The sequence below is a fragment of the Noviherbaspirillum sp. Root189 genome (assembly GCF_001428545.1).
In the GTDB taxonomy this organism is placed as follows: Bacteria; Pseudomonadota; Gammaproteobacteria; order Burkholderiales; family Burkholderiaceae_D; genus Noviherbaspirillum.
On record NZ_LMHZ01000015.1, the window covers coordinates 1 to 57,436 of the forward strand.

Sequence of the window (57,436 nt, forward strand, 5' to 3'; positions counted from 1 at the left end):
GTGGCAAAGTACAGCATCGGGGTGGCGACCACGCCGAGGTCGATCACATTGATGCCGGCGCGTTGCAGGCCCGAGGCCAATGCGGCCGACAGTTCAGGACCGGACAGACGGCCGTCACGGCCGATGACCACGGTTTGTTCGCCTTTGACACGGGCTGCCGTACCGAATGCCTGACCGATTTGCCGGGCTACACCTATGTCGAGAGTCTTGCCCACGATTCCGCGGATATCGTAAGCCTTGAAAATACCTGGAGAGAGATTGACCACTTTTCGCTAAGCCAAAAGAGAAGTTAAGAGGATTGGGATGCCGTAAGACAGATACCAGGAAGTGGTGATGACGAGCTATGACTCGGAACTTGGAGAACCATGGTTGCTACCATGGTTCTCCGCTTGCACAGGTTCAGCCTGCGCGGATGGATTACGACGCTTCGATCAGCGGCGTATTGCCTGCAGGTCGTTGGTTGTAGCCGTTGCGGCCGTACGTGTAGCCATATCCGTAGCGACCCGGACGGACCTTGAGGTCATTGAACAATACGCCTTTCGCTTCCAGACCAGCCTGTGCCAGGCGCTTCATTGATTCGTTGATCTCGCCCGGTGTCGTGACACCGGCACGGGTCATGATGTAGATCGCACCGGCATGCGCGCCGATGATCATGGTATCGGCGACAGCCAGGATAGGCGGAGCATCGATCAGCACGAGGTCATAACGCGACGACAGTTCCTGCAGGAAGGCGCCGAAGTTCGGGCGCAGCAGCAGTTCGGACGGATGCTGCGGCAAGGTACCTGTCGTGATGAAGTCCATGTTGTCGATCACGCTGTGATGGATCACCTGGTCGAGGCGGCGCGCACCGGCAATCGCGTCCGACAGGCCATCATGACGGCCGAAGCCGAAGTACAGATGCAACAGGCCATTGCGCAAGTCGGCATCGATCAGCAGGACCTTCTTGCCAGTGGCAGCCATGATGGCGGCCAGGTTGGCGGAGACGAAGGACTTGCCCATACCAGGCGTTGCGCCAGTGATCAGAACGATATTGTTCTTGAACTTGGGCAGCGAGAACTGCAGTGCCGTGCGGAAGTTGCGCAAGCTCTCCACCGCGACGTCGGTCGACGAGACATTGGCCAGCAGCGGCACCTTCTGATGCTTGGCACTGACTTGCTGGTACAGCTCCTTCTGCTTCTTGCTGTGCGGGATGGTGGCAAAGACAGGCACACCAGCGATTGCTTCCAGCTTTTCCGGCGAATCGATACCACCAGCCAGGGACTTACGCAGGAAGGCTGCGACGACACCCAGGAACAGACCTGCCATCACACCGAGTGCGATGAGGACCGGACGGTTTGGCTTGATCGGCTTTTCGGGCATCATCGGCGTATCGACGAGGCGCACATTGCTGACCTTGCCTACGGTGACCAGGCGAAGTTGCTGTGCTGTGTTCAGCAACTGGGTGTAGAGGTCCGTGTTGACTTTGACTTCACGCGACAGACGCAGCAGGTTCTGTTCGATCTGCGGCAGCTGCTTGATATGGTCGTTCATGGCATTGATCTGGCCATTGATTTCTTTCAGCTGCATGTCGATGCCCTGCACTGCAGGATGGTCTTCGGTATAGCGACCCAGCAGTTCGATCTTCTTCTGCTGCAATTCCATCTTTTTCAGCTTTGCGGCGGACGACTGTTGCAGGCTCAGCTTGGATTCTTCGCCCAGGTCAATCGTGCCGTTGGCATTACGGAAAGCGTTGTACTTCGCTTCTGCCTGCTCGAGTGTCTGCTTGATTTCAGGGAGTTGCTTGTTCAGGTAAGCCAGGGATTTTTCCGCTTCCTCGGTTTTGCGCGCGGCGTTCTGCTTGATGTATTCCTTGCCGATCTCGCCCAGCACGCCATTGATCAGGCGCGGGTCGGAGCCTTGCAGGCTGACGCCGATGACACCGGACTGTTTGCCGCCGAGCTCTTCCACTTTCATGGAATTCTGGATGCCCTCAATCGTGGCCAGTCGGGAGTAACGCGACAACTGGAACTGCGCGCCCGGCTTGCCGTCGAGTTGATCGATACGGATCTCGATCGTGCCTTTGGGCATTTCAAAAATCGATGTTTCGCCAACCTTGGCGCGGAGATCGATGCCCTGATCCTTTTGCGTCAGGCGATAAGCGCCATTGCCTTCGGCAGTGACGGTAAACTCACGGTTCAGCAGGTTCTCCGGTACGTTGAAGATATCGACATTAATCTTCTCGGCGCCCCATACATAGCCGCCGTAGCCCAGCACACCCGGGTTGGACAACTGCTTGTTCTTCCCTGCGAGCCAGGAGCCAATGCCCGGAAAATATTTCGGCGATGCGCTGATGTACAGTCGCAGGTTATCGATGGCACGGGATACCACCAGGCGCGACTGCAGCAACTCGATCTCAGCCATTGCCGAAGTCTTGACATCGAACATGGCCGACAAGTCGCCGACAATATTCTTGGATTCTTTCGGGCCCTCTTCTTCCACATGGATGAGCATGTTGGACTGATACATCGGTGTGGAAATGAAGGCATAGGCGGCGGCCAGTAATGTCGCCACCAGGACGATCGTGGTGATCAGCCAGCGGCTTTCCCACAGGACGTCCAGATAGCTCGCCAGCTCGGCTTGCGGTTCTTCAATCCGGACGGGGCCGGTTAGCTGCGGAGGTATGTTATGAGTCATCATAAGGTTATCTGCTTGTAGTGAGTGCGTTCATGTTCGGTGTCGGAAAACTGCTCTGGTGGACATGCTGATCCGGCTCGGCGTGGCGAAACATCGACACAGCGCGGGATGCCCGGTGGTGATCCATCAGGACATCCTCTGCTGGAGATTGCCGCGAGCCTGGGCAGTCAACACCGCGTCATCATCTGGCTGGCTGCGCCGCGCCCACTGCGGAGGACAATGCGCCTGGCAGCAGAAGACTGATGGAACGATGCCAGTTCGCCAGGGGCGTTGCCGCGACATAGACAACGTCTTTTGGAGCAAGCTCGAATCCTTCCGCCATCGCCAGCGCACCGGGCGCACGACCGTCAAGCTGATAGACGACCTGATCCGCACCGTTCTTGCGCACGACATATATCTGGCTGCCATCGCCACTGAGCGGGTTGACGCCACCGGATTCGCCAAGGGCTTCATTGAGCGTCAGGCGTCCGTTATACATGGGAAGCGCGCGCGGGCTGACCACCTCGCCAGAAACAAACACCTTGCTCTCGTCGCGCGAACGCACGCGCACCACATCGCCGTTGGTCAGCATGATGCTGCCGGGATTCACACCACGCTGCACCAGTTGAGGAAGGTTGATGTGATAGTTGACGCCGTTGCGGTTGACGACAACCTGGCTCTGGTCACCGGTGGGCAGTACACCACCTGCCCGGTTGAGCGCCTCGACCAGGGTCATCGGAATGTCATTGATTGCCTGCAGGCCGGGGTTCTTCACCTCACCGTCTACATAGACACGCTTGCTGCGGAATGACTGCACGCGCAGTGTGACCCTCGGTTGCTTGAGATACTTGGAAAGCTTGGTCGCCAGCATGTTGCGCGCCTGGTCTTGCGTCATGCCGGCCACCTTCAACGGGCCTGCATACGGGAACTGGATCACTCCTTCGTGGTCGACAATAAATCCGGCTGGTGGCGCTGTGGTGGCGGAAGTCGATGCATCGGCGCCTACACCTACCGGACCGCCGGCGGCGACGGTCGCGGAGTTGGAGAGTTCAGGATGATCCCAGACCACGATCGACAGCACATCTCCAGGGTCGATGGTGTAAGGCGCCGGCTTGTCGAGCAGTTTGCTGATGTCCTGGGAGACCTGCTTCTCGCGCAGTTCGCGTTCGGTCTTTACCAGCTGTGGAGTAATCGGTTTGAGCACTGCGTCAATGGCTTCATTTCCTGCCGCGCCAGCCTGGTTCGATGCGCTGTACCCGGAGGTATGTTCTTTCGTATTGAAGTGCAAACCGGGAGCGACGGATGCGCAACCTGCCGCGAACCATGGCATTACTAGAACCACACTCCATCTTTTTAAGGATGCCTTGGATTTGAACTGCATATGATTACTCCACGTGATTAGTACAAAACTGCCATGGCGAAAGATGGCATTTGCAATGTTTAGGGAAGCCCGGGTCGGATACGTCTTCGCACTGGCTCTACCGGTTTTAACAACGTCGACGCACAGGTGCTTGTGCAGGGATGTTCTTTGCTACGGTGACAGAGCAAAACGGCTGTGCAAAACGTTTCGTTCCCCCATCTTTTTCGTTGCCTTAGACCATCGGCGACTTATCTGATATACAACTCTACGTTTCCTCCTACTCGCTGTTTTGACGAGCATCAACGCAAAATAAGATATGAAACCGCGCTGTCTTAAAGCGTTGCGCGCCTTGTAAACACCGCTTCTGGCCCGCAAAATCAGACTCTTGAGAGAATGAATTGCGTTGTTGTCAAGATAGGAGAGAGTCAGGTCGGAAACCTTGCGCAAAAGCACGCGGCAACCCGACTACCTTTAATATGGATTAAAGAGTTGTGCTTCACGGTTACAAAAAGTCACGCTTACGTGCTCTAGCCGTGTGAATTGATTCCAGCCGGAATGTTCAGGCTGACTGCAGTGAATAAAGGCCGCAGGACACTGCGGGCCTTATTTGTATACCCGGGATTGGAATAGAAGAGGTAGTGATCATTCCCGCTGGCTGAGCTTTCGCAAATGCAGCTCAGCCTACGGGATATGTGATGACGCAAGAAACACCGAAAAAAGCGGGAAAACGATTAACCACTGGTGCTCACATTCGAATTTGTGCTCTTGGCTGTAGAACACGTCCGATACACCCAAACGGTGAATTCCTGCCTCTTTTCAGCTGCCACGTAGTGTTTGCAGCGGTGGATGCTTCAACACGTTACGCAAGCCGGCCCAGCCGCCGACAAATGCACAAACCGATCCGGTCAGCAAACCAACCAGCCAAACAATCGGACTGAATGACCATTCGAAATTGAATACGTAACGCGCCAGTACCCAGCCGATTACCGCGGCGCCGGTCGCCGCCAGCACACCCGCCAAGCCACCGACCAGTGCAAACTCTATCCACTGCGCCTGCGACAATTGCGAACGCGTTGCACCAAGTGCACGCAACAGGCCCGACTCGCGTATGCGCTCATCCTGAGACCCGACCAGTGCCGCATACAGCACGAGCACGCCGGACGCCAGCGTAAACAGGAACAGGAATTCCACGGCGGTAATGACCTGATCCACAACGGCCTGCACTTGACGGACAATACTGCCAATATCGACAATGGTCAGGTTGGGATAGTCACGGGTTAATTCATTCGCCAGGGCGGACCTTTCCTCAGGCAAATGAAATGCGGTAATCCAGGTTTGCGGCATGTCCTTTACCAGCGATGGATTCAGGATCACAAAGAAGTTAACCCGCATGGAGCCCCACTCCAGCTTGCGCAAGCTGGTGACTTTCGCTTCTACTTGCTGGCCGCCGATATCGAAGCGCAGACGATCGCCCAGCTTGACGTTAAGCGTCTTGGCCAGCCCTTCTTCAACCGATGCTTCCGGCTGACTATCATCCAGCCAGTGACCGGCGACGATCTTGTTCTGCGCGGGAATGGTCCGCATGGTGGACAGGTTGAATTCACGATCGACAAGCCGGCGTGCCCGGTCATCCACATAGGTATCGCCGGTAATGACGGTGTCATTGATTTTGATGAGGCGTCCACGAATCATCGGATACAGTGCGGGCGTGCCCTCTCCCGTTCCGGTCAGCCGTTGTTCAATGGCGGCTTTCTGATCGGGCTGGATATTCAGGATGAAACGGTTTGGTGCATCGGGGGGAGTGGAGTCCTTCCAGGCATTGACCAGATCGCCGCGTATGACGGTCAGCAACAGCAACGCCATCAGGCCAAGTGATAATGCAACAATCTGCACGACGGTGGCACCCGTACGCCGCTGTAACGCGGTCACCGCAAATCTCCAGCCGGGATGACTGATGCCGCCGCGCAGGTACCGCAGCGATCGCACCGCAGCCCACCCTATGGCAGCAAAGACGGCGAAACCGCCGAGAAAACCCGCAGCCGTCAGCAACCCTAACTTGGGGTTTCCTGATTGCCACAAAAGCAGCGAGACGAACACGAACAATCCCAAGCCATAGGTGGCCAGGGTAGCCGGCTTTGGTGGGTCCTGTTCACGACGGATGACACGATTATGCGGGACATTGCGCAATTGCAGGATCGGCGGGATTGCAAAACCGACCAGTAACAGTAAACCTGTCGCGATTCCCTGCAGCGCCGGCAGCCAGCTTGCCGCAGGCAACTCGTTGGTCACCAGTTTGCCAAGCCATTCCAGCAGCACAAAATGCGAGGCAAAGCCCAGCGCCGCACCCAGAGCGCTGCCAGCCAGTCCGACCAGGAAGAATTCGATCAGGTACATCGACGTCACCTGGTTTTGCGTCAGGCCGAGAAACCGCAGCATTGCGCAGGCATCCAGGTGTCGCAGCATGAAACGGCGTGCGGCCATCGCTACCGCAATCGCGGCCAGCATGGCGGACAGCAATCCAACCAGCGACAAAAACTGCTCGGCACGGTCCAGCGTCGCCCGCATTTCAGGCCGCCCGGTTTCCAGTGACTCGATGCGCACACCCTTGGCGTTTTCGCGTTCTATTACCTGCTGCAGCCATTTTTGATAGCTTTTCACAGCAGTCGGCGGCCCGGCCAGCAGCATCCGATAAGTCACGCGGGAGCCGGCCTGGATCAGGTTGGTCGCGGCCAGGTCCTGCATCGACAGCATGATGCGCGGCGCGAAGTTGATGAACCCGGCCCCACGGTCCGGTTCGATGGAAATAATTTTGTCGACACGGAAGGAAATGTCGCCCAGTCTTAACTGTTCTCCAGTGCGTATGCCCAGTGCCGGCAACACGGTTTTGTCCACCCAGACCGTGCCGGAAGCGGGAATATCATGCGTTTCGATGTCACTGCCTTCCGTGGCGCCGGCGAGCTTCACACTTCCACGCAAAGGATAGCCTTCGGAGACCGCCTTGATCGAAGCAAGCTGTGACTGCGTCTTGTCGCCCTCTCCCGCCAGGGCCATGCTGGGAAAGGTGACGGTATCGGCCACCGTCAGGCCACGCCGTTGTGCCTCCGCACGCCAGTTGGCATTAACTGGCTGGTCGGCATTCACGACCAGGTCGCCACCCAGCAACTGGTGGGCATCCCGCGCCAGGCCCGCCCGCATGCGATCGATAAAAAACCCGATCGATGAAAGTGAAGCCACGGCCACCACGAGCGCGATCAGCAGGAAACGCAACTCTCCCGCCCGCCAGTCCCGGCGGGTCATCTGTACTGCCTGCATGAACATCAGGTACTCAGCTTTCTGAAAAGCCATTGCAAGCCGCGCCAGAGTTTAGGCAGCAGCCACAAGGCTACGAGGAAGAAAACGGCGAGGAATCCGAACAGGACCCACGGATAAAAGAAGGCGGCCCACAGGCCACCCATGACGGCGACTTCCTCGGAAAAGGATGCGGCCCAATTACTGAAAGGCTCTGGAGAAGTATTGATCAAAGCGCGGCTGCCAGCCTTGGTCATGTGCGCGCCGGCAGCAAATGTCCCTCCGAGCAAGGCGGCAATGGTCGACCATTCCGTTCCCATTTCTCCAAGTGCCGCTGCGCCGAGCACCGCCCCGGCCGGCACACGTATGAAGGTCTGGATGGCATCCCAGGCCGAGTCGATACCGGGTACTTTATCGGCAAGGAATTCAACGATCAGCAGGATACCGGTGACACCGATTACCCACGGCGATTGCAATATTTCGAGTGCGGGAGGCAGGTCAATCCAGCCGGACCGGCCGAACAGTCCAGCGATGAACAGGGTCATGTAAAGACGGATGCCGCTGGCCCAGGACAGTCCTCCTGCAAGCGCGGCGGCCGACAACGGATCGGTCACGATGTCCTCCCCGCCGGTGCGTAAGGACAAAGCACCACCTGTCCAAACCCGGGTATGGGTGCTGCTACCGGCATTGCGCTATCGCCTGTCATAAAATTCCTGCTGTCCTTTCGTCCGACTGTTGCAGGCTCACCGATGCCCGCCGCCCTGAATTCTGACTGTGCCGGATTTGCCTGATCGACTTATCCCGTTGCAGTCGTCTCCAGCCTTCATTTCCCAAAGAAGGTATCTACCTCTCCAAGGTACTTCCGTCTGGATTCGGAATCAACAAAAGAAGCTTCGAAACTGTTACGCGCCAATTGATATGCATGCTCCTTATTTAACGGCAAGGCGTCGAACATCTGGAGGAAATTTTCGTTCACATATCCGCCGAAGTAAGCCGGGTCGTCGGAGTTGACTGTGACGACCAGGCCGGCGTCCAGCAACTTGAGGAGGTTATGGTCAACAGCTTTGTCGAATACGCGCAACTTGATGTTCGACAACGGGCACACGGTCAGCGGCACCCTGTCGCGCGCCAGCCGTTTAGTCAGTTCCGGATCTTCCAGGCAACGCACGCCATGGTCAATGCGCTCCACCTGCAAGAGATCGAGCGCAGTTTCAATATACTCCGGCGGTCCTTCTTCACCGGCATGCGCCACCAGGTGCAAGCCTAGCTCTTTGCATTGGGCAAAAACGCGGGCAAATTTTTCGGGCGGATGCCCTTTTTCGGAGGAATCGAGTCCGACGCCAACAAACTTATCTCTATAAGGCAGGGACATTTCCAGGGTGATAAACGCATCTTCCTCGCTCAGGTGGCGAAGGAAACACATGATCAGCGAGGCGCTGAGATCCCATTTCCTGCGGGCATCTTGTGTGGCGCGATAGATGCCGTTGACGACCGTTTCGAAGCTGACGCCTCGTTCGGTATGAGTCTGCGGGTCAAAGAAGAGCTCGGCATGACGGACATTATCATCGTGGGCGCGCTGCAGGTAAGCCCAAGTCATGTCATAGAAGTCCTGCTCGGTAAGGAGCACGCTTGCTCCCGCATAGTAAATGTCCAGGAAAGATTGCAAATCCTTGAAAGCGTACGCGCGGCGCAATTCCTCCACCGATGCATAGTTCAGCTTGACGCCATTGCGCTCGGCAAGCGCAAAAATCAATTCCGGTTCCAGCGAGCCTTCAATGTGCATGTGCAGCTCCGCCTTCGGCATGCGCTGGAGGACATTTCGCAGTTCAGCGTCCATCGGTTTTCCTTGTTTGAATTCAATTGCCGATAATTTTACGGCTAACAAGGTGCACGTGCGCGCCACTCATGCCCACTTTGCAAACTTTTTAGATCAGGGCGTACAGCTACTACGGTTGCCCGGGACCGCGACGCAGCGCTTCGCATTTCATTTTACCGTTCAGATTGTTGCGCCCGGGCCTGCACTGACATGGGTTTTTTCATATATCTCCTGGCACGGTGTGCAGCGCTCAGCGGTGGGCTGCACCTTCAGCCTCTCAAAGGGAATATCCGTCTCGCAGTCGACGCAGCTGCCATACCTGTCCTCGGCCATGCGGGTCCGTGCCGCTTCGATCGCCCGCAGTTCGCCAAGGTCACGATTGACCGCTGCGTTGTCAAGATCCACGGCAAGGTTGGCGAATGAGGAGTCGCCCGGGTCGGGCACCTCGGTAGCGACATCAAGATAGTCGTCCCGGCTATTTACTTCCGTGTGCAATTCGTCTTGCAGTTCGCTGTAACGCTTGTCGAGCACATGCTTGAGCTCGCTCAATTGCTGTTGGGTCAGGTTTGCCATTTCTTTCTTTCAAAGGGAGAAGCCGGACACGTTGCGACGCGAGGCATAAGGACTGCGCAGGCGGATGTCGTTGTCCCGCTCGCGCAGGTTCCACCATGCGGCGAAGGCCAGCCCGGCGGCCAGTAGCGTCATCATGGCTTTCGGATGGGTAACCGCTTGGGTGTACAGGCTGGATTCAAAAACATGACCTTCATACCCCTGTCTCTCTTGCAGGTCGGTACCGGGACTGTAGAGGCTGTGCTGGTTCTTGTCGCGCGGAGGCCGGTTGGTTTTCTGCTGTGAGAACCCGAAGCGTTTCATCAGACTGTCCATCACACGCGGAGCGTGATAGGCACTTGCCGCGACAAATCGCGCGGCACCACCGACAAAGATGTCGCGCTTGAAATTTTCAGCCGCGTACAGGATGGCATTGGCAGCGACTTCGGGGGCGTAGATGGGAGGCGGCAACTTCGGCTCCACCTCCATGTAGTTCTTTGCATGCTCGACGAACATCGTATCGATGGCTGCAGGCTTGATCAGGCTAACGGCAACCGGTGCGCCCTCTTCTTCAAGTTCGAGACGAAGCGAGTCGGTAAACCCCTTGACCGCATGCTTGGAAGCGGAATACATCCCTTGTAAGGGCACCGCGCGATCCGATACTTCACTGCCGAGATTGATGATCGCCCCACCGTTTTTTTTAAGATGCTCAACCGCAACCAGGGAGCCGTGCACGGTACCCCAGAAATTTGTCTGGAACAGCTTTCTCTGGTCTTCCAGCGATACGTCTTCGGTACGTCCAAAGATGGATACCCCGGCATTATTGACCCAGGTATCGAATCCGCCGAAGCGGTCAATGGCAGCCTGGGCGATGCGGCGCACATCTTCTTCAATCCCGACGTCGGCAACGACATGAATAACGTCGTTGCCCTTTTTCGATAATTCGAAATTCAGTTGCTTGAGCGCATCTTCGTTGCGAGCCGCCAGCACCAGCTTTGCACCACGCTGAGCCGCATGTCTTGCCGTTGTCAGGCCGATGCCACTCGTCGCGCCGGTAATGACCACGACCTGTTCCGATAGTTTTTTCAGTCGATATTTCATCTGGACGCTCCTTTCCGGAAAAGGCTTCAGCGAAATCCATGCCCGCGACAACTCTGCTTGCCAAAGCGACAATCCAGCCATGTGGGCATCAACTTGCTGCAATTTTTACCCTATGCATGCGCGTTTTTGCATTATCCCGGACAAGACCCAGACTAGAATCATGAGGCAAATCCCTTCATGTTTCTTTCTGCGAGGACGTAACGGGAACTGATTGCTGCCAGCGATGCCGATATACTGCGGCACCAAAGTCATCATCAGCGAAGGTGTATCAGCAAAATGCGCTCCATTACCATTACGCTCAACGACGAGGAGCAAGCGCTCCTTACCGAAGAGTACAAAAAAATGTCAATCGACTGGCTTCGTTGCCGTCCGGGAACGCTGCCGCCAGCGTTCGAACAGTGGGTGACAGACCGAACGATAGCCAGCATCCGGGAAAGCGCCTTGCGCGGAACCGAAAGCGAAGAAATCAGGGCCATCGATGCCATCGAGAAGCTGATTACTGGGCTGCGTCCAAACGGCTTCGGGCTGGTGCATTTCGGCAAGGCGGGCATCGAACCGGCCGACTCGGCCGAAGAACTGGCGGACAAGATGGCAACCGAACTTGGCCTGTCGCGTACGCGCGCAAACCGGATCCGAGAATTGCTCGTAAATTATGCAAAGCATCCGAAGGAAATTGCTGACGCCGGCCATGTCGTTGTCACACGGCGAACCTACGGCGCATTGCATGAAGCCTACCGTGAACTTGTGTTGCGTACCGAAAAGGCGCGCAAGCGGCTGGGGGAAGACAAGGCATTGGGAAGGGTCGAAGGCGGAGTCGCCATCCTGGTTAGCCTCAATGTCATGACGCGTGAAACCGCACAAGCAAAAACCGACGCGTTCAAGTTGCAGCAAGACAGCATTGGCTGACGAAACCGGTGCCGTTCACATTTCGCGAATCAAGCCACGGCGACAATCACTGACGATCAGCATCCATACACGAGGTGTCCGATGAGCTATCCGAAGAATCAGTTTGGTGTCCCGCAATTTCCGGATCATGACGCGCGCAGGCTGTTCGTCCTGCTGTCGGCAATCGACCTTCTCGAGCGCCCGACCGTCTCGGCGATCGCCGACCTGACCAGCCAGGACCGCGACCGTATTGACGACGACATCATGCGTCTAAGGGAAGAATTCGGTGTCGTGCTGCACAAGGTCGGCGAGATCTATCACATCGAATCCTGGGGCGACGTGCTGCAAAAAGATGGGGTCACCCGGTTCCTTAAGACACAATGAGGGGACGGCCGCTGCCGAACGATCGCTCTTTGTCATTCATTCATTCATTCGTGCAGCCGGCATCTCAAATCGGGCGAACCCCTGGGACGTGCCGGACTCTAAACGTACAAGTCACGAAAGGAACCGGATATGTCAGAGAAAACTTCCCCCTCTTCGGATACGGCTGATCAGCCATCCAGGAAAGCCAATGTCACTGAAGCAAGCAAGGTCCCGCCTGGCCCTTATGTAGGCAGGCCGCTCGACGGTAGCCAGTACATCGATGTTGTGGAGGAGCAGGAATATGCCGACCGGCCCCCTTCACGCGAGGAACAGCAACCGCGTTATTCCTACCTCAAGCATGGCCAGCCGAAAGACAAGGCTTGATGGCGGCAACCCCGCAACTCCGCCGCTGTTGCCTGAACTTCCGGCAAAACAGCGCGATGTTCGGCATTGAGGTAGTCGTTCGCTTATCTGCCCAGTACGGCAAGCGTGGCGGAATGTATTTGGGCATGTATTTGCCCGCCAGGTACCTGATGCGGAATAGGATCCTGTAGCGGCGTCGGATCCGGTTGCGGCACTTCCAGCGGCGGCTCCTGGCCGGGCTGCGGGTTGGTTTGAGAACGGCAGATCGGCGCCACGAAAGTCTCTTCCAGGAAGTCGATCAGGCTGTCGATGGCAGAAGCCAGTCCAGGCGGATTCCAGGTAATGTCCATGTCACTCCTTGTGGCGATGCAGTCGAAAGCCCATCGTACTACCGCAAGGAGTGGCGGCCTTGATGATTGTCAGCGTGACGACAGCACGATACCTGACACAATCAAGCCAAACGCAATAATGTGATAAACATGCGGCATCTCCCCGAGAAAGGCCGACGACATCACTGCGGCAAATAACGGCGTGAGGTTGCTGAAGAATCCGGCGATATTCGGCCCCACTCGCTGAACGCCTATTCCCCAGCAACGAAACGCAAGCACCGCGGGTCCGATAGCGACATACAGCAAAGCGGCCAATAGTTGCCAGCTCCATGTAATTTCCCGTCCGGTAACGGCCCACTCTCCACCCGCAAATACACCCGACCAGACGACGCCATAAACAACCTGGGCCATCAGGAATGGCGCCCAGCGACTGCGCAAGGCAGCCGGCACTTGGGATCGCGTGAGCAACCAGCTATAGAGCGACCATGCAATCGTGGCCAGGATCATGAACATATCGCCAGCGACTAAGCGCAGGGAAAGCAACTGGTTCAGTTCACCCCGGCTCAGCACAAACAGCACCCCTGCAATGGAACAAGCCGCGCCCAGGATTTGTTTGCGACTCACCGGCGCTTTGAAGAACAGATAACCGATCAGCAGCATCCACACGGGCATGCTCGCAGCGACCAACGTGACGTTGATCGGTGTCGATGTCTGCAAGGCGAGATACTGCAATGCGTTATACATGCCAATACCCAGCAGCCCCAGGACAGCCAGGCTGCGACGATGCGCCCACAGCCCGCTACCCGGCCGCAAGACGGTAGCGGCAAGCGGCAACAGGATGACAAATGCGATGGCCCAGCGCAGGAAGTTGAGCATCAGCGGCGGAACCATGTCATGAACGAGACGTCCGACGATGGCATTGCCCGCCCACAGCAGTGGTGGCACCACCAGCAATAGCGCCGTGGCGGGGGTCAATTGGCGATTCATGGATGAGTTAGGAAAATCGATGCGGGGAACGGTTATGCGTCGTTATCTTTGCCGGCTAGCGGCCAAAGAAACGAGCTGAAGCATACGCGATTTTCGCGACTCGCGTGCCCTCGATGTGGCGCGCTACCAGGTCGCTACCCGGATGGGCTTCAATTCACATCAGTCATCAAGATGGGTGCAAAACAGAGCACGTCCTACGTATCCGCAGAGCGCTTTGATGGCGTTTGGGGCGAACGCTGTAAGACAAGCATAGAGTGGAATAAGATAACTGTCTGGATTTATAGTGACCGCGACCTGCTAGCGAGATGTTTCTCTCCACAGTCCTTGCCCACCCTTGAAAGGGCTGCGGGTTTTTTATTTTAAAGGCTGTGTGCAAATGGAATTGAAATGGACTTGTAAAGCGACGTGACAACTGCCAGCGCATAGCAGCCCATGGCTCGTGACAGTGCCATCATGTTCAATGTGACGCCCTCGTTCCCTGAATTGAGACACCTGAACCGGCGACCGTCTTGGTGGCTTCGTCAGGCGTCGCCTGCGAGGCGGGACGAAGGAGCCCTCGAATGCTTTCCCAGATCGTGTCACGCAAGATTAATAGCGCCGCGCCCAGGTAGATGGCAAGGAGTATGGCGATCGCGCAGATGGAGCTATGGATGACTGATAGGTTCTCTTCCATTTCATGCATGGTTTTCCCCTGGATGCCTCTGTTTGTACCAATGTAATGACTTATTCCAGAAGCAACTTGAGATGCCGCAAGGAAGCAATGGGCCCTTTGGACAGCCTGGCACCGTCCAGATCATTGATGCGGAAAACCTGGTTTTGGATACCCAGCAGGAAGGCCAAAACAAAAAAGCTCCCGATCGGGAGCTTTTTATCACCACAAGGTATGCGGTTATCGTCACGTTGAAATCAACTAACTTACTGACTTCAAGGACAAAATGTACGTGGCGGAGGCTGTGAGATTCGAACTCACGGACGGGTCACCCCGTCGGCAGTTTTCAAGACTGCTGGTTTAAACCACTCACCCAAACCTCCTTACCCTTGACGCTGCTCGAGACGCGACGACCGGAGCCGATCATATGTCCGCGACGTTTCGGGAATGCGAATTATACCTAACTCGCCGTCACTTGCCGATTCCTCAACGCGATTTAGTTGAGAAAGATTTGCTGCAAATCATTTAAAAATCGGCGTCCCAGTTCTGTGGGCCGGATGATACGGTGATCGCGGTACAACAGGCCCTTTGTCTCTGCAAGATTAAGCTGCTTCTCGATCGCGTTCAAGGTCAGGCCAGTACGTTCGGCAAACAGGTTGACCTCGAAACCCTCATTCAGCCGCAAGGCGTTAAGCATGAATTCAAAGCCCAAGTCATCCCGGCCCAGTTCGAATTCTTCCTGGATCGGCCTACCGGCATTGACCTGTTCAAGATAAGCCTTGGGTTGCTTGTAACGCATCTGCCGCACGATGCGATGAGGAAATGAAATCTTGGAATGGGCTCCAGCCCCGATACCGACATAATCACCGAATTGCCAATAGTTCAAGTTATGCCGCGCCTGGCGACCGGGCTGCGCATACGCTGACACTTCGTAGTGCTGATACCCGGCAGCAGCAGTTTGCGCAAACAGCATGTCCTGCATTTCCGCGCTGCTATCGTCATCCGGCACGACTGGCGGGTGCTTTGCAAAATAGGTATTCGGCTCCAGCGTCAAGTGGTAAAGCGATAGATGCGGAGGGGCAAAGGCAATTGCAGTCGAGACATCTTCTTTTGCTTCCTCCAGCGTTTGCGAAGGCAGTGCAAACATCAGGTCGAGATTGAAGTTATCAAAATTGGCATGCGCGATGTCGACTGCCTTTCTTGCTTCGTTGGCATCGTGGATACGTCCAAGCGCTTCCAGGTGCCGCGCATTGAAACTCTGTATCCCGATCGATAAGCGGTTGATACCGCTGGCGCGATAGGAGCGGAACTTGTCCGCTTCAAAGGTGCCGGGATTGGCCTCCATCGTGACTTCGATCGCCCCGTCGAGCGGTAGCAAGGTGCGGATATCAGACATCAGACGGTCCAGTCCGGCCGCCGACATCAGGCTCGGGGTACCGCCGCCAATGAAGATCGTATAGATCTTGCGACCCCAGATCAGCGGCAGCGCCATTTCGAGGTCCCTGCGCATAGCGGCAAGATATTCCTCCTCCGGAAAACCGCCACGCACCTCATGCGAGTTGAAATCGCAATACGGGCACTTGCGTACACACCATGGAAAATGCACATACAAGGACAAGGGCGGGAGCGCAGTCAACTGCAGAGCGCCCGGTCGCAGGAAGGCGTTGGCGACATCCACCGGCGAGGACGGCGCGCTGCTTGCAGTCCCTGCGGCGCTCGCTACGCTGCCGGAGCCGACAGGCTTAATCGGAATCATCTTAATTTCTCTACCAGAACTCGTAATGCCTGCCCTCGATGGGACAAACGGTTTTTTTCATCTGCGCTTAATTCGGCAGCAGTCTTGCCCAACGCCGGCAGCCAGAAATACGGGTCATACCCGAAACCACCCTCACCGCGCGCCGTTGCGATAATTTCACCATCCCAGCGCCCTTCGGCAATGACTGGCTGCGGATCGTCAGCATGACGGACGAAGACCAGCACGCAGTAATAGTAGGCCGATTTGTCCTCCCGTGCTGCGAGATCGGCAATCAGTTTCTGATTATTGCGGGTGTCGGATTTCGGTTCGCCGGCATAACGTGCGGAATACACGCCCGGCGCACCGCCGAGGGCATTCGCACAGACGCCGGAGTCGTCAGCCAATGCAGGCAGGCCCGTCAGACGCGCCGCATGCCGTGCCTTCGCGAGCGCATTCTCGACGAAAGTCGGATGCGGTTCTTCCGCTTCCGGCACATTGAATTCGCCCTGTGGTCGCACATCGAAGCCGAGCGGCGCGAGCATCTGGCCAAATTCCTTCAACTTGCCGGCGTTATTGGAAGCCAGAACAATGGTTTTTGTCATAAATGAAACAACCATGGCGCACCGGGTGGGCTGACCATGGTTGGAGAAGAAAAACGTGTAGTGTAAATGACTGACGATTTCTCTTGCGGGTTCCCATTGCTGGGCGGACGGAGCGTCCTCGTTGCTTTACCCAGGCCGTCGCTTAAGCAGCCAGTGCTGCCTTCTGCAAAGTGATCAGTTCGCCAATGCCCTTGTCCGCAAGGTCAAGCAAACGGTTCATGGTCGTCCGATCGAAGGCCGCGCCTTCGGCCGTGCCTTGCACCTCGACGAAATGGCCCGCGTCGGTCATCACCACATTCATATCTGTGTCGCAGTCCGAATCTTCGAGGTAATCGAGATCCAGCACCGGCATGCCGCGATAGACGCCGACGGATACCGCAGCCACGAAATGCTTGATCGGGATGGTAATGATCAGTCCATTTTGTACAAGCTTGCTGAATGCATCATGCGCGGCAACCATCGCTCCGGTAATCGCCGCGGTACGTGTGCCGCCGTCGGCCTGGATAACGTCGCAATCGAGATGCAAGGTGCGCTCACCAAACGCCTGCAAGTCAAAGGCTGCGCGCAAGGAGCGGCCGATCAGGCGCTGGATTTCCTGAGTGCGACCTGATTGCTTGCCTTTCGCCGCTTCACGATCCATACGTGAATGCGTGGAGCGCGGCAGCATGCCGTACTCGGCGGTCATCCATCCCTGCCCTTTCCCCTTAAGGAAGCCCGGCACCTTTTCTTCGATACTTGCGGTGCAGATTAGCTTGGTATCGCCGAACTCGATCAGCACCGAGCCTTCAGCATGCCGTGTGTAATGACGGGTAATTCGAACGGGGCGCAAAGCATCTGCCGTGCGCCCGCTGGGACGGTTTTCAGACGTCATGGATCAAGCCTTAATTTTTGGACGTGACGCGTGATGATTTTTCAATCGCGCCACGGATTTCTTCAATTGCCTTCTCGATTTCGGAATCATCGAAGATATCGGCGTTCTCGAGATCAGCATGCCGCGGAGCCTGGATGGTCGTGGTGACGCTACCGATCGGCAGGGTATGTGTCGCAATCGTGTTTGGCGAATCCTGCAACACGCTGGCCCCTTCCCACATCATCGCCAATGCCGTGACATTGTCGCTGGTCTTGCCGGCGATACCGACCGCCGTTGCCAGCAGGTCCGGTACGGCGCGCACAATAGTGTTCTGGTGCAGGCTTTGCGCAAGCACGTGGTCAGGCAACACCGACCACAGCCCATCCGAGCAAAGCAGAATCACATCGCCAGCCTGAAGACTCGCACGGCGCGACAATTCCACGATCGGCATGTTCGGCGCCCCAAGGCAGTTGAAGAGCTTGTTGCGCTCGGGATGCGTATCACGCTCCGAAGGATCGACCTTTCCCTGCGCGATCAGCGTCTCGATACGTGAGTGATCCCGCGTGCGCGACAGGATCTGTCCCTGGCGCATCCAGTACAGACGCGAGTCGCCACAGTGCGCCCAGTAGGCGCTGTTGTGCTGGATCAGGCAGGCAACGATCGTCGTCCGGGGCGTCTCTGGCAGATTATTGATCGCGCGGTAGCGATGGATTTCGCGGTGTGCGGCAAAAAAGCTCTCTTCAAGGAATTTTTCCGGCTTCTTGACGTAAGGCTTCGCGTTTTGCTGGAACAGGGAACCGATCGTCTGCAGGGAGATGGTCGCCGCCATTTCACCCTGTATATGTCCACCCATGCCATCAGCCAGCAACAGCAGCAACGCATCGCGCGTGAAGCTGTAGCCCATGCGGTCCTGGTTGTTACGGCGGCCGCCGATCTGGCTTTCCTGATAAACGGAGAATCGCATGATGGCCGCCTATTGCGTCGTGTTGTGGATGGTCGTATTGCTGACCCGGTTGGACTTGCCAAAGCCGCTAAAGAAGCCCCGCAGCCTGGTTGACATCTTTTCCATGAAGTCGGCTTCCTTTGGTTCCGGAATCGGTTCGCGCAAGGCTTTCTGCAGCGCGAACACGCTTTGCGGTCGCTCCAGCGGGTCGATACGCAGGCTCCAGCGAATTACCTGGATCAGCTCGCGCGAGTAGATGTTTTCCAGCTTGCGGAAATGGTCTTCCATTTTGTCGTTGACCTTGCGCTGGTCCGCTGGTTGCGGGGGCGCACCGACCATGCAGGCAAACATGGAAGCACCAATGCTGTAGATGTCCGTCCACGGCCCGAGGGTACCGTTCTTGGCATACAGCTCAGGCGGCGCAAAGCCAGGGGTGTACATCGGATACAGCTTCGGCAAATCGGTCTTGAGTGTTTGCCGCGCGGCGCCGAAGTCAAGCAGGATGGGCGTACCGTCCATGCGCAAATAGATATTGGCGGGCTTGAGGTCGAGGTGCAGTAGTTTGTTCGCGTGCACCTCACGCAAGCCGTTCATCACCTGGTTGAACATCTTGCGGATAAAGCGCTCAGATACCAGCGGTCGTTCGCCCTTCTCGCGCCGGCGCAGGATGTGGTCCTGCAGCGACCGTCCGGACTCGTAAGCCATCACCATGTACACCGTATCGTTCGCGCGAAAGAAATTCACGACACTGACGACGTTGGGATGGGAAATGCGGGCCAACGCGCGGCCCTCCTCGAAGAAACACTTGAGACCAATACGGAATACCGGCAGGTTGTCCGCGGAAATCGCGGGCACCAGTTCACCAGGCTGGCGCAACGCCAGAGAGCTCGGCAGGTATTCCTTGATGGCGACAGCATTGCCGTCTTCGTCGTAGGCCAGGTAAACGATACTGAACCCGCCGGACGCAATCTTCTTTACAATGCGATATCCAGCGATTTCAAGCCCATCTGGCAACGGAGCGTTGTTTTGCGAAGCCATGTCGTCCTTACAGAATGTACTTGGGATTGTCTTGATAAATCACTGTTTTGTAAAGCATAAGGGTTGAACCTTGACTATTTCGAGCATGACCGGATACGCGGTCGCCACACGCGAAAGCAGCGCCGGCACATTGACCGTCGAACTGAAAAGCGTCAATTCGCGTTTTCTTGACCTGCAATTCCGCATCAATGACGACCTGCGCGCGGTTGAGCCCGCGTTGCGTGAAGCCATCATGGGGCGCATTAGCCGTGGCAAAGTCGAATGCCGCGTGAGCTTCGGACGCAAAACTGCCACCGGCGCCTCGCAGGCGCTCAATGCAGGCGTGCTCGACGCATTGGCGAAAATGCAACAGCAGGTACGCGCCCAGTTTGCCGAGGCCGCCCCACTTTCGGTTAACGAAGTCCTGCGCTGGCCTGGCGTTATCGAAGACGCGGAAATCGCACAGGATGCGTTGCAGGCCGATGTGCAGGCAACGGTGTCCCAAGCCCTCGACGCATTTGTCGACAGTCGCGCACGAGAAGGCGCGGCGCTGCAAACCATGCTGCTGTCGCGTGTTGATGACCTGGAAGCGATCGTCGCCCGTCTGACACCGATGATTCCGCAAGCTATCGCACAATTTCAGCAAAAAGCCACCGACCGGATGAAGGAAGCGCTGGGCATCGCGAGCCAGAACGGGTCGGGAACGCCAGCCACCCTGTCGCGCGAGGAAGCGCTGGAGCGCATCCGCCAGGAAGTCACACTTTACGGTATCCGCATCGATGTGGCCGAAGAGCTGTCGCGCTTGTCCACTCACCTGACCGAGACCCGCCACATCCTCAAAAAAGGTGGTCAGGTCGGCAAGCGCCTGGATTTCATGATGCAGGAACTCAATCGAGAAGCCAATACCGTTGGTTCGAAAGCGGCGCTCAAGGAGTTGTCGGATGGTTCGATGGCCATGAAACTGCTGATTGAACAAATGCGCGAGCAAGTCCAGAATCTTGAATAAACGGCAATATCAAGCTGATACTGAGCAATTTTTCAGCGCCATTGCCGCGTTTTGCATCCTTTACCGAGAATTTCATGATTGAACCAAAATCGTCCTCCGGCAGCGTTTTCATGGTGGTCGCTCCGTCCGGGGCCGGCAAATCCACCCTGGTCAATGCCCTGTTGGCCCAGGAACCGGCGCTCAAGCTGTCGATCTCCTTTACCACACGCCAACCGCGCCCGGCCGAACAGCACGGTCGCGAATATTACTTCACCAGCGTCGAGGATTTCCTCAAAAGACGCGAAGCCGGGGAATTTTTGGAATCGGCCGAAGTCCACGGTAATTACTATGGAACATCAAGGTTGCTGATCGAGGACCAGATCAAGGCAGGAACCGACGTCCTCCTGGAAATCGACTGGCAAGGTGCGCAGCAGGTCAAGAAGCAGTTTCCGGAAGCAGTCGGCATCTTTATTCTGCCTCCGTCGATTGCGGCACTGGAAGAGCGGCTGACCAAGCGCGGGCAGGACGATTCGCACGTAATTACACGGCGGATCCTGGCGGCGGGCGGCGAAATCGCGCACGCCCCGGAGTTCGAATATGTTATTATTAATCAAGAGTTTGCAACGGCTTTGTCGGAACTGACCTCGATCGTCAAAGCAACCCGTTGCCGGTTTGCGCAACAAGCCGCCCGTAACATTTCCCTGTTCGCCCAACTGGGCATTCACGCCAATCCAATCTGATATCGCGTTTTTAGGAGCAAGCATGGCCCGTATTACTATCGAAGATTGCCTCAAGCAGATCCCCAACCGCTTCCAGCTGACTTTGTCGGCAACCTACCGTGCACGCCAGCTGTTGCAAGGTCATACACCCAAGGTCGATGCCAAGGACAAGCCGACTGTCGTCGCGCTGCGCGAGATCGCTGCCGGCAAGGTTGGCATTGAAATGCTGAAAAAAGTCCCGAGCTAAAGTTTTACCCGCCCCCAATCCGTCGGATACCGCATGAATCGAAAGATTTTTGCTACAAAGTCCAGGTTTGGGGGTGCACCAACGCGATGCGACTGATATCCTTTACGTATGAACCTGATACCTGCAGATTCAACACTGTCAGTTGCTCCAAATAGCCGAGCGACACCCGATCGCCCGGCCGCAAAGAATTCCGACCCCGCCCTGAAGCACGATCCATCCAACCCCCCTGCAGCCTATCCGGCCGGTGTCGCCTCCGTCACTCTGCTCAACAACAAGCTGACTGAATATCTCACGCCTTCCGAAATGAAGAAGGTGAAGGAAGCGTATCGCTTTTCCGATGAGATGCATCTTGGCCAGATCCGGAAATCGGGTGAGCCTTACATTTCCCATCCAATTGCGGTTGCCGAGATTTGCGCCGACTGGAAACTCGACGCACAGGCGATTATGGCCGCGCTGCTGCACGACGTGATGGAGGACCAGGATGTCAAGAAAGAAGAGTTGATCGAGCGCTTCGGCGCGCCGGTGGCCACGCTGGTGGACGGACTGTCCAAACTCGACAAGATTGAATTCCAGAGCCAGATCGAAGCCCAGGCCGAGAATTTCCGGAAGATGCTGCTGGCGATGGCCCGCGACGTCCGCGTCATACTCGTCAAGCTGGCCGACCGCTTGCACAATATGCGCACGCTTGGCTTCATGTCGCCGGACAAGAAGCGGCGTATCGCACGCGAGACGATGGAAGTTTATGTGCCGATCGCCCATCGTCTTGGCCTCAATAACATCTATCGTGAGCTACAGGATCTGGCCTTCTCGCACCTGTATCCGGTTCGTTACAAGACACTATCCAAAGCCGTCAAGGCCGCCCGCGGCAACCGACGCGAAGTTGTCAGCAAGATTCTCGATTCGGTCAAGAATACCCTGGCTGCAACCGGCATTCAGGCGCAGGTCTACGGTCGTGAAAAGACGCTGTATGGCATTTACCGCAAGATGCGCAACAAGCACCTGTCCTTCTCACAGGTGCTCGATGTCTACGGTTTTCGTATCGTCGTTGACAGCTTTGCCAACTGTTATGTCGCCCTCGGCACGCTGCATGCGCTGTACAAACCGATGCCGGGCAAGTTCAAGGATTACATTGCCATTCCCAAACTGAACGGCTACCAGTCTCTGCACACCACGCTGATCGGCCCTTACGGCACGCCGGTCGAATTCCAGATTCGCACGACCGAGATGCACCGTGTCGCGGAAGCCGGCGTTGCAGCACACTGGCTGTACAAGGATGATGATGCCAGCCTGACCGACCTGCAGCAACGCACTCACGCATGGTTGCAGTCCCTGCTCGACATCCAGAAGCAAACCGGCGATTCGGCGGAATTCCTTGAACACGTCAAGGTCGACCTCTTCCCGGATTCGGTCTATGTGTTCACGCCGAAGTCAAAAATCATCGCCCTGCCGCGCGGCGCGACGGTTCTCGACTTTGCCTATACGATTCACACCGATATTGGCGATCAGGCAATTGCCGCACGGGTCAACCACGAACATGCCGCGCTGCGCGCCGAATTGCGCAATGGCGACATTGTCGAAATTGTCACCGCGCCGGCATCACGTCCCAGCCCGAACTGGCTGACGTTCGTCCGTACTGGCAAAGCACGGTCCGCAATTCGCCACCATCTGAGAACCATCAACCTGGCCGAGTCGACAGAGCTTGGCCGACGCCTTTTGGCCCAGGCGTTGAGCGCCATCGACATCGATCCGCTGTTGCCCGAAGGCCTGGTTGAAAAGCTGTTGAATGAATCCAGTGCCAAGTCGCTCGATGAACTGTACGCCGACATTGGTGTGGGTAAACGCATGGCCACGCTGGTTGCCCGCCATATTCGCGGCATGATGGAAAGCGACATCAATTCTCCACTGCCTCCCCTGGTCACCGAGAATGGCAATAGCAAACTTGATCCGGTCACCATCTATGGAAATGAAGGCTCCGCTGTGCAACTGGCTCAGTGCTGTCTGCCGATTCCGGGGGACGGCATCATAGGCCAGCTCAAGCGGGATCAGGGAATCACCGTCCACAGCACCGATTGCGAGACCGCCAAGCGTCAACAGACAAAGGAACCGGATCGCTGGATAGAACTGGCCTGGGGTGCGGATCTGAGCCGTCGCTTCGACTGCCGCATCAAAATCCTGGTGGACAACGAAAAAGGTGTCTTGGCCCGCGTGGCGGCTGAAATCGGGGAGTCCGATGCCAATATCACCTACGTCGGCATGGACGACGACCGAGATCACCTGATGAAGCAGCTGCGCTTTACGATTCAGGTTGAGGATCGCATTCACCTTGCCCGCCTGATGCGTAACGTCCGGCGCATCCCCGGTGTAGCCCGGATTCTCCGCGAACGCGCCTGAGTGTCGAGTCCTGTCGCAGGACAACGCATGCCGCCCAGGGGCTGATCACTGATTCCTTCCGCTCAACCTGTATGTATGCTTTTATGCATACGCCTTAACCCGAGCCATACGCCCGCTGCAACGAGCGGCACCAAGATGCCGGTCGCTACGTCGGGGTTCACTGGCAGCCCGGCAGCCTTGGCCGCCTTGCCGGCATAACTCAGCAGGCCAACCGTGTAGTAAGAAATGGCGACTACAGACAAGCCTTCCACCGCTTGCTGCAAACGAAGCTGTTGAGCGGCCCGCGTATTCATTGATTGCAGTATCTGGCGATTCTGGCGCTCTTGTACGATACCGACGCGTGTGCGCAGCAGGTCATTGGTATGGGCGATGCGCTCTGCAAGCGCCTCTTGCCGGCGCGCGATCGCCTGGCAGGTATTCATCGCCGGCGTCAAGCGCCGGTCCATGAATTCATCGATTGTAGGACTGCCTTCGATGCGGATCTCCCTGAGTTCTTCAATACGCGCATTGACCAGACTAAAGTAGGCCTGCGACGCGGAAAAACGGTAGCTGTTATCGAGCGAAAGCTTCTCGATGCGCGCCGCCAGTCCCGTGATGTGGCTCAGCAGTTCCTGTTCGTTATCCGTATCCGACAGCCTGCTGCCGTTGCTGCGTTCGGTCTCGACCATGGCGGCCGTCAAACTCGCAAGTTCGCCTTCGATGGCATTGAGGACCGGTGTCGCCTGTTGGGCATGCGGCAATCCGAGAAGCGCCATCATCCGGTATGTCTCAATTTCGAGCAGGCGTTGCACAAGTCTGCCGGCCTGCTGCTCATGCAAGCCGACATCCCGCACCACGAAACGGCTGAAGCCGTCCGCCTGGATCAGGAAATCCGTCCAGATTTCTCCGCCTTGAAGCACGTGGCTGCCAACCATCATGTTCCCTTCAAAGACCTGCCGCAAACTGGCGGCAAAGGCATCGGAAGGTCCACGCGTCTTGTCCAGCACCACATGGGCTGCCACCATGACCTTACCCTGCAAAGCTGCCAGCCATTGTTGCGGCACATGCCTGAGCGGCACACGCTGGAATTCCACCGCCGGCGATGACGCATCATCGTGACGCTCGGCGAAGGTATAGGTCGCAAACTCAGTGTGACACTCCCATTTCACGCGGAATCGGCCAAAGTCATGAAAGAAATACTTCGCCTCCGAAGTGGGGGCACTGACACCGAAGTGCCCGCATAGCGCTGTCAGCAGATCGTGCTGCGTCACGCCATTGCGAGAACCGGAATTCATCGACTCGCGCTCGTAGACGGCGATATGCGACAACACTTCCGGCGCTTCAAGACGCAAAAATGGCCGGGAATGAATCTCGGCCGCCAACGGAACACGCGCTACATGGTTAAGGCTTGAAAACAAAATGGTCATCGGTTAGCGAATGTTCTTATCGAGAATTATTGGTTGAATGAAAATTTTGTATCGGGAATGTCGTGGGGGTTGTACCGAATTAGGGAGATATCGCGCCGTTCTGCATAGTTCTTAGATGAACGTCACTGACACGGTATGAAAAATAAATATCAGGGTGAAGGGTAACTGACCGACAAGATGGTCAACTCGTCCGGGCCGGCCGGGGTCATCAGCGTGACCGAATCGCCTTCTCTTGCCTTTGTCAGCGCGCGGGCGACGGGAGATATCCAGCTGATCTTGCCGTTAAGAGGGTCCAGTTCGTCGATGCCGACGATGGTCACCGTGTGTTCGACGCCCGCCTGGTTTTCGTAGGTAACCGTCGCGCCAAAGTAGATCTGATCGCTGCCATGATGCACAGTGGGATCGACAACTTCGGCCAAGTCCAGACGCTTGGTCAGAAAACGGATCCGCCTGTCTATTTCGCGCAAGCGCCGCTTTCCATAGATGTAATCGCCGTTCTCCGAGCGATCGCCATTGGATGCCGCCCAGGAAACGATACGTACGACCTCCGGCCTGTCCACGTCGATCAAGCGAAGCAGTTCTTCCTTCATGCGCCGGTGTCCGTCCGGGGTCATGTAGTTCTTGGTACCCGCCGGTATTGCGGGCGTGGCCGCATCGAGGTCGTCCTCGTCGTCCGATTCTTTAACGAATGCCTTGTTCATACGACCATATTGTAGCCTTGTCGCCGACTAGTTTTCGAATTCCTCGCTTGTGTTGACGTGCTCGCTCCATTCGATAGACTGAAGTTGCAACTGGTAAAGATCATCCGCCGACAACTGGAGGTCTTCCAGAAGTCGTGTCGGGACCGGGCCGGTTTCCCGGACTCGTTCCAGGCACTCCGTCAGCTTCAGCATCTCGCCGAGTCGTCCGATGCGCGACAGCAAGGCATCACGTACCGGTCCTGATAATGAAAGTTGCTCCACCAGCTTTTCCATCGGCACCGCGAACAAGGTATCCATCAAGGAAAGCACCCCTACCGTATAAGCTGTGCCGGCAACAATGTGATCTTCGGGGTCCACCTTCGCAGCCATCAATTCCATGAGTTTTCCGCGGGTCGATGCCAGCGACAACAGAACGGTCGCCCGCGCCGGAGACTGGCCGCTTTCCGCGCACAGCAGGATTTGCAACCAGCGGTAGAACTGCCTGCGGCCAAACACCGACAAGGCGTCGGTCAGCGTCTCGATGGGCCGCTCCACACCGGACAGTGGCGCATTAACTATGCGCAGAAGGCTCAGCGCAAGCGATGGATCCTGGCGGATGATGGCTTCAAGCTCCGCATCGTCCATATCGCCGGTAAATTTTGCCAGCAGCTGCATTACGGCGACTTGCGACGGCCTAAGCTTCTTGCCTGTAAGCACGGTTGGACGAGCGAAATAGTAGCCTTGGAAATAATCAAACCCCAGCTCCATGCAGAGTGCAAACTGTTCCTGGGTTTCGACTTTTTCAGCAAGCAGAGTCTTCCCGCTCATCTTGAAGCGGCGCACGAGTTCGGTCAGCCGTTCCACATTCACGCTGGTAATCTCGACCTTGATTACCTCGACCAGAGGCAATAGTTTTTGCACCGCATCGGAACAGGCAACGACGTCATCCAGCGCAAAACGGAACCCGGCGTCGGCGAGCTCGGTCACGCGCGCGATCAGGTCTTCGGTTGGCTCTACAGTTTCCAGGATTTCCAGTATCACCTTCTGTCTCGGCAGGAAATTCACCACATCGCCTGACAGAAGATCGGCATCGACATTGATGAAGCCGACGTGGTTGCCGATGACATTGGCAAGGCCCAACTGAACGGCGTGGGCGATTACGGAGGCCGTCGCCGCGATGTCACCGGTAATATTTGCCGACTCTGTGTCGGCATCACGAAACAGGAGTTCGTAAGCGACCAATTGATGGTCGCGATTCAGGATCGGCTGACGACCGAGAAAGAAGTCGCGGATTGGCAGGGATTGACGGGTAATATCATGGGAAACAGCGCTTGCCACGTTTGACATACAGGCTCATCCATTGTTAGATTTTCCGGCGGCCAACCGGCCACCTTTATCGGGACGAGCCTATGCAAACATCAGGCCAAACATCAGACCTGCGAGTTTTTGTCGCCAGTCCTGCGTGTGCCGGTATGTACCGCCGTCGGCATACCGCTTTCCAGAGTAAACGTTGCGCCCTCGTCTCGGGCCAGGGCCTTTACCAGGAAAGGCATCAGTTCACGCAGCATGGGCTCCAGGGTCCACGGTGGATTGAGTACGAACATGCCGCTACTGTGCAGGCCAAAACCATCCGGCGTCGGAGCGCTGACCGACAAGGTCACATTGAGCCAGCCATTGCTGGGAAGCCGCTTGAGCTTGTCCGGCATCTGCCGTGACTCCATCCTTTGAAGCACTGGATACCAGACCGCATAGGTTCCGGTTGCAAAGCGCACCAGTGCATCGTTCAGCGTGTCCTTCACCCGACGGTAGTCGTCCTTGTTTTCATAAGGCGGGTCGATCAGGACGAGGCCGCGACGTGATGGCGGCGGCAAGAGTGACTTGAGCCCGAGGAAGCCATCGCTCTTTTGAATCATTACCCGTTTGCCGCGCACGGTAGTGCGTTGTCCCTGTGCTGCGGCATGCGCCTCAAGCTTGCGAAAATTCTCTTCGAGAATCTTGCCGTCGCTTGGGTGCAGCTCAAACAGACGCAAACGATCCTGTTCGCGCGCAATCTGTTCAGCGCAGTACGGCGACCCCGGGTAATAGCACATTTTGCCGCTAGGATTCATGCCTTTGATGAGCTTCACGTACTCGGCAAGTGGTTCAGGCAAGTCCTTGCGGTCCCACAGACGGCTGATGCCCGTTTCGTATTCGACATTTTTTGCCGCATAGCCGGTATCCAGCGCATACACCCCTGCTCCCGCATGGGTATCGATGTACATATAGGGCGTATCTTTCTGGCCGAGATAGCGGAGCAATTGGATGAGCACAACGTGCTTAAGCACATCGGCATGATTGCCCGCATGAAAGGCGTGGCGGTAACTCAGCATGGGAAAGTCCGGCGGTGAGGATTGGAAAGGGTGCACATTTTATCAGTACCCTGTCATCAAGCTTCGGAATCTTCGTGATGACAGACGCAATCGCTGCTTGCGGCGGCGCTTTGCAGGTTCTGCAGAATCCCGCATTGCTGTGCGCTCATATGCGTATGACAAGCACTTCGCAAGCTTTGTAGCTGCTTTTGCAAGCGTTCCAGTGAGGCAATCTGCGAGGCCGTTTGCTGGATGTGCCGATCAAGCAATGCGTCAATTTCATCACAAGCCCTTTCCGGTTCAGCCTGAAATTGCTGCAAGGTACGCACATCGTCCAGCGACATGCCCAGTGAACGGCAATGACGGATAAACAATAAACGTTCGGCGTCCTGTTCACTGTATTGCCGGTAATTGCCTCCACTGCGGGGTGGTGTAGGCAACAGCCCTTCCCGTTCGTAATAGCGAATCGTTTCCACTTCGCAACCGGAATGTTTCGCCAATTCACCGATTTTCATGCTTTTCTCCAGATCAGGCCTTGACCCTATAGTAGCTACAGGGTCTTTAATAGGCAAATCTTGTTGAAGGAGCTAACTCATGTCAGACCAATGCTGCGCCCATGCCTGCGAACCTGCCGCTGCGGCCAATCCGCGGTATCGCCGAGCGCTTTGGATAGCGCTTATCGTGAATGCGGGCATGTTCGCCGTCGAGCTTGTTGGCGGAACCCGTTCCGGCTCGACCTCGCTGCTCGCCGATGCAGTCGACTTCTTCGGTGATGCCGCAAACTATGGCATCTCGCTGCTGGTCCTGGGTATGGCAGTGCACTGGCGCTCCCGCGCTGCCCTATTCAAAGCATCATGCATGGGCGCATTCGGTGTATTCGTGCTCGGCAAGACCGCGTGGAGCATTTCAACCGGTACAGTACCTGAACCCGCGACCATGGGCATTATCGGCGCCATGGCGCTTGTTGCGAATCTCTCGGTAGCGGGGTTGTTGTATGCGTACCGTTCAGGCGATGCCAATATGCGCTCGGTCTGGCTTTGCACGCGCAACGACGCAATTGGCAATCTGGCGGTGATGCTTGCGGCGGCAGGTGTGTTCGGCACGCAAAGCGGCTGGCCTGATTGGATTGTTGCGGCCTTGATGGGCACACTGGCATTAAGTGCCGCGATTTCTGTGATGCGTCACGCACGTGAAGAATTAGGCAGCAACGCTGTTAAGGTGGCTCAACACCAGCATGGTCATTCACACTGAGACAGATGCCGGAGTCGTATGTGCCGGTTACAGTGACAGTTAAAACTGAATAAAGCAAAAAGCCACACCCTGGGGTGTGGCTTTTTTACATCCTTGCAAACCTGGTGTTGAGGCTTCAGTCTTCGAAAGCTACCGAACGAAGCCTCAGCAAATCAGTGGAACTGCTCTTCTTCGGTCGAACCGGTCAGTGCCTTGACGGAAGACGAACCGCCCTGGATCACTGTGGTCACTTCGTCGAAGTAACCAGCGCCAACTTCCTGCTGGTGCGACACGAAGGTGTAACCCTTTTCGCGTGCTGCGAATTCCGGCTCCTGCACCATATTGACGTAGTGCTTCATGCCTTCGCCACGAGCGTATGCGTGCGCGAACTGGAAGGTGTTGAACCAGTTGATGTGGATGCCAGCCAGTGTGATGAACTGGTACTTGTAGCCCAGTGCCGACAGCTTGTCCTGGAATTCGGCGATCGACTTGTCGTCGAGGTTCTTCTTCCAGTTGAAGGACGGCGAGCAGTTGTACGACAACAGCTTGCCCGGGCACTTGGCGTGCACAGCCTGCGCGAATTCACGTGCAAAGCCCAGGTCCGGCGTACCGGTTTCGCACCATACGAGGTCAGCGAAAGGAGCGTAGGCAACGCCACGGCTGATCGCCTGCTCAAGACCGTTCTTGACACGATAGAAGCCTTCGTTAGTGCGCTCGCCAGTCAGGAAAGGCTTGTCGTTTGCATCGTGATCCGAAGTGATCAGATTGGCAGCTTCTGCATCGGTACGTGCCAGAACGATGGTCGGCACACCCATGACGTCAGCAGCGAAACGTGCGGCAGTCAGCTTCTCGACAGCTTCTTGAGTTGGAACCAGAACCTTGCCGCCCATGTGGCCGCACTTCTTCACAGCTGCCAGCTGGTCTTCGAAGTGAACGCCTGCAGCGCCGGAGGAAATCATGTTCTTCATCAGTTCGAAGGCGTTCAGCACGCCGCCGAAACCGGCTTCAGCATCAGCAACGATAGGCAGGAAGAAGTCGACGAAGTTTTCGTCGCCCGGGTTGATACCACGGGACCACTGGATCTCGTCAGCGCGCTTGAATGTGTTGTTGATGCGGCGAACCATGGTCGGAACCGAGTCGTATGCGTACAGCGACTGGTCGGGGTACATGGTTTCGGAGGTGTTACCGTCAGCGGCGACCTGCCAGCCGGACAGATACACGGCTTCGAGGCCGGCCTTTGCCTGCTGCATTGCCTGGCCTGCAGTGATTGCGCCGAACGCGTTCACATAGCCCTTCTTTGCACCGCCGTTAATTTTTGCCCACAGCTTTTCAGCACCGGCTTTTGCCAGCGTATGCTCAATGTGCTGCGAACCACGGAGGCGGACGACGTCTTCAGCGGTGTAGTTACGCGTGACGCCTTTCCAGCGCGGGTTTTCAGCCCAGTCTTTTTCCAATGCTTGAATTTGCTGTTCGCGAGTTGCCATGGTTGTTCTCCTGATGTGGTGCGGGGTAAGTAGAAAAGAAAACTCGATGGGTGAATAATAGGCTCTTTTTTGCGGGGCAACAAGGTCTTATATAAGACATATAACTAAAATTTTTTAGATAAAAATCAAAGACTTGCTATTTTCATTTCGCGATATGAAACATTTTTTCTCAAAATGAAAAACCGGAATGATGCCGCGCACCGTGCCTTTTCACAATACAAAACGCGGATTCCGAATCATGAAAAACCGGGACGCTGGCATGCATTTCGCGTCGGCGGGCACTCGGACTCAAGCTACGGCTCCACGCCACAACTAGTTCTATAAGTCATTCAAGACAATGAACCTGCGTTACTTGCCGCCGTTTTATTCGGCGTGAGCATGACTTCCCTGCGATGGCAGGGAGCCGCATATCCATACCCCCTTTGCACCGACCCCTGACGCACACACATCCGCATGTTCCCGATATACGTCGCCGGCAGTCACATTAAGTGCCGGCGGTTGAATATCAATCCAGGTGTTGATCCGAGTCTCAATCAAGCTTTTGCTTTGAAACCAGTACGCCGTCTGCATCGGCATAAATCCAGTCTCCCGGTTCGATCGCGACTCCGGCAATCGTAACGCGAAGGTCACGGTCGCCGACGCCCTTACGGACGCTGCGCTGAGGATGGGTCGCCAGTGCACGTACGCCGATATCGCAGGCATTGATTTCCTCTGAATCGCGGATGCAACCGTTGACGATGATGCCGGCCCAGCCATTTTTCTCGGCGAGTACACCCAGGTTTCCACCAACCAGTGCGCAGCGCAAGCTGCCACCGCCATCGACCACGAGCACGTTGCCGTTGCCCGGCGTCTCAAGGGTTGAACGAACCAGCACGTTGTCTTCAAATACTTTCAGCGTGGTTGCCTGTCCCGAAAATGTCAGCTGCATGCCGAATTTCTGGAACACGGGCGGCAATGCCGCCAGCGTCCCGTTGGCCAGCTTGTCCTCGTTGGCATCGCAGATATCACATGTTGCAAAAGTCATCGTCTCTCCTTCGGGTAAAAGTAAATTGAGCACCCCGGATTGTAAGCGAGGACCGCAAGCAAAAAGGCCAGCACTTGGGCCGGCCTTTGCAAACATCAAATACAGCGCATTTACGTTCGCATTTTCAGACGGTGCTCGCCTGCGCGGCCGCCCTTTTGCTTTCCGTGTTACTCCCGACCCTGAACGCCGTCAGCAATGCGAGCCATTGGAACAAACCGATACCAACGAATACCCACGCAGGATGTGAACCATCCATCACGGCACCGAACATCAGCGGCGCGAGCGCAAGCCCGATATCGAGACCGGAATAGACGACGCCGTACACACGGCCCGTCGCATTCTTTGGTGCGGCAGCACGAATCAGCAGGTCGCGCGATGGACCGGCGATGCCAGCTCCCAATCCTACTCCGCCCATCAGCAACACCGCCATGAGCGGCGGTACCGCGCCGCTGGCAATGGTCATTGCGAAGATGCCGGAAGCTGTAAAGCCCATGGCAATGGTGCGCTCATGGCGGGTGGTCTTCGCCGCGAGAAAGCCGCCCCACAGCATGCCGGCAGCGGAGGCCAGCATGTACGCCGTGTAGCCGACAGTCGCAGTGGCCAGCGACATGCCATACAGTTCGTGCAAACCCGTGGAAGAAAAACTCTGCACACCGCCAAGGGCCATCGCGGTAATGAAGAAAAAGAGAAAGCACATCCACACCGCAGGTACCCGCATAAAATCCAGCGCGCGGCCTGTTTTGAGAGCCTCGTTTTTATGCGTGGTTGTTACCGCCTCACGGCCATCGGCAGTATCGAGGATGTTGCGGTACACGAGAAGCAAAGCGAGCACGGCCAGCGGAATGCAAGCCGCTGCAGCAAGAGCGAAGCGCCATCCGAACCCTGCCGCCAATGGCGCCAGGAACACCGGCGCCGCCGCCCATCCCAGGTTGCCGCAAATGCCATGTACCGAAAACGCATGCCCAAGGCGTGCCGGGGAGACGCGCTTGTTCAGCAAGGTGAAGCATGCCGGGTGAAACACGCTGTTACCAAGACCTGCCAGCATGGAGCCAAGCAGCAGAAAGAGATAGCTGGGAGCGACTGCCAACACCAGCGCCGAGATTCCGAGACAGCCGAGACCGAAGAACAAGACATTGCGGGCTCCGATCCGATCTACCACAAAACCTGACGCCGCTTGCCCTACTCCGGATACGACAAAGAACACCGTCATCAGAAAACCGAGTTCGGCATATGACAGGCCAAACGCCTCCTTTAACCACGGGAATAAAGGCGCAAGGATCAGGTGAAAGAAATGTGACACGCCATGTGCGAGCCCTTCCAGGCTGATGACCTGCGCATCCTGACGCAAGGTGGGTGTGGCGGCGGAAGCATTCATGACGTTATCTCAGTCTCGAAATCGAAAATTGGAATCGCGGCGGGGCCGGATCGATATTGGTGTTGATATTTAAAAATCCTGAAAATAGTTTATGCAGGATTGTCTCGTCTGTTTTAAGATAAATGGACAAGATTTGTCGCAATTCCGACAGTTTATTTTGAGGTCCTCTTATCATCATGGCTATCCAGGCGATCAAGCATACAAGGCTGCATCTATCCGGCGTGACGCCGACAGCGAGCCGACCCGTGCGCATGGTGGCGCGTGATCTCGATGCATCGGAATTGCTGGCGGCGCATTCTCATGCCTGGGGACAACTTACCTATGCGCTCGACGGGGTCGTACGGGTAACCGTCCCCAACAGCACCTGGATCGTGCCGCCGCAACGAGCAATCTGGATACCACCGAAGCTGGTGCATGAAGTCGCGACGCTGGAGAAGGCTCGCTTACGGGCCTTGTATGTGTTTGCGGAAGCGGCACCATTCAGTGGCGGGGAATGCGAGGTCCTTGAAGTCTCCACACTGCTGCGCGAACTGGTCGTGGCTCTTGCGCAGGCCGATGCCGAAAGCTCGCGCGAGGCGATGTTGTCAGCGTTGATGCTGGACGAAATGCCGCGCCTGGCAACGCAACCAATACGGGTCGCACTCCCGGAAGATAAACGATTGAAAGCCCTGTGCGAAGCACTGATAGGGGAACCCGCATCGTCGTTATCCCTGGAGGACTGGGCCGGGAAAGTGGGAGCATCAAGCCGTACGCTGGCGCGCCTGTTCGAACGCGAACTTGGCATGGGTTTCACCCAGTGGCGCCAGCAAGTCAGGCTGGCTCATGCGGCGCCGCTGATTGCGCGTGGCATGCCGCTGTCTCAGGTTGCGGACGAACTGGGGTACGCGAGTCAGTCGGCATTTTCGGCGATGTTCAGGAAGACTTTCGGACAGTCGCCAAGCGTGTTCTTTGCGCGCAATGGCGCGTAGCATGACTGTGACGACGCCTTGAAGCGTCAACTGAACAAAATGAAAAGCCCGGCAACAGAAGATCTGTTGCCGGGCTTTTGCTTGCACTGGCCGTGAAGCCAATCAACTTCCCTATACAGCGACCGCTTCTTCCTTTTTCTCGAAAGCGAGTTCGCTGCCTTTTACCGAAACGGTGATCGTATCCTTCGGGCCGAAGCGTCCCTGGAGGATCAGCTTCGATAACGGATTCTCGATTTCCTGCTGGATCGCGCGCTTCAATGGACGAGCACCATATACAGGATCGAAACCCGCCTCGGCAATCTTCTGCAACGCCGCGTCGGAAACTTCCATATGGATATCCATCTTCGCCAGTCGCTGCTCGAGCACCTTGAGCTGGATACGTGCGATCGCGCCGATGTTCTTGGCATCGAGTGCATGGAACACGACCAATTCATCAATACGATTCACGAACTCGGGACGGAAATGATTCTTCACTTCCGCCATCACCGCCAGCTTCACCACGGCCGGATCGCTGTCTTCCATCGCCTGGATTTTGTGCGAGCCCAGGTTCGATGTCATCACGATGACGGTGTTCTTGAAGTCCACCGTACGCCCCTGCCCATCCGTCATGCGGCCATCGTCGAGCACTTGCAGCAGGACGTTGAACACATCCGAATGCGCCTTCTCGATTTCGTCGAGCAGGATCACGCTGTACGGCTTGCGACGTACGGCCTCGGTCAGATAGCCACCCTCTTCATAGCCGACATAACCCGGAGGCGCCCCGATCAGTCGTGCCACCGAATGCTTCTCCATGAACTCACTCATATCGATACGAATCATGGCGTCTTCGGTATCGAAGAGGAAGGACGCCAGCGCCTTGCACAATTCGGTCTTGCCGACCCCTGTCGGGCCAAGGAACATGAACGAACCATACGGACGGTCAGGATCCGACAGGCCGGCACGCGAACGGCGGATCGCATCGGACACAGCAACAATCGCTTCATGCTGGCCGACCACGCGCTTATGCAGTTCATCTTCCATATGCAGCAGCTTGTCGCGCTCGCCCTGCATCATCTTCGAGACCGGGATACCGGTTGCCCGCGAGACGACTTCGGCGATTTCTTCCGCACCGACCTGAGTGCGCAACAACTTGCGCTCCGTCTTTTCCTGCTCGCCGGTATCAGCCTGCTTCAGCTGGGCTTCCAGTTGCGGCAGCTTGCCGTACTGCAGCTCGGACATCTTCTGCCAGTCGCCCTTGCGCTTGGCTTCTTCCATCTGCAGACGGACCTTCTCGATTTCTTCCTTGATCTGCTGGCTGCCCTGGACGGCGGATTTTTCAGCCTTCCAGATTTCATCGAGGTCGGCGTATTCACGCTCCAGCTTCTGGATCTCTTCCTCGATCAGGCCGAGACGCTTCTGCGAAGCTTCGTCCATTTCCTTACGAACGGCTTCGCGCTCGATCTTCAGCTGGATCAGGCGGCGGTCGAGCTTGTCCATGACTTCCGGCTTGGAGTCGATTTCGATCTTGATCTTCGAAGCGGCTTCGTCGATCAGGTCGATCGCCTTGTCAGGCAGGAAGCGATCGGTGATATAGCGATGCGACAGCTCGGCCGCGGCCACGATAGCCGGGTCAGTGATGTCGACGCCATGGTGCACCTCATACTTTTCCTGCAGGCCGCGCAGAATCGCAATGGTCGCTTCGACGCTCGGTTCATCGACCATGATTTTCTGGAAACGACGTTCGAGCGCAGCATCCTTTTCGATGTACTTGCGGTACTCGTCCAGGGTCGTGGCACCGACGCAATGCAATTCACCGCGTGCAAGCGCAGGCTTGAGCATGTTGCCGGCATCCATCGCGCCTTCGGCCTTGCCCGCGCCGACCATGGTGTGGATCTCGTCGATGAAGACGATGGTCTGGCCTTCATCCTGGGCGATTTCCTTGAGGACGGCTTTCAGCCTTTCCTCGAACTCACCACGATACTTTGCACCGGCCAGCAGCGCTGCCATATCGAGCGACAACACACGCTTGGACTTCAGGCTGTCAGGCACTTCGCCATTGACGATACGCTGCGCAAGCCCTTCGACGATGGCGGTCTTACCGACACCGGGCTCACCGATCAGCACGGGATTATTCTTCGTGCGACGTTGCAATACCTGGATCGCGCGACGGATTTCATCGTCACGTCCGATCACCGGGTCGAGCTTGCCGGCACGTGCACGTTCGGTCAGGTCCAGCGTGTATTTTTTCAGCGCTTCACGCTGGCCTTCGGCATCGGCAGAATTGACGTTACCGCCGCCACGCACAGCAGTGATGGCCGCTTCGAGCGACTTGCGGGTCAGTCCGCTTTCGCGCGCCAGCCTGCCAGCATCGGATTTGTCTTCCGTCAGCGCCAGCAGAACCATTTCGCTGGCGATGAATTGGTCGCCACGCTTTTGCGCTTCCTTGTCAGCGAGATTCAGCAATGCAACGGATTCACGGCCGATCTGTACTTCACCGCCGTGGCCGGAAACCTTCGGCAGGCGTTCCAGCGCCGTCTTGAGGGACGCGGACAGGCCGCTGACATTCACCCCGGAACGCTGCAGCAGGGAGCGTGCGCCACCATCGTCCTGGTTGATCAGGGCATTCAGGATATGCACCGGCTCAATGTATTGGTTATCATTCCCGACCGCCTGGCTTTGGGCATCGGAAAGAGCCTCCTGCAATTTTGTTGTCAGTTTATCGAGACGCATAAGAATGTTCTCCAGAAAAAAATCAATCTGCCAACAACATAAGGGCGAGTAACCACATTTCAAGAAAGGATGCTTGATCCTCGCTCAGGCAGGGTCGGGTTGCAATGGATCTACATCAAATTCAGGTAAGTTATCAGGCCGAAGAAGACCGGCTTCTGTTTCGGGCTTCGTTCAAGTCGGACGACGGCCTGCATGAATTGCGCGCCTGGCTGACGCGCAGGCTGACCAAGGTCTTGTGGCCGGCCATCCTTCAGGCGCTTGAAACGCAGGTCAGACTGGACAAACCGCAAGCCGCTCATGCGAGTGCCGACATTATCGGTATGGAGCACCAGGCATCGGTCGACCAGATTCGCGACAGCGGCAGTTTCAACAACCCCTACGAAGCTGAAATCCAGGACTTCCCGCTAGGCCAACACCCATTACTGATTACGTCAATCAACTTTGCCCAGTTTCCGGACCAACCCGTCAGGATCAATATGACCCCAGCGGATGGCCACGGTTTCGAACTCGCGTTCACGTTGATCGTACTGCACGGCTTTTGCTCCTTGCTAAAGGATGCCGTTCGACTAGCCGAATGGGACCTGGAACTGGAAATGCCAGGAGTGATGCTTGAAAATCCCGGTAAACGGGTGTTTAACTAGCAACCAGTGAAGGCGATACTTCTCCGGAAAACAGTCGGAGAAGGAATACGCAGCGTGTTTTCGGCCTGCAAGGCTACAGGTGGAAGGTTTGACGCCTGGAAGAAGACCGCTTTCGACCGAAGATAAGAAGCGTTCCAGGAGGCAAACTACGCCGGACGCTCCGGTTCGGCGGCATTACCAGACGCAATACCCCACTTTGCCAGGGCACGGTCGTCGGTGACACGGGCATCAACCCAGCGTGCCCCATCCGGCGTCTGTTCCTTCTTCCAGAACGGCGCCTCGGTTTTGAGGTAATCCATGATGAATTCGCAGGCGGAAAATGCTTCGCCGCGATGGGCGGAAGTTACCGCAACCAACACGATCTGGTCTAGGGGCTTCAGTGGTCCGACGCGGTGTATCACGAGCGCATCGATAATAGTCCAGCGCGTTTTGGCCTGGTCCACGATGTCTTCCAGGGCTTTTTCGGTCATGCCCGGATAGTGTTCGAGTTCCATTTCGCTGACACCGGCACCGTCATTGATGTCACGCACGGTTCCAACGAAAGAGACGACAGCCCCGACCTGCGCCTGCCCGGCACGTAAAGCCGCAACTTCGCGGGAAAGGTCGAAATCCTCGGTCTGGATGCGCACTGCCATGCTATTCACCCTCCTGTGACTGGCGGGAAAAATGCGACTTCGCCGCCCTCGCTGATGGGTGTATCGGCACCGGTCATCTGCTGGTTGAAGGCCATCCGCAGTGCACGTCCCTCCGCCAGGGTTTCTGCCCATACCCCGCCGCGTTGCTGCAGGAACGACCGGACCTGCCCGACGGTCTGCACCTCGTCCGGCACGCGTAGTGTTTCCTTGCCTGTGCCGACGGCTTCACGCACGCTGGCGAAAAAACGAAGTTCAATCTGCATGGTCGTCAATAAAGCAATTCGCTGAATGGAATGAACTGCACTGTATCACCGCTGGCGATGGTTTGCCCCGGCGGATTATCGATCAGTCCATCGCCCCACACTGTCGAGGTTAGCACGGCGGAGCTTTGATTCGGGAATAGATCGAGGCCGCCATTGGCGTTCATGCGTGCACGAAGAAATTCATTGCGACGGTCCGCCTTGGGCCAGGAAAAATCGGCGCGCAGGGGAACAGCCCGTGGACTTACATTGGTCACGCCTTGCAGGCGGAGAATGAACGGCCGGACAAACAACAGGAAGGTGACGAAGCTCGATACTGGATTACCCGGCAAGCCCAGGAAGAACGCGGTCGATCCGCCAATGCGGTTGACCTCGCCGAAAGCCAGGGGCTTTCCGGGCTTGATCGCGATCTGCCACATATTGAGCCGTCCTTCGGCTTCCACCGCCGGCTTGATATGGTCTTCCTCTCCCACCGAAACGCCACCGGAGGTAATGATCAGGTCGTGGTCTGCCGCAGCAGTCCGCAAGGTCTGACGTGTCGCCTCCAGCGAGTCCGGAACGATGCCATAGTCAGTGATGTCGCAACCCAGGTTTTCCAGCAGTCCGCGCAAGGTGAAGCGGTTGGAGTTATAGATCGCCCCCGGCTTGAGCGGCTCACCGGGCATCGCCAGTTCATCGCCCGTGAAGAACACGGCAACACGTGGCTTGCGGATCACCGGCAAGCTGGCGAGACCCACGGAAGCCGCCAGCCCGAGTTCCTGCCCGCGCAGGCGGGTGCCGGCAGGAAGAATGACGCTACCAGCCTCGATGTCTTCACCGGTACGCCGTATCCATTCGCCGGGCTGCGGAGCGTGGTTGACCCTCACCATGTCGCCGCTGGGTATGGCTTCGCATTGCTCCTGCATCACGACGGCATCGGCTCCTTCAGGAATCATCGCGCCCGTAAAGATACGGGCGACGGTGCCTGGCTGCAAAGCCTGGCCGATCTGCCCTGCGGGAATGCGTTGCGACACTTTCAGCGTGACGCTGCCGCTGGCGCAATCGACGGCACGGACGGCATAGCCATCCATCTGCGTATTGTCCATCGGAGGGACGTTCAGTTGCGAGCTTTGTGCAGCAGCAAGAACGCGTCCGTTAGCGTCGATTGTTGGCAAGGTCTCGACGTCTGAAATCGGACGTGCTGCTGCGAGGAGGGTTGCGAGCGCTTCATTGGCACTCAGCATCGGTTTCTTTTCGGTCATGCGCGCACTTGCAGTCTGGGTGGTGTGATGGGCCACGCGCGAAGCCGGCCCGTATGCCGATCACAAATGGCGGCGGCTTTACAGAGCCGCCGCTACGGTTTGCCTTTGGCTGAATCGTTCAGCCTGTACAAATAAAGTTTACGCAATCATTGTACGAATCAAAGGCCGGTTCGTTCAGCGATGTAGGCTTTCATTTTTTCGACGTTTGCCGGCATCACATCAAAACGTTGCGGCAAGGCTTCGATATTTTCGAATCCCGCCGGACGCTCGGCATCGCGGCCCAGCGCTTCACGAATTGTCTCATTGAACTTTGCCGGCAATGCTGTTTCGAGCACAATCATCGGTATACCGGGCGAGAGATATTCGCGCGCCACCTTGACACCGTCCGCTGTATGCGTGTCGATAGTAACGCCATATTTCTCCTGCACATCACGGATGGTCGCTACACGGTCACTGTGCACCGATTTGCCGGACAGGAAGCCGTAGCGCGAAATTTTTTCGAACTCGTTGCCATCGCTACCCGGCTTGCCTGAAAGATCGAAACCGCCCTCGGTCTCCACTTTCTTGAACAAGGCCCTGACACGGTCCGCATCGCGATCCAGCAGATCGTAGACAAAGCGCTCAAAATTCGATGCCTTGCTGATATCCATGCTCGGGCTGGTCGTATGATAGGTCTCCGACGACTTGCGCACGCGATATACCCCGGTGCGGAAGAACTCATCCAGCACGTCGTTTTCATTGGTCGCCGCCACCAGCTTGTCGATCGGCACGCCCATCATGCGCGCGATATGGCCGGCACAGATATTACCGAAGTTGCCTGATGGGACAGTAAAGGAAACCTTCTGGTCGTTGCTGGTGGTCGCACTGAGATAACCGCGGATGTAGTAAACCACTTGCGCTACAACACGTGCCCAGTTGATCGAATTGACGGTGCCGATCTTCTGGCGGGCCTTGAAAGTCAGGTCGTTCGAGACCGCTTTCACCATATCCTGGCAGTCGTCGAACACACCTTCAACCGCGATATTGAAGATATTCGGATCCTGCAGGCTGAACATCTGCGCGGTCTGGAATGCGCTCATCTTTTTATGCGGGGACAGCATGAAGACACGGATGCCTTTCTTGCCGCGCATCGCGTATTCGGCAGCGCTGCCGGTGTCGCCCGAGGTCGCACCGAAGATATTGAGTTCCGCATCCTGCCTGGCCAGCGTGTATTCGAACAGATTGCCGAGCAACTGCATGGCCATATCCTTGAACGCCAGTGTCGGCCCGTTCGACAAGGCTTGCAGGACAAGTTTGGTGCCGTTCTTTTCTTCGAGCGTGCACAGCGGTGTGATTTGCCCGGGTTCTTCGCCCTTGCGCACGTTACGGTAAACGTCTGCCGTATAGGTCTTGTGCGCCAACGCTTTCAAATCCGCTTCCGGGATGTCGGTGGCAAACTTTTTCAGCACCTCGAAAGCAAGGTCCGCATAGGACAGCTTGCGCCACGCATCCAGCTCTGCGCCACTGACTTTCGGATACTCAGCCGGCAGGTAAAGACCGCCGTCGGGTGCAAGACCGCCAAGAAGGATTTGTGAAAAAGATTGCGCCGGAGACTGACCTCGGGTGGAGACGTATTGCATAAGCTCTTGATAGTTTGGTAAGTGGGTGGCCCGCTGCGCGCTGGCGCAGCGTCCTTCACTCCCCATTATAACTGGCAGCCGCCTCCGGACGGCATTTCAGGCAGCGTGATGCAGCTTTTCCGGTGCGGCGGGGACATGCTCCAGCATGTCGCGCACGAGCTCCTGCAGACCGATACTGGCTTTCCAGCCCCAGTCGGCGCGCGCATAGGTGTCATCCAGGCTATGTGGCCATGTGTCCGCGATCGCCTGGCGGTGGTCAGGCTGATACTGGATGCGGAAGCCAGGCAACTGCCGGACTATTTCTTCGGCCAGTTCGCGCGGATTAAAGCTCAGCCCGGCAACGTTGTAGGCGGACCGGATACGGACTTGTTCGCCCGGTGCATCCATCAGCTGAATAGTTGCCCGAATAGCATCGGGCATGTAAATCATCGGCAAGGTGGTTTCCGGCCCCAGAAAGCAGGTATACCGCTCTCCCCGCTTGGCGGCATGAAAGATCGCAATCGCGTAATCCGTGGTGCCGCCGCCGGGTGGTGACTTGTGGCTGATGATGCCTGGATACCGGATGCTGCGGACATCGACCCCGAACCTGGTGAAATAGTATTCGCACAGCCGTTCGCCGGCCTGCTTGCTGATGCCATAGATCGTCGTCGGATCCATTACCGCCAACTGTGGTGTGTCGACGGCCGGTGTATGCGGACCGAAAGCAGCGATCGATGAAGGCCAGAAGATTTTCAGCGGCTTGCCTGCTGCCCCACGCTCACGCGCGAGTTCAAGCACATTGAGCAGACCGTTCATGTTCAGCGTCCATGCCTTGAGAGGCGCCTGTTCTCCCGTCACCGAGAGTAATGCCGCGAGCTGGTAGAGCTGGGTAATGCCGTAGGTGTCGACGATGGTGGCTATCCGGCCGGCATCCAGCACATCGATGGTTTCATAACAGGTCGCGCCGAACAGACTGCGCGGTCCGATGTCGGCGGCAATGACATTGTCAGCGCCATGCTGGAGCGACAGTGCCTCGACGAGTTCGCTGCCGATCTGGCCGTTGGCGCCGATGACGAGAATACGTTCCATTGTCTTGCTCCTTCAGTTCTTCAAAATGCCAAGTTCACGTCCCGCCTGCCCGAATGCCGACAGTGCACGGTCGAGTTGTTCGCGCGTATGGGCGGCGGAAAGCTGCACCCGGACGCGGGCTTGCCCCATTGGCACAACCGGATAAAAGAAACCGGTAACAAGGACGCCGAGGTCATAAAGACGCTGGGCAAATTTCTGTGCCAGCGGTGCGTCGAACAGCATCACCGGGACCACGGGATGCGTTCCCGGTTTGATCGTGAAGCCGAGTTCCGTAATGGCGGCGCGGAAGTAAGCGGTGTTTTCATGCAGCCGGTCGCACAGTTCGGTGGAGGACGACAGCCGCGCGAGGACTGCGAGCGACGCGCCGGCAATCGACGGCGCCAGCGTATTCGAGAACAAGTAAGGGCGGGATTTCTGGCGCAAGGTCTGGATGACTTCCTTGCGTCCCGCAGTAAACCCGCCCATTGCGCCGCCCAGAGCCTTGCCAAGCGTGCCGGTAATGATGTCCACGCGCCCCATGACCCCATGGTGCTCATGCGTACCGCGGCCGGTTTTACCCATGAAGCCGGAGGCATGGCATTCATCGATCATGACCAGTGCACCGTAGCGGTCGGCGAGATCGCAGATCTTGTCGAGTTGGGCAATGGTGCCGTCCATCGAAAACACGCCGTCGGTCACAATGATTTTATGCCGCTTGTCCGCCGCCGCCACCAGCTGCTTTTCCAGGTCCGCCATGTCGTTATGCTGATAACGATACCGTGCAGCCTTGCATAACCGTATGCCGTCGATGATGGACGCGTGGTTCAGCGCATCCGAAATAATGGCGTCGTTCTCGTCGAACAGGGGTTCGAATACGCCGCCGTTGGCATCGAAGGCCGCTGCGTACAGGATGGTGTCTTCGGTCCCGAGAAAGTTGGAAATGGCTTGCTCAAGCTGCTTGTGCACGGTTTGGGTGCCGCAAATGAAACGCACCGAAGACAAGCCGTAACCGTATTTTTCGGTTGCCTCAACGGACGCGCGAACCATTGCTTCGTCACCGGACAGGCCCAGGTAATTGTTGGCACACAGATTGATCAGCCGCCGACCATCATCACAGACAACTTCGGCACCTTGCCGAGATGCAATGACGCGTTCCGGCTTAAACAGACCTTGCTCGCGCAAATTCTCCAGGCCAGCCGCCAACCCTGTATAAAAATTCTCTTTCGCACCACTAGTGGACATGCGAGCCTCCGTGTTTTGCCGTTTAATGTTGCAGGAAACATTTTGCTATCTATGCTTCCGACCGTCTGCTACGATTGAGTTCACTAAAATGCACCAAATCCATTATCTCGAACTAAAGTTCAATATAGTGGATATTAACCAAGCCACTTCGACAATGCAAGAGTGTTAATGAAAAATATCGTTGCCCCAGGTGCGCCTCCTGAAGTTGGCGCTACCCTGCAAAAGATTCGACTTAAGCGTGGATTGACACTGGATGACTTGTCACGCGCAGCCGGCGTGTCGAAATCCATGCTGTCGCAGATTGAACGAGAAAAGGCCAATCCGACGATCGCCGTCGCATGGCGGCTCGCCAATGCCCTTGGGATTGGCATTGAGGAATTACTCGCTACGAATACCCGGGAATCGGAAGCGATCCATATTCTTGAACCACACGAGACGCCGACGCTTCCCGGCCATCATTCCGGTTATGTGCTGCGTATTCTGGGCCCCATGGATTTGGCCGGGAAATTTGAATGGTATGAGCTGACTCTGGCGAGCAAGGGTGCACTGAAGTCGAATCCCCATGATCCGGGCACGGTCGAGCACCTGACTTTGCTGAATGGAACACTGGAGCTTGAAGTCGATGGCGTCGTCAAAAGCCTGAAATCCGGAGGAACCGCACGTTACGTGGCAGACAAGCCGCATGCCATTCGCAATACCGGCACAGAGGAAGTGAAGGCCTTGCTGGTGGTGATTCATCGCTGAGCAGATGTCGATTCGATACGGTAATCGATCGAAGACATTGAATTTGCGATGCCCATATCGCTAAAGCAATGTAATGAATGCAGAAAGTAAAAAAGGCGCCCGTGAGGCGCCATTTTTATGCAGAACTGAAACGACGTCCGCGATTGATCAGCTCAACTGCTCCAGGCGGATCTTCGTTACCTCGCCCACCACTGTCGACAAGGTTTCAATTTTTGCAATCGCCGCGACGACGTTCTTCTCCTGCGTCTGATGGGTTAGGATGATGATATCGGCCTTGGTTTCCCCTTCTGCCGGCTCCTTCTGCAACATCGCATCGATGGAAATCGTCAAGTCCGCGAGAATGCGGGTGACATCGGCGAGCACACCTGGCTGATCGGCAACCTGCATGCGCAGGTAATAACTTGTCGTGACTTCCGACATTGGCAGGATCGGCGTGTCGTTCATGGCATCAGGCTGGAACGCCAGATGCGGCACGCGATGTTCAGGATCGGCTGTGGCAAGGCGAGTGATGTCGACCAGGTCGGCAATGACCGCAGACGCGGTCGGCTCCGAACCGGCGCCCTTTCCGTAATAGAGTGTCGCCCCGACTGCGTCGCCGTGTACCAGTACGGCGTTCATCGCGCCTTCCACGTTTGCGATCAGGCGTTTGGCCGGAATCAGTGTCGGATGCACACGCAGTTCGATCCCCTTGGGAGTACGCTTGGCAATGCCGAGCAGCTTGATGCGGTAGCCGAGTTGTTCGGCATACTGGATGTCGGTTGCCTGCAACTTGGTAATGCCTTCGACGTGAGCCTTGTCGAACTGCACCGGAATACCGAATGCGATGGCGGACATGATGGTCGCCTTGTGCGCGGCATCGACGCCTTCGATGTCGAAGGTCGGATCAGCTTCGGCATAGCCGAGACGCTGCGCTTCTTTCAACACCACATCGAAATCCAGGCCCTTGTCGCGCATCTCGGACAGGATGAAGTTGGTGGTGCCATTGATGATTCCGGCCAACCACTGGATACGGTTTGCGGTCAGGCCTTCACGCAGCGCCTTGATGATGGGGATACCACCGGCAACTGCTGCCTCAAAGGCGACCATCACACCCTTCTCCTGGGCCGCCTTGAAAATTTCATTGCCATGGGTCGCGAGCAGCGCCTTGTTGGCGGTCACGACGTGCTTGCCGTTGGCGATGGCTTTCATCACCAGGTCTTTGGCAATGCCATAGCCGCCGATCAGTTCGATGACGATATCGATATCGGGATGATTGACGACCAGGTTGGCGTCGTTGACGACTTCGCACTCACCGTTCGTCAATTCCCTTGCACGCTCGGTATTGAGGTCGGCCACCATCGTAATCTGAATGCTGCGTCCTGCGCGGCGCGTAATCTCTTCCTGATTGCGCTTCAAAACATTAAATGTTCCGGAACCGACGGTTCCGATGCCTAGCAAGCCTACTTTGATGGGTTTCATAGCGAGTGTTGTCTGTGTTAAAAGCGGTGAATGTTGCGCGGTTCGTCCAGTGTCCAATGACAAGGACCATCGCCGCGCGAGAGCCTGCGGAAAACCACCCTGCCGCCCCTCATTGCTGAAGACATGTGGTTCGGCAGTCCCGGCACACCCGCCTTGGCGGGCGACACCGGATTGACAGCCTCAGGCCGTGCCGTGGCGTTTTCGGTAACCTTCGAGGAAGCGCGCAATGCGTCCCATTGCATCGGTCAGATCATCGGAGTTCGGCAAGAAAACGACCCGGAAATGATCGGGGGCGAACCAATTGAAGCCGGTACCCTGAACAATCAGGACCCTTTCCTCCGCCAGCAGCTCATAGGCAAACTTCTGGTCATCCTCGATCGGGTAAATCTTCGGATCGAGTTTCGGGAACATGTAGAGCGCGGACTTCGGCTTGACGCAGGTGACGCCAGGGATTTCAGTGAGCAGCTTGTGCGCGAGATCGCGTTGCTTGAGCAAGCGCCCACCGGGTCCGACCAGGTCGTTAATGCTTTGATACCCGCCCAGCGCGGTCTGGATCGCAAACTGCCCCGGCGCATTGGCGCACAGACGCATCGACGCCAGCATGTTCAGGCCCTCGATGTAGTCCTTGGCCGGCTTCTTCTCGCCGGATACTACCATCCAGCCAGCGCGATAGCCGCAGGATCGATAATTCTTGGACAGACCGTTGAGCGTAAGGAAGAGCACATCGTCAGCCAGCGAGGCGATCGAGGTGTGCTGTTCGCCGTCGTACAGGGTCTTGTCGTAAATTTCGTCGGCAAACACGATCAATTGGTGCTGGCGCGCCACATCGACAATCTGCTGCAGCACTTCAACCGGATAGAGCGCACCGGTCGGATTGTTCGGGTTGATGACAACGATGGCCTTGGTATTGGAGGTGATCTTTTTCTTGATGTCCTCGATATCGGGAAGCCATCCGGACTGCTCGTCGCAGACATAATGCACGGGCTTGCCGCCGGACAGGCTGACCGCCGCAGTCCAGAGCGGATAATCGGGTGCTGGAACCAGGACTTCGTCACCGCTGTTGAGCAAGGCATTCATGCCCATGACGATCAGCTCGGATGCGCCGTTGCCGATATAGATATCGTCAATCGTAACGCCTTCGATCTTCTTTTCCTGCGTGTAGTGCATGATCGCCTTGCGCGGCGCGAACATGCCCTTGGAATCGGTATAGCCTGCGGCATTGCCCATGTTGATGATCATGTCATGCACGATCTCGTCGGGCGCGTCGAAACCGAACACGGCGAGGTTGCCGATGTTCAGCTTGATAATTTTGTGGCCCTCTTCTTCCATCTGCTTGGCTTTTTCCAAGACAGGGCCACGGATGTCGTAACAGACGTCTGCCAGTTTCCTGGACTTTTGAATCGGTCGCACTCGGTATATTCCTCGTGGTTTACGCATAACGGCGTGCAATGCTGCACCGCCAAAAGAACCATTTTGCCGAAAGCAACCCGTTTTATCAATGCGTACGGCCGCCTTTTAATCCGGGAAGGGCTACAATGCCCCCTTCTTTTTCTTCTTGTTGTCGGAAATTTATGACTTTTCGCGGGTCTATTACGCCATGAAGCTCCATTCAACTCCTACCCAACATTATCAGACCGTCACCGCTTACGATGAAGAAGGCGTTGAAATCAATGCTCAGCGCTTCGGCTACAGCCTGATCGTCATGCCGGAAACGCCACCGCAGCAATGGCCGGTCGCATCCTTCGACGCCCTGACGGCAGAAGATTTTTCCCGGCTGGACGAAGTGTCGCCCGATGTTGTTATTCTTGGCACTGGCAGGCGTCAGCGCTTCATTCACCCTCGACTGATTGCGGCATTGACTTCGCGCCGCATCGGCGTCGAGTGCATGGATAACCCTGCCGCGTGCCGCACTTACAACATCTTGATGGGTGAAGGTCGCAAGGTCGCTCTCGCACTGATCTTCGACGAGCCCTGATCCTGATATCCGCGCATCTTAAGCGGTATCCTGTGCGGCGCGGTACCTGCGACCATCAAGGGGTGATGGCCCCAGCACAATTGCCTTCTTGAAAACCTGCAAGGCATCTCCATATGGAGGCATATGGCAAACATCGCTGGAACAAAGGCGTCGATTTCGCGTCATGTCGGAGAACAGGCAGCGGTTCCTCGATCGATGTGATTACGCCTACTTGATACGCCTACTTGAGTTGTCATTGCGCCATATCCGGCAGTTCGGGTTTCCGTGACGTGTGGCATTTCAAATTGAATGAACATTCGATAACATCAGGGGTGCGGCCTTTATTACCAGTTGACCGCAGACGCACTGACCGTCGTCACAAACGACAAAACATTTGTACCAGGAGACCATTGTGGCTGAAAGCCCGTCCGCACTTAATATGACCGCACCCGATTTCTCAGCTGAAATGACTGGCAACCGGATGTTTCGCCTTTCCGATTACAGGGGAAAGACGCTCGTACTGTACTTTTACCCGAAGGACAACACGCCCGGCTGCACCACCGAAAGCATGCAATTCCGGGACCTCTATCCACAGTTTCAAGAGGCCAACACAGAGATATTCGGTATAAGCCGCGACAGCATCCGTTCGCACGAAGGCTTCAAGGCCAAGCTCGACATGCCGTTCGAGCTGATTTCGGACCCTGACGAGACAGTCTGCAATTTGTTTGATGTCATGAAAATGAAAACCATGTACGGCAAACAGGCACGCGGCGTAGAACGGTCGACATTTATCATTGACGGCAACGGGACATTGGTGAAAGAATGGCGTGGAGTGAAAGTGCCTGGGCACGTTGATGAAGTACTGGAGTTCGTGAAGGCTCTTGCGTAACCGCTGAACCCATTGAATCTAAAAGAATTTTCTCTTCGAAGGCCGTTTGTGGAAGAGGCATCAAGCCTCCCCCTCAAACGGCTTTTTTACTTCGCGTTTCTGCATTCCGGAACGCATCATCGCACTGCCCGATCCCTGCAGTATCCTTTACCTTTCTTTTCTCAGGTTGTATTGCACTCGCTTTTCCCAACCCGCTGTTTCAATCAACCCGCAACCCGCCGTGCAACCGTTTGGCCCCGACGAGTCGTCTATTCAATACATTTTTAGATTGAGGTCCTGATGCCACTGCCCAAATTACCGACAAAACCCGCAACAATGCTCTCCCCGCAGGATTACCCCAAGGCAGAGAAAGGCAAATCGGTAAAACCTGTGATGACGCTGGTTGAATCCGCTCCGCAAGTAATCGAAATTCCTCCTGAAGCACGCGCCAAAACAACTGAAAAGGCGCCTGCCGTAAAAACCCGTACCGCCAAGCCGAAGGCTGCCGACAGCCTCGTTAAATCCAGTTCCAGCCGCATCGCCGGCAAGCTTGGGCTAACCAAGCTCTTCGTGCTCGACACCAATGTGCTGATGCATGATCCGACGTCGCTGTTCCGCTTTGAGGAACACGATGTCTATTTGCCGATGATGACGCTGGAAGAACTCGACAACCATAAAAAAGGAATGTCGGAAGTCGCACGCAATGCACGACAGGTATCGCGTTCCCTCGATGCACTTGTCGCTGGTGTTGCTGAACACGAGATCGAAAACGGGATTCCACTCGCCAAGCTGGGCAATAAGGATGCAAAAGGCCGCCTTTTTTTCCAGACCAGGTTGCAGAACGTGGAATTGCCGGAAGGACTACCGATCGGCAAGGCCGACAACCAGATTCTCGGCGTGGTTCGCGCCCTCGAAGGCCAGTTCCCAGGGCGTCCGGTGGTGCTGGTGTCGAAGGACATCAACATGCGAATCAAGGCCCGTGCCATGGGTCTGCCGGCGGAAGAGTATCTCAACGACCATGTCCTCGAAGACACGGACCTGCTGTATTCCGGCATCGTTCAGTTGCCTGATGACTTCTGGAACAAGCACGCCAAGGGCATGGAATCCTGGCAGGAAAACAAACACGGTACCGGCTATACGTTCTATCGTGTGACTGGACCGGTCGTTCCTTCCCTGCTGGTCAACCAGTTTGTGTTCCTGGAGCCCAACAATGGCGAGGCGTCTTTCTATGGACAGGTCAAGCAGATCAACGGCAAAACCGCCGTGCTGCAAACGCTGCGTGACTACACCCATGGCAAGAACAGTGTCTGGGGCGTTACTTCTCGCAATCGCGAACAGAATTTCGCCCTCAATCTGCTGATGAACCCCGAGTGCGACTTTGTCACCTTGCTTGGTCAGGCTGGTACCGGCAAGACCCTGCTTGCGTTGGCAGCGGGATTGGCGCAGGTCCTGGAAACCAAACTCTACAACGAAATCATCGTGACCCGTGTCACCGTACCGGTCGGTGAGGACATCGGTTTCCTGCCTGGCACCGAGGAAGAAAAAATGTCGCCGTGGATGGGCGCTTTTGACGATAACCTCGAAGTGTTGAACAAGTCGGATAATGACGCCGGCGAATGGGGCCGCGCCGCAACGCAGGATCTGATCCGCTCACGCATCAAGATCAAATCCATGAACTTCATGCGCGGCCGCACCTTTGTCAACAAGTTCCTGATCATCGACGAGGCACAGAACCTGACGCCGAAGCAAATGAAGACCTTGGTGACGCGTGCCGGTCCGGGTACCAAAATCATCTGCCTGGGTAACATCGCGCAGATCGATACGCCTTACCTGACCGAAGGTTCGAGCGGCCTGACCTATGTGGTCGACCGCTTCAAGGGTTGGTCGCACAGTGGCCATGTCACACTGGCACGCGGCGAGCGCTCTCGCCTGGCCGATCATGCGAGCGAAGTGCTGTAGCCGGTACTATTTGCTTAGCAAATAAGCCAAGAAAAAAAGCCTGCACATGTGTGCAGGCTTTTTCATTTGTGGCTTCAGCTCGCTTAATGGTACCTGGACGAACCTAACATTGACGCTTAGAGAATCTTGGTGCCGATCCACCACGCAATGGCAGCAACGAAGGCAGACGCAGGAATGGTAAAGATCCATGCCCAGACGATATTGCCGGCGACGCCCCAGCGTACTGCAGACATTTTGCGTGACGAACCTACACCGACAATGGCGCCCGTGATGGTGTGCGTTGTTGATACCGGAACGCCGAGTGCAGTGGCAAGAAACAAGGTGATCGCACCGCCAGTCTCTGCGCAAAATCCGCCGACCGGCTTGAGCTTGGTAATCTTTTGGCCCATGGTTTTCACGATACGCCATCCACCAAACAAGGTGCCCATACCAATCGCAGCATAGCAGCTCAGCACGACCCACATCGGCAAGGGATCAGTCGTGGAGGAATAACCGGCGGCAATCAGCAGCATCCAGATAATGCCCATTGTTTTCTGCGCATCGTTGCCGCCGTGGCCAAGGCTGTACATTGACGCGGAAACCAACTGCGCGCGCCGAAACCACTTATCGACGCGGCGGGGTGTGGAACGAACAAAAAGCCACGACACGACTACCATCATGATCGAACCAAAAACGAAGCCAAGCAGTGGCGACAGGACGATGAAGGCGATGGTTTTGATCAGGCCTGATGAAATCAGTGCACCGGTACCGGCCTTGGCAACTGCCGCTCCAACCAGACCACCGATAAGGGCATGGGACGACGACGATGGAATGCCGTAATACCAGGTCAGGATATTCCAGAAGATTGCGCCTACCAGCGCGCCAAAGACCACATAATGATCGACAACAGATGGTTCAATCGTTCCTTTACCAACCGTCGTAGCCACCTTTAACTGAAAAAAGAAGATGGCGACAACGTTGAAAAACGCGGCCATTGCGACAGCGTGCTGCGGCTTGAGCACACCGGTAGAGACCACCGTTGCAATTGCGTTGGCGGCATCATGGAAGCCGTTCATGAAATCGAACAGCAGTGCCAGCAAGATCAGGAAGGCAAGTGTGTAAATGCTGATTTGTAGGGTTTGCATGAGATTCTTGTTTTGTTTAATTCCGTGCGCCTGACACATCAGCACAGCAACGATCTGTAGCCGGCGCTGTCGAGTGCAGCCGCTTATCCCCGGGGATGAGTCGGGTCATGCGTTCTCGACGATGATGCCTTCGATGATGTTGGCAACGTCTTCGCAACGGTCGGTCACGGTTTCAAGAATTTCGTAAATCGCTTTCAGTTTGATCAGATTGCGCACGTCGGGTTCATCACGGAAAAGCTTGGACATAGCTGCGCGCATCACGTGGTCAGCATCGGATTCGAGGCGATCGATCTCTTCGCAAATTGCAAGGATCTGCGTCGAATTGTCCATGTTGTGCAGCAAGCCCACCGCAGCCTTTACCTTTTCCGTGCAAGCATGGCAAAGCTCGGCAAGGCGCTTGGCCTCAGGCGTAATGGCCTTGATGTCGTACAGGGAAATTGTCTGGCCCGCATCTTCCAGCAAGTCCAGGATGTCGTCCATGCGCGTGATCAGTTTGTGAATGTCGTCGCGGTCCAGCGGAGTAATGAACGTCTTGTGCAGGAGATCCAGAGTCTGATGGGTTACCTTGTCCGCCTGCTTTTCGATGCCTTCAATGGCATGCACACGGTTTTCGAGATCGTCGAAGTTGGTCATCAGGGCAACCATTTCCTTTGCACCCTTTACGCACAGTTCCCCGTGCTGGATAAACAACTCGAAGAACTTGCCCTCATTGGGCATCAATCGTCCAAACATAATTGCACTCTCAAAAAGTCAAATTGTTAATGTCTTGGCGGCGGCCGACTCAAGTCGGCCGCCGAATGTCTGTGTCGTTATTCGTTGTCAAATACCGCGTTGCCGCCGGTATAGTTGTCGAATTTGGTGTATTCACCCAGGAAAGTAAGGCGAATAGTGCCGATCGGGCCATTACGCTGCTTACCAATAATAATTTCGGCCGTGCCCTTGTCCGGCGAATCGGGGTTATAGACCTGATCACGGTAAATAAACAGAATAACGTCGGCATCCTGTTCGATAGCACCGGATTCACGCAAGTCGGACATCACGGGCCGCTTGTTTGGACGCTGTTCCAGCGAACGGTTCAACTGTGACAACGCAATCACGGGGCAGTTAAGTTCTTTTGCCAGCCCCTTCAGGTTTCGGGAAATTTCCGAGATTTCGGTTGCGCGGTTTTCACCCGCCGAGTTTGCAGACATCAGCTGCAGGTAGTCGATGATGATCAGTCCAAGCTTGCCACATTGCCGTGCCAGCCGGCGTGACCGCGCGCGCAATTCAATTGAACTCAGCGCAGGAGTCTCATCGATGTAGATCTGAACTTCGTTCATCTTCTGGATCGCATGCGTGAGCCGGGGCCAGTCCTCGTCATTGAGACGGCCGGTACGCAAGCGATGCTGATCCAGACGTCCGACAGATCCCAGCATACGCATCGCGAGTTGGGCGCCACCCATTTCCATCGAAAAGATGGCAACCGGCAGACCGCTTTCGATCGCCACGTTCTCGCCGATGTTAATCGAGAATGCCGTCTTACCCATGGATGGGCGACCCGCCACGATAACCAGATCGCCTGGCTGCAGGCCGGAAGTCATTCGATCCAGATCGACGAAGCCGGTAGGAACACCCGTGATGTCGTTCTGATTATCGCGATTATAGAGTTCATCGATACGTTCGACGACCTGCGTCAGCAGCGGCTGGATTTCCAGGAAGCCCTGCGCACCCCGCGCGCCCTCTTCTGCAATCGCGAAGATCTTGGATTCGGCTTCATCGAGCAGTTGTTTAACTTCTTTGCCCTGAGGATTAAAGGCCTGTCCCGAAATTTCGTCGGAAACCGTAATCAGCTTACGTAGAACGCCGCGATCGCGGACAATTTCTGCATAGCGGCGAATGTTCGCCGCCGATGGCGTGTTCTGCGCGAGCGCATTCAGATAGGTAAGTCCGCCGACTTCGTCGGCCTTGCCGCTACCGGTGAGCGCTTCATAGACCGTGATGACATCTGCCGGCCTGGTGGCATTGATCAGCTTGACGATATGCTGAAAGATGATGCGATGGTCATATCGATAGAAATCGTCTTCATGCACGAAATCCGCAATGCGGTCCCACGCTGCATTATCGAGCAATAAACCGCCCAAAACGGACTGTTCTGCTTCAATGGAATGTGGAGGAACGCGAAGCGCATCCAGCTGAGGATCGGTGCGTGTATTCATGGCGCGAATTATACCTTCTCGCCTGAAAGCAAGGCACGGCAGCTAGGGGAATATTCCTTGCGGGTGTGGCGCACATATCCATATTGCAATCAGTTGTCGCCGCACTTACTGCCTTGACATTCACTGCCTAGGCAGATATATTAACCTCTACCTCTACTATCGCCGACCGCATTCCTTGCCATGTCTCAACCGTATACCGTGAAAACTTATACTTCAGCCGAAAGCATTGGCTATCTGTTAAAACGCGCCGGCGGTCAGCTCTCCGTTACGTTCGATCGGCGTCTTGCCGAGTTTGATATGACGCATGCTCAACTTGGCATTTTCATGAAGCTGCTCTCTAGCAATTTGAATACCGCTGCGGATCTTGCCCGGGAATTTGCCACGGATACCGGTGCCATGACTCGTCTTCTAGATCGGCTCGAAGAAAAAGGTTTTGTTCAGCGCTGCCGAAGTACCGCCGACCGTCGTGTAGTAGAAGTTGCGTTATCTGAAAAAGGCCATGAAATGGCGGACCAGATGATTCAGGTCGCCGTCGATGCGTTGAATCACCATCTGCGCGGCTTCGCACCGGAAGAAGTCGAACAATTTAAAGAATTTCTACGGCGCATGATTGCTAATGCCTGAGCAGCATGCGTCTTTTCGTTAATGCAACGACTCCTTCCTATACCTAACAATAAATACTCAATGTCATGATGAGATTGACTGCCCCCGCCTTTTTCCGGATGCGCCCGCTCGGGACTTTGTCCCTCAGCATGCTGCTGGCGTCATGTGCCAATTTTCAGCCGATCGCTCCGGCAAATCCGACCATCAACAAGGTGTCCATGTCGTTGCCCGCAGGGGTCAGCCAATCCGAGGACGCATGGCCGGCAACGGGATGGTGGACGGCCTACGGTGATCCGCAACTGAACAGGCTCATCGAACATGCGTTGGCAAACAATCCCAATCTCGCTGTTGCGCAGGCACGGATCGCACGTGCACAAGCATCGGCTGATCTCAGCCACACGGCGACTTCGCCTCAGGTCAATGGAAGCGTAGACCTCAGCTACGGGCGTCAGTCGGAAAATTATCTTGTGCCGCGCCCACCGGTCGGGACAGGGGGCGAGTATGTCAGCCAGGGACAAGCAGCTGTCAGCTTTGGTCTCGATCTCGACCTGTGGGGCAGGAATGCAGCGCTGATCCGCGCGGCCGACGCGCAGTTAAAGAGTGCCGTGTATGACCGTGAAGCGACGCGACTGGCATTGACGACGTCGATCGCGCGCGCCTATACGCAACTTGCCGCTCAATACGATATGCAGGACGTCTTATCCGCCACTCTCGAACAACGCCGCTCTATCCGTCGCCTGATTGACCAGAGGGTCAAAAATGGACTCGATACCCAAGTCGAAGTCCGACAGGCAGAAACCAATGAGGCCGGCTTGCGGATCGAAATCGAACAGCTGGCGACCTCGGCCAGGGTGACGCGTTTACAATTGGCCGCCCTCGCTGGCGACATGCCTTCGGCTGCCGAAGGTATGTCACGACCCAAGCTGACTTTTTCCGGATTTCGCTTGCCGACCGGGTTGCCGCTGGATCTGCTTGGCCGTCGTCCGGAGTTGGCTGCGCAGCGCGCCAGGATAGAGGCCGCCTATGGCGAGGCCGACGCAGCAAAAGCGCAGTTCTACCCCAACATCAACCTGAACGGCCTGATCGGATTTCAGGCGATCGGCCTCGGCAACTTACTGTCGGCTGGCAGTTTGACAAACAGCGCAGGCCCGGCAATTCGCTTGCCAATTTTTGACGCCGGCCGCTTACGCGCCAATTATGCAGGCAAGGCAAGCGATATCGATGCTGCGATTGCGCAGTACAACCAATCCGTATTAGGCGCTGCACAAGATGTTGCCGAGCAATTGACGAGGTTCGCGGACCTCGATCGCGAGGAGGCTGTCACGCGCGAAGCACTGGCCGCAGCCGAAGAGGCGCATCGCCTCGCGACCTTGCGCTACAAGGGCGGCCTGTCGCCCTACCTCACCGTGCTCACTGTTGAATCACAGTTGCTCGCGCAACGCCGCGCCATGGCCAACCTGAAGGCGCGTCGCGAAGACCTGAATATCGCGCTGGTGCGTGCGCTCGGTGGCGGATTCGATACGTCCACCACAGCGCCTCAGGCCAGTCTTCAGCAGAAATGACGCGTAGCTAATTTGACCGCATCAACAGTACGACAGAATAGAACCCAGGAGTCATCATGAGTGCAGTACCGAATTCCAATTCAAGTTCCACCCCGCTGCAGCAAGCCGCGCTTCAAGCCGCATCGACACCAGCAAGTCATGGTTCACCGAAGCGCAAGAAAATCATGCTGACTATTGCGTGCGTATTTGCTATCGCGGCACTCGGCTTTGGCGCTTACTGGGCGCTTGTGTCCCGTTTTATCGAAGAAACTGACAACGCCTATGTGCAGGGGAATATCGTACACGTAACGCCGCAAATCGCTGGAACGGTGATTAAGATTTATGCCGACGATACCAATATTGTGAAGGCTGGTCAGCCCCTGGTCACACTCGACGCGGCGGATGCCGAAATCGCATTGGCGCAGGCCGAAGCCCAGCTCGCGCAAACAGTGCGTGAAGTACGCACGCTGTACGCCTCCCAGGCGCAGGCTGGAGCCAATGTTTCGCTGCGCCTGGCAGAACTGGCACGCGCAAAGGACGACCTTGCCCGCCGCAAGGCGCTCGCCGGGTCAGGCGCCGTGTCGGGTGAGGAAATCCGCCATGCCGAGAGCGCTGTATCTGGAGCACAAGCAGCGCTCGACGCAGCGAAAGAGCAACTCGCGTCTGGCCGTGCGCTGACCGAAGGCACTAGCGTTGCCAACCATCCGAATGTTCAGCGTGCCGCTGCCCGTCTGCAGGAAGTCATGTTGAGCCAGGCCCGTTCAACGATTTATGCGCCAGTCAGCGGTGAAGTCGCCAAGCGTAGCGTGCAGGTCGGCCAGCGTATCAATCCGGGTGCGCCGTTAATGGCGATTGTGCCGCTCGACCAGTTGTGGGTCGACGCTAATTTTAAAGAGTCGCAATTGCGCGAAATGCGGGTCGGTCAACCCGTGACGCTCACTGCAGACCTCTATGGCAGCAAAGTCGAGTACAACGGAAAAATTGCAGGCCTTGGAGCTGGCACCGGATCCGCTTTCGCGCTCCTGCCAGCACAAAATGCGACCGGTAACTGGATTAAAGTGGTGCAGCGCGTTCCTGTCCGTATCCAGCTCGACCCGAAGGAACTGGCCGACCACCCGCTGCGGATCGGCTTGTCGATGCGTGCGGAAGTCGACCTGCATGAGCAGAGCGGCGAGCCGGTCGGTGCTGCTGCGCCGGCGCAGAAGACAATGACCGCATTTGGCGCCTCGGACGGCGTGGCCGATCCAAAA

At 56.3% G+C, this 57,436-nt stretch carries 52 protein-coding genes, 1 tRNA gene and 1 pseudogene (1 of these 54 cut by a window edge); 17 read left to right on the plus strand and 37 right to left on the minus strand.

Features of this window, described 5'->3' with window-relative positions:
- From ASE07_RS11200 to ASE07_RS11235, 8 genes and pseudogenes are all read right to left on the minus strand, one after another.
- Positions 1 to 266, minus strand: a pseudogene (locus ASE07_RS11200) (phosphomannomutase/phosphoglucomutase); the annotation flags it as partial.
- A gap of 151 nt (positions 267 to 417) precedes the next feature.
- Positions 418 to 2,676 carry a polysaccharide biosynthesis tyrosine autokinase gene (locus ASE07_RS11205; RefSeq protein WP_235548434.1) on the minus strand — a complete coding sequence of 753 codons (2,259 nt, stop codon included), beginning with the start codon at positions 2,674 to 2,676 and terminating at the stop codon, positions 418 to 420.
- A 178-nt stretch (positions 2,677 to 2,854) separates the two neighbouring features.
- Complete coding sequence (locus tag ASE07_RS11210; RefSeq protein WP_200960919.1) at positions 2,855 to 3,982, minus strand: polysaccharide biosynthesis/export family protein; 1,128 nt, start codon at positions 3,980 to 3,982, stop codon at positions 2,855 to 2,857.
- An 846-nt stretch (positions 3,983 to 4,828) separates the two neighbouring features.
- Complete coding sequence (locus tag ASE07_RS11215) at positions 4,829 to 7,330, minus strand: ABC transporter permease (RefSeq protein WP_057290997.1); 2,502 nt, start codon at positions 7,328 to 7,330, stop codon at positions 4,829 to 4,831.
- On the minus strand, positions 7,330 to 7,944 hold the full coding sequence (locus ASE07_RS11220) for a DUF4126 domain-containing protein (protein ID WP_268793420.1): 615 nt from the start codon (positions 7,942 to 7,944) through the stop codon (positions 7,330 to 7,332). Before ASE07_RS11220 ends, ASE07_RS11215 begins: the two co-directional genes overlap by 1 nt.
- A gap of 179 nt (positions 7,945 to 8,123) precedes the next feature.
- Positions 8,124 to 9,137, minus strand: a complete 1,014-nt coding sequence (locus ASE07_RS11225; RefSeq protein ID WP_057290916.1) for an adenosine deaminase — start codon at positions 9,135 to 9,137, stop codon at positions 8,124 to 8,126.
- 159 nt (positions 9,138 to 9,296) lie between these two features.
- Positions 9,297 to 9,689 (minus strand): TraR/DksA family transcriptional regulator, encoded by a 393-nt coding sequence (locus ASE07_RS11230; RefSeq protein ID WP_057290917.1) that lies wholly within the window; start codon positions 9,687 to 9,689, stop codon positions 9,297 to 9,299.
- 9 nt (positions 9,690 to 9,698) lie between these two features.
- A complete protein-coding gene (locus ASE07_RS11235; protein WP_082584094.1) occupies positions 9,699 to 10,766 on the minus strand; it encodes an SDR family oxidoreductase in 1,068 nt (355 codons plus the stop codon).
- Positions 10,767 to 11,042: 276 nt separating this feature from the next.
- Here ASE07_RS11235 and ASE07_RS11240 point away from each other — a divergent pair, with 276 nt between their 5' ends.
- The 3 genes from ASE07_RS11240 to ASE07_RS11250 all read left to right on the plus strand — a co-directional run bounded on the left by ASE07_RS11240 (position 11,043) and on the right by ASE07_RS11250 (position 12,398).
- Positions 11,043 to 11,672, plus strand: a complete 630-nt coding sequence (locus ASE07_RS11240) for a hypothetical protein (RefSeq protein WP_057290918.1) — start codon at positions 11,043 to 11,045, stop codon at positions 11,670 to 11,672.
- Between the two features lie 81 nt (positions 11,673 to 11,753).
- Positions 11,754 to 12,035 carry a hypothetical protein gene (locus tag ASE07_RS11245; RefSeq protein ID WP_057290919.1) on the plus strand — a complete coding sequence of 94 codons (282 nt, stop codon included), beginning with the start codon at positions 11,754 to 11,756 and terminating at the stop codon, positions 12,033 to 12,035.
- A gap of 129 nt (positions 12,036 to 12,164) precedes the next feature.
- Entirely contained in the window at positions 12,165 to 12,398 is a 234-nt protein-coding gene (locus tag ASE07_RS11250; protein WP_057290920.1) for a hypothetical protein, read from the plus strand.
- A gap of 83 nt (positions 12,399 to 12,481) precedes the next feature.
- Here ASE07_RS11250 and ASE07_RS11255 read toward each other — a convergent pair whose 3' ends face one another.
- The 9 genes from ASE07_RS11255 to ASE07_RS11295 all read right to left on the minus strand — a co-directional run bounded on the left by ASE07_RS11255 (position 12,482) and on the right by ASE07_RS11295 (position 19,510).
- Complete coding sequence (locus tag ASE07_RS11255) at positions 12,482 to 12,727, minus strand: hypothetical protein (RefSeq protein WP_057290921.1); 246 nt, start codon at positions 12,725 to 12,727, stop codon at positions 12,482 to 12,484.
- 69 nt (positions 12,728 to 12,796) lie between these two features.
- The gene (locus tag ASE07_RS11260; protein WP_057290922.1) at positions 12,797 to 13,693 is read right to left on the minus strand and encodes a DMT family transporter; all 897 of its coding nucleotides are present in this window, start codon (positions 13,691 to 13,693) and stop codon (positions 12,797 to 12,799) included.
- Between the two features lie 457 nt (positions 13,694 to 14,150).
- Positions 14,151 to 14,375, minus strand: coding sequence for a hypothetical protein (locus ASE07_RS11265; RefSeq protein WP_156396539.1), 225 nt, complete (start codon positions 14,373 to 14,375; stop codon positions 14,151 to 14,153).
- A gap of 260 nt (positions 14,376 to 14,635) precedes the next feature.
- Positions 14,636 to 14,725, minus strand: a tRNA-Ser gene (locus ASE07_RS11270).
- A gap of 113 nt (positions 14,726 to 14,838) precedes the next feature.
- Positions 14,839 to 16,098 (minus strand): radical SAM family heme chaperone HemW, encoded by a 1,260-nt coding sequence (hemW, locus tag ASE07_RS11275; protein ID WP_057290924.1) that lies wholly within the window; start codon positions 16,096 to 16,098, stop codon positions 14,839 to 14,841.
- A complete protein-coding gene (gene rdgB / locus ASE07_RS11280; protein ID WP_057290925.1) occupies positions 16,095 to 16,679 on the minus strand; it encodes an RdgB/HAM1 family non-canonical purine NTP pyrophosphatase in 585 nt (194 codons plus the stop codon). Before rdgB ends, hemW begins: the two co-directional genes overlap by 4 nt.
- A 142-nt stretch (positions 16,680 to 16,821) precedes the next feature.
- Positions 16,822 to 17,550 (minus strand): ribonuclease PH, encoded by a 729-nt coding sequence (gene rph / locus ASE07_RS11285; protein ID WP_057290926.1) that lies wholly within the window; start codon positions 17,548 to 17,550, stop codon positions 16,822 to 16,824.
- Positions 17,551 to 17,560: 10 nt separating this feature from the next.
- Positions 17,561 to 18,493: a PP2C family protein-serine/threonine phosphatase gene (locus ASE07_RS11290; RefSeq protein ID WP_057290927.1), complete on the minus strand. Its 933-nt coding sequence runs from the start codon at positions 18,491 to 18,493 to the stop codon at positions 17,561 to 17,563.
- A 9-nt stretch (positions 18,494 to 18,502) separates the two neighbouring features.
- Entirely contained in the window at positions 18,503 to 19,510 is a 1,008-nt protein-coding gene (locus ASE07_RS11295) for a serine/threonine protein kinase (RefSeq protein WP_057290928.1), read from the minus strand.
- Between the two features lie 85 nt (positions 19,511 to 19,595).
- Here ASE07_RS11295 and ASE07_RS11300 point away from each other — a divergent pair, with 85 nt between their 5' ends.
- The 4 genes from ASE07_RS11300 to ASE07_RS11315 all read left to right on the plus strand — a co-directional run bounded on the left by ASE07_RS11300 (position 19,596) and on the right by ASE07_RS11315 (position 23,831).
- On the plus strand, positions 19,596 to 20,495 hold the full coding sequence (locus ASE07_RS11300) for a YicC/YloC family endoribonuclease (RefSeq protein WP_057290929.1): 900 nt from the start codon (positions 19,596 to 19,598) through the stop codon (positions 20,493 to 20,495).
- Positions 20,496 to 20,569: 74 nt separating this feature from the next.
- Positions 20,570 to 21,214 carry a guanylate kinase gene (gene gmk / locus ASE07_RS11305; protein WP_057290999.1) on the plus strand — a complete coding sequence of 215 codons (645 nt, stop codon included), beginning with the start codon at positions 20,570 to 20,572 and terminating at the stop codon, positions 21,212 to 21,214.
- A 22-nt stretch (positions 21,215 to 21,236) separates the two neighbouring features.
- Positions 21,237 to 21,440 carry a DNA-directed RNA polymerase subunit omega gene (gene rpoZ, locus ASE07_RS11310; protein ID WP_057290930.1) on the plus strand — a complete coding sequence of 68 codons (204 nt, stop codon included), beginning with the start codon at positions 21,237 to 21,239 and terminating at the stop codon, positions 21,438 to 21,440.
- 108 nt (positions 21,441 to 21,548) lie between these two features.
- Entirely contained in the window at positions 21,549 to 23,831 is a 2,283-nt protein-coding gene (locus ASE07_RS11315; RefSeq protein WP_057290931.1) for a RelA/SpoT family protein, read from the plus strand.
- Positions 23,832 to 23,893: 62 nt separating this feature from the next.
- On the opposite strand, the gene ASE07_RS11320 is transcribed toward ASE07_RS11315, so the two are convergent.
- The 5 genes from ASE07_RS11320 to cadR form a co-directional block, all read right to left on the minus strand.
- Positions 23,894 to 25,237: a DUF3422 family protein gene (locus ASE07_RS11320; protein WP_057290932.1), complete on the minus strand. Its 1,344-nt coding sequence runs from the start codon at positions 25,235 to 25,237 to the stop codon at positions 23,894 to 23,896.
- A gap of 149 nt (positions 25,238 to 25,386) precedes the next feature.
- Positions 25,387 to 25,938 (minus strand): transcription elongation factor GreB, encoded by a 552-nt coding sequence (gene greB / locus ASE07_RS11325; protein ID WP_057290933.1) that lies wholly within the window; start codon positions 25,936 to 25,938, stop codon positions 25,387 to 25,389.
- Positions 25,939 to 25,965: 27 nt separating this feature from the next.
- Positions 25,966 to 27,264 (minus strand): EAL and HDOD domain-containing protein, encoded by a 1,299-nt coding sequence (locus tag ASE07_RS11330; RefSeq protein WP_057290934.1) that lies wholly within the window; start codon positions 27,262 to 27,264, stop codon positions 25,966 to 25,968.
- An 83-nt stretch (positions 27,265 to 27,347) separates the two neighbouring features.
- Positions 27,348 to 28,286 (minus strand): 23S rRNA (adenine(2030)-N(6))-methyltransferase RlmJ, encoded by a 939-nt coding sequence (locus tag ASE07_RS11335; RefSeq protein WP_057290935.1) that lies wholly within the window; start codon positions 28,284 to 28,286, stop codon positions 27,348 to 27,350.
- A 56-nt stretch (positions 28,287 to 28,342) separates the two neighbouring features.
- Positions 28,343 to 28,780: a Cd(II)/Pb(II)-responsive transcriptional regulator gene (gene cadR / locus ASE07_RS11340; RefSeq protein ID WP_057290936.1), complete on the minus strand. Its 438-nt coding sequence runs from the start codon at positions 28,778 to 28,780 to the stop codon at positions 28,343 to 28,345.
- Positions 28,781 to 28,859: 79 nt separating this feature from the next.
- Between cadR and ASE07_RS11345 the strand changes: the two genes are divergently transcribed.
- Positions 28,860 to 29,516, plus strand: a complete 657-nt coding sequence (locus ASE07_RS11345) for a cation transporter (protein ID WP_057290937.1) — start codon at positions 28,860 to 28,862, stop codon at positions 29,514 to 29,516.
- Between the two features lie 152 nt (positions 29,517 to 29,668).
- Here the strand turns inward: ASE07_RS11345 and aceA are convergent, their stop codons facing one another.
- The 3 genes from aceA to ASE07_RS11360 all read right to left on the minus strand — a co-directional run bounded on the left by aceA (position 29,669) and on the right by ASE07_RS11360 (position 33,378).
- Positions 29,669 to 30,979: an isocitrate lyase gene (gene aceA / locus ASE07_RS11350; RefSeq protein ID WP_057290938.1), complete on the minus strand. Its 1,311-nt coding sequence runs from the start codon at positions 30,977 to 30,979 to the stop codon at positions 29,669 to 29,671.
- Between the two features lie 529 nt (positions 30,980 to 31,508).
- Entirely contained in the window at positions 31,509 to 32,003 is a 495-nt protein-coding gene (gene rraA / locus ASE07_RS11355; protein ID WP_057290939.1) for a ribonuclease E activity regulator RraA, read from the minus strand.
- Between the two features lie 124 nt (positions 32,004 to 32,127).
- The gene (locus ASE07_RS11360) at positions 32,128 to 33,378 is read right to left on the minus strand and encodes an MFS transporter (protein WP_057290940.1); all 1,251 of its coding nucleotides are present in this window, start codon (positions 33,376 to 33,378) and stop codon (positions 32,128 to 32,130) included.
- Positions 33,379 to 33,554: 176 nt separating this feature from the next.
- On the opposite strand from ASE07_RS11360, the gene ASE07_RS11365 reads away from it, so the two are divergent.
- Positions 33,555 to 34,346: an AraC family transcriptional regulator gene (locus ASE07_RS11365; RefSeq protein ID WP_057290941.1), complete on the plus strand. Its 792-nt coding sequence runs from the start codon at positions 33,555 to 33,557 to the stop codon at positions 34,344 to 34,346.
- Positions 34,347 to 34,457: 111 nt separating this feature from the next.
- On the opposite strand, the gene clpB is transcribed toward ASE07_RS11365, so the two are convergent.
- The gene (gene clpB / locus ASE07_RS11370) at positions 34,458 to 37,055 is read right to left on the minus strand and encodes an ATP-dependent chaperone ClpB (RefSeq protein WP_057290942.1); all 2,598 of its coding nucleotides are present in this window, start codon (positions 37,053 to 37,055) and stop codon (positions 34,458 to 34,460) included.
- A gap of 104 nt (positions 37,056 to 37,159) precedes the next feature.
- Between clpB and ASE07_RS11375 the strand changes: the two genes are divergently transcribed.
- Positions 37,160 to 37,696, plus strand: a complete 537-nt coding sequence (locus ASE07_RS11375; RefSeq protein WP_057290943.1) for a hypothetical protein — start codon at positions 37,160 to 37,162, stop codon at positions 37,694 to 37,696.
- 146 nt (positions 37,697 to 37,842) lie between these two features.
- Here the strand turns inward: ASE07_RS11375 and moaE are convergent, their stop codons facing one another.
- The 6 genes from moaE to kbl form a co-directional block, all read right to left on the minus strand.
- The gene (gene moaE, locus ASE07_RS11380) at positions 37,843 to 38,331 is read right to left on the minus strand and encodes a molybdopterin synthase catalytic subunit MoaE (RefSeq protein ID WP_057290944.1); all 489 of its coding nucleotides are present in this window, start codon (positions 38,329 to 38,331) and stop codon (positions 37,843 to 37,845) included.
- Between the two features lie 5 nt (positions 38,332 to 38,336).
- Entirely contained in the window at positions 38,337 to 38,594 is a 258-nt protein-coding gene (gene moaD / locus ASE07_RS11385; RefSeq protein ID WP_057290945.1) for a molybdopterin converting factor subunit 1, read from the minus strand.
- A 5-nt stretch (positions 38,595 to 38,599) separates the two neighbouring features.
- Positions 38,600 to 39,832: a molybdopterin molybdotransferase MoeA gene (locus tag ASE07_RS11390; protein ID WP_057290946.1), complete on the minus strand. Its 1,233-nt coding sequence runs from the start codon at positions 39,830 to 39,832 to the stop codon at positions 38,600 to 38,602.
- A 158-nt stretch (positions 39,833 to 39,990) separates the two neighbouring features.
- Positions 39,991 to 41,451 carry a threonine synthase gene (gene thrC, locus ASE07_RS11395; protein ID WP_057290947.1) on the minus strand — a complete coding sequence of 487 codons (1,461 nt, stop codon included), beginning with the start codon at positions 41,449 to 41,451 and terminating at the stop codon, positions 39,991 to 39,993.
- Positions 41,452 to 41,547: 96 nt separating this feature from the next.
- On the minus strand, positions 41,548 to 42,519 hold the full coding sequence (locus tag ASE07_RS11400) for an NAD-dependent epimerase/dehydratase family protein (protein ID WP_057290948.1): 972 nt from the start codon (positions 42,517 to 42,519) through the stop codon (positions 41,548 to 41,550).
- A gap of 12 nt (positions 42,520 to 42,531) precedes the next feature.
- Positions 42,532 to 43,740, minus strand: coding sequence for a glycine C-acetyltransferase (gene kbl / locus ASE07_RS11405; RefSeq protein WP_057290949.1), 1,209 nt, complete (start codon positions 43,738 to 43,740; stop codon positions 42,532 to 42,534).
- A gap of 168 nt (positions 43,741 to 43,908) precedes the next feature.
- Between kbl and ASE07_RS11410 the strand changes: the two genes are divergently transcribed.
- Positions 43,909 to 44,484 carry a helix-turn-helix domain-containing protein gene (locus ASE07_RS11410; RefSeq protein WP_057290950.1) on the plus strand — a complete coding sequence of 192 codons (576 nt, stop codon included), beginning with the start codon at positions 43,909 to 43,911 and terminating at the stop codon, positions 44,482 to 44,484.
- A gap of 147 nt (positions 44,485 to 44,631) precedes the next feature.
- On the opposite strand, the gene ASE07_RS11415 is transcribed toward ASE07_RS11410, so the two are convergent.
- Both ASE07_RS11415 and ASE07_RS11420 read right to left on the minus strand, forming a co-directional pair.
- Complete coding sequence (locus tag ASE07_RS11415; RefSeq protein WP_057290951.1) at positions 44,632 to 45,942, minus strand: homoserine dehydrogenase; 1,311 nt, start codon at positions 45,940 to 45,942, stop codon at positions 44,632 to 44,634.
- 180 nt (positions 45,943 to 46,122) lie between these two features.
- Entirely contained in the window at positions 46,123 to 47,352 is a 1,230-nt protein-coding gene (locus ASE07_RS11420) for a pyridoxal phosphate-dependent aminotransferase (RefSeq protein WP_057290952.1), read from the minus strand.
- Positions 47,353 to 47,539: 187 nt separating this feature from the next.
- Between ASE07_RS11420 and ASE07_RS11425 the strand changes: the two genes are divergently transcribed.
- The 3 genes from ASE07_RS11425 (at position 47,540) to ASE07_RS11435 (ending at position 50,723) form a co-directional block, all read left to right on the plus strand.
- Entirely contained in the window at positions 47,540 to 47,917 is a 378-nt protein-coding gene (locus ASE07_RS11425; RefSeq protein ID WP_057291000.1) for an Mth938-like domain-containing protein, read from the plus strand.
- 418 nt (positions 47,918 to 48,335) lie between these two features.
- Complete coding sequence (locus tag ASE07_RS11430; protein WP_200960923.1) at positions 48,336 to 48,785, plus strand: peroxiredoxin family protein; 450 nt, start codon at positions 48,336 to 48,338, stop codon at positions 48,783 to 48,785.
- 279 nt (positions 48,786 to 49,064) lie between these two features.
- Complete coding sequence (locus tag ASE07_RS11435) at positions 49,065 to 50,723, plus strand: PhoH family protein (protein ID WP_200960920.1); 1,659 nt, start codon at positions 49,065 to 49,067, stop codon at positions 50,721 to 50,723.
- Between the two features lie 116 nt (positions 50,724 to 50,839).
- Here ASE07_RS11435 and ASE07_RS11440 read toward each other — a convergent pair whose 3' ends face one another.
- The 3 genes from ASE07_RS11440 to ASE07_RS11450 form a co-directional block, all read right to left on the minus strand.
- On the minus strand, positions 50,840 to 51,847 hold the full coding sequence (locus ASE07_RS11440) for an inorganic phosphate transporter (protein ID WP_057290953.1): 1,008 nt from the start codon (positions 51,845 to 51,847) through the stop codon (positions 50,840 to 50,842).
- Between the two features lie 105 nt (positions 51,848 to 51,952).
- Positions 51,953 to 52,579, minus strand: coding sequence for a DUF47 domain-containing protein (locus ASE07_RS11445; protein ID WP_057290954.1), 627 nt, complete (start codon positions 52,577 to 52,579; stop codon positions 51,953 to 51,955).
- Between the two features lie 77 nt (positions 52,580 to 52,656).
- On the minus strand, positions 52,657 to 54,042 hold the full coding sequence (locus tag ASE07_RS11450) for a replicative DNA helicase (RefSeq protein WP_057290955.1): 1,386 nt from the start codon (positions 54,040 to 54,042) through the stop codon (positions 52,657 to 52,659).
- A gap of 198 nt (positions 54,043 to 54,240) precedes the next feature.
- Here ASE07_RS11450 and ASE07_RS11455 point away from each other — a divergent pair, with 198 nt between their 5' ends.
- From ASE07_RS11455 to ASE07_RS11465, 3 genes are all read left to right on the plus strand, one after another.
- Positions 54,241 to 54,666: a MarR family winged helix-turn-helix transcriptional regulator gene (locus tag ASE07_RS11455; protein WP_162256873.1), complete on the plus strand. Its 426-nt coding sequence runs from the start codon at positions 54,241 to 54,243 to the stop codon at positions 54,664 to 54,666.
- A 65-nt stretch (positions 54,667 to 54,731) separates the two neighbouring features.
- Positions 54,732 to 56,207 carry an efflux transporter outer membrane subunit gene (locus ASE07_RS11460; RefSeq protein ID WP_082584089.1) on the plus strand — a complete coding sequence of 492 codons (1,476 nt, stop codon included), beginning with the start codon at positions 54,732 to 54,734 and terminating at the stop codon, positions 56,205 to 56,207.
- Positions 56,208 to 56,263: 56 nt separating this feature from the next.
- Positions 56,264 to 57,436 carry the 5' portion of an HlyD family efflux transporter periplasmic adaptor subunit gene (locus tag ASE07_RS11465; protein WP_057290958.1) on the plus strand. The gene runs 45 nt beyond the window's last position, so only the first 1,173 of its 1,218 coding nucleotides appear in the window; its start codon is at positions 56,264 to 56,266; the stop codon falls past the right edge of the window.

Coding starts and splice junctions, on each gene's coding strand:
- ASE07_RS11390 (WP_057290946.1), bottom strand. CDS start 39,832: ATGACCGAAAAGAAACCGATGCTGAGTGCCAATGAAGCGCTCGCAACC.
- ASE07_RS11375 (WP_057290943.1), top strand. CDS start 37,160: ATGGATCTACATCAAATTCAGGTAAGTTATCAGGCCGAAGAAGACCGG.
- ASE07_RS11265 (WP_156396539.1), bottom strand. CDS start 14,375: ATGCATGAAATGGAAGAGAACCTATCAGTCATCCATAGCTCCATCTGC.
- moaD (WP_057290945.1), bottom strand. CDS start 38,594: ATGCAGATTGAACTTCGTTTTTTCGCCAGCGTGCGTGAAGCCGTCGGC.
- rph (WP_057290926.1), bottom strand. CDS start 17,550: ATGACGTCTGAAAACCGTCCCAGCGGGCGCACGGCAGATGCTTTGCGC.
- ASE07_RS11300 (WP_057290929.1), top strand. CDS start 19,596: ATGACCGGATACGCGGTCGCCACACGCGAAAGCAGCGCCGGCACATTG.
- ASE07_RS11330 (WP_057290934.1), bottom strand. CDS start 27,264: ATGTCAAACGTGGCAAGCGCTGTTTCCCATGATATTACCCGTCAATCC.
- hemW (WP_057290924.1), bottom strand. CDS start 16,098: ATGATTCCGATTAAGCCTGTCGGCTCCGGCAGCGTAGCGAGCGCCGCA.
- ASE07_RS11295 (WP_057290928.1), bottom strand. CDS start 19,510: ATGGCTTCGCAAAACAACGCTCCGTTGCCAGATGGGCTTGAAATCGCT.
- moaE (WP_057290944.1), bottom strand. CDS start 38,331: ATGGCAGTGCGCATCCAGACCGAGGATTTCGACCTTTCCCGCGAAGTT.
- ASE07_RS11425 (WP_057291000.1), top strand. CDS start 47,540: ATGAAGCTCCATTCAACTCCTACCCAACATTATCAGACCGTCACCGCT.
- ASE07_RS11260 (WP_057290922.1), bottom strand. CDS start 13,693: ATGAATCGCCAATTGACCCCCGCCACGGCGCTATTGCTGGTGGTGCCA.
- ASE07_RS11410 (WP_057290950.1), top strand. CDS start 43,909: ATGAAAAATATCGTTGCCCCAGGTGCGCCTCCTGAAGTTGGCGCTACC.
- ASE07_RS11290 (WP_057290927.1), bottom strand. CDS start 18,493: ATGCGATTCTCCGTTTATCAGGAAAGCCAGATCGGCGGCCGCCGTAAC.
- ASE07_RS11250 (WP_057290920.1), top strand. CDS start 12,165: ATGTCAGAGAAAACTTCCCCCTCTTCGGATACGGCTGATCAGCCATCC.
- ASE07_RS11205 (WP_235548434.1), bottom strand. CDS start 2,676: ATGATGACTCATAACATACCTCCGCAGCTAACCGGCCCCGTCCGGATT.
- rdgB (WP_057290925.1), bottom strand. CDS start 16,679: ATGACAAAAACCATTGTTCTGGCTTCCAATAACGCCGGCAAGTTGAAG.
- ASE07_RS11255 (WP_057290921.1), bottom strand. CDS start 12,727: ATGGACATTACCTGGAATCCGCCTGGACTGGCTTCTGCCATCGACAGC.
- rpoZ (WP_057290930.1), top strand. CDS start 21,237: ATGGCCCGTATTACTATCGAAGATTGCCTCAAGCAGATCCCCAACCGC.
- clpB (WP_057290942.1), bottom strand. CDS start 37,055: ATGCGTCTCGATAAACTGACAACAAAATTGCAGGAGGCTCTTTCCGAT.
- ASE07_RS11415 (WP_057290951.1), bottom strand. CDS start 45,942: ATGAAACCCATCAAAGTAGGCTTGCTAGGCATCGGAACCGTCGGTTCC.
- ASE07_RS11460 (WP_082584089.1), top strand. CDS start 54,732: ATGATGAGATTGACTGCCCCCGCCTTTTTCCGGATGCGCCCGCTCGGG.
- ASE07_RS11335 (WP_057290935.1), bottom strand. CDS start 28,286: ATGCTGAGTTACCGCCACGCCTTTCATGCGGGCAATCATGCCGATGTG.
- ASE07_RS11320 (WP_057290932.1), bottom strand. CDS start 25,237: ATGACCATTTTGTTTTCAAGCCTTAACCATGTAGCGCGTGTTCCGTTG.
- ASE07_RS11245 (WP_057290919.1), top strand. CDS start 11,754: ATGAGCTATCCGAAGAATCAGTTTGGTGTCCCGCAATTTCCGGATCAT.
- gmk (WP_057290999.1), top strand. CDS start 20,570: ATGATTGAACCAAAATCGTCCTCCGGCAGCGTTTTCATGGTGGTCGCT.
- ASE07_RS11240 (WP_057290918.1), top strand. CDS start 11,043: ATGCGCTCCATTACCATTACGCTCAACGACGAGGAGCAAGCGCTCCTT.
- aceA (WP_057290938.1), bottom strand. CDS start 30,979: ATGGCAACTCGCGAACAGCAAATTCAAGCATTGGAAAAAGACTGGGCT.
- ASE07_RS11210 (WP_200960919.1), bottom strand. CDS start 3,982: ATGCCATGGTTCGCGGCAGGTTGCGCATCCGTCGCTCCCGGTTTGCAC.
- ASE07_RS11450 (WP_057290955.1), bottom strand. CDS start 54,042: ATGAATACACGCACCGATCCTCAGCTGGATGCGCTTCGCGTTCCTCCA.
- ASE07_RS11225 (WP_057290916.1), bottom strand. CDS start 9,137: ATGGACGCTGAACTGCGAAATGTCCTCCAGCGCATGCCGAAGGCGGAG.
- rraA (WP_057290939.1), bottom strand. CDS start 32,003: ATGACTTTTGCAACATGTGATATCTGCGATGCCAACGAGGACAAGCTG.
- ASE07_RS11360 (WP_057290940.1), bottom strand. CDS start 33,378: ATGAATGCTTCCGCCGCCACACCCACCTTGCGTCAGGATGCGCAGGTC.
- ASE07_RS11430 (WP_200960923.1), top strand. CDS start 48,336: ATGACCGCACCCGATTTCTCAGCTGAAATGACTGGCAACCGGATGTTT.
- ASE07_RS11435 (WP_200960920.1), top strand. CDS start 49,065: ATGCCACTGCCCAAATTACCGACAAAACCCGCAACAATGCTCTCCCCG.
- ASE07_RS11215 (WP_057290997.1), bottom strand. CDS start 7,330: ATGTTCATGCAGGCAGTACAGATGACCCGCCGGGACTGGCGGGCGGGA.
- ASE07_RS11235 (WP_082584094.1), bottom strand. CDS start 10,766: ATGAAATATCGACTGAAAAAACTATCGGAACAGGTCGTGGTCATTACC.
- ASE07_RS11400 (WP_057290948.1), bottom strand. CDS start 42,519: ATGGAACGTATTCTCGTCATCGGCGCCAACGGCCAGATCGGCAGCGAA.
- ASE07_RS11365 (WP_057290941.1), top strand. CDS start 33,555: ATGGCTATCCAGGCGATCAAGCATACAAGGCTGCATCTATCCGGCGTG.
- kbl (WP_057290949.1), bottom strand. CDS start 43,740: ATGTCCACTAGTGGTGCGAAAGAGAATTTTTATACAGGGTTGGCGGCT.
- ASE07_RS11445 (WP_057290954.1), bottom strand. CDS start 52,579: ATGTTTGGACGATTGATGCCCAATGAGGGCAAGTTCTTCGAGTTGTTT.
- thrC (WP_057290947.1), bottom strand. CDS start 41,451: ATGCAATACGTCTCCACCCGAGGTCAGTCTCCGGCGCAATCTTTTTCA.
- greB (WP_057290933.1), bottom strand. CDS start 25,938: ATGAACAAGGCATTCGTTAAAGAATCGGACGACGAGGACGACCTCGAT.
- ASE07_RS11345 (WP_057290937.1), top strand. CDS start 28,860: ATGTCAGACCAATGCTGCGCCCATGCCTGCGAACCTGCCGCTGCGGCC.
- ASE07_RS11315 (WP_057290931.1), top strand. CDS start 21,549: ATGAACCTGATACCTGCAGATTCAACACTGTCAGTTGCTCCAAATAGC.
- ASE07_RS11440 (WP_057290953.1), bottom strand. CDS start 51,847: ATGCAAACCCTACAAATCAGCATTTACACACTTGCCTTCCTGATCTTG.
- ASE07_RS11230 (WP_057290917.1), bottom strand. CDS start 9,689: ATGGCAAACCTGACCCAACAGCAATTGAGCGAGCTCAAGCATGTGCTC.
- cadR (WP_057290936.1), bottom strand. CDS start 28,780: ATGAAAATCGGTGAATTGGCGAAACATTCCGGTTGCGAAGTGGAAACG.